A 41,296-nucleotide genomic window follows, 5' to 3' on the forward strand; every position below is an offset into this window, starting at 1 on the left:
CGAGGCCTCGCGGGCACGCTGGGCGGCCTCCGATTCGACCTTGCGGACGGCCTCTTCCAGCGACAGCCGTTCGCGCGTGATCTCGGATTCGGAGAGCGGCGGCTGCACACTGCGGAGCTGTGCGATCAGCGCCGTGCGCGCCCGCTCATAGAGCGCGCGACGGCTTTCGCCGGGAGCGTTGGGGTCCAGGGCGGCAATAGCGCGGGCGATCAGCGGATAGTAATCAGCCATTTCTACTCAACTATACGCGCCTCCCGGTAAGAGATCGTTAAGCCTCAAACGGATTTTGTACCAGGATAGTATCTTCGCGTTCGGGGCTGGTGGAAAGCAGCGCGACGGGGCACCCCACCAATTCCTCGATCCGGCGGACATATTTGATGGCCTGGGCCGGCAGGTCGGCCCAGGACCGCGCACTGGCGGTCGGCTCCTTCCAGCCCTCGATGGTCTCGTAGATCGGCTCGACCCGGGCCTGGGCACCTTCGCCGGCCGGGAAGTGGTCGATCTCCTTGCCGTCGAGCTTGTAGCCGGTGCAGACCTCGATCGTGTCGAAGCCGTCGAGGATGTCGAGCTTGGTCAGCGCGAGACCGTTGATGCCGCAGGTGCGGACCGCCTGGCGGACCAGCACGGCGTCGAACCAGCCGCAGCGGCGGGGCCGCCCGGTATTGGTGCCGAACTCGCGGCCACGCTCGCCGATCTTGCGGCCGATCGCGTTGTCCTGCTCGGTCGGGAACGGGCCCTGGCCGACGCGGGTCGTATAGGCCTTGCACAGGCCGAGCACGTAGCCGACCGCGCCGGGGCCGAGGCCCGAGCCGGTCGCGGCCTGCGCCGCCACCGTGTTGGACGAGGTGACGTAGGGATAGGTGCCGTGGTCGACGTCGAGCAGCGCACCTTGCGCGCCCTCGAACAGCATGCGCTTGCCTTCGCGCCGCTTGATGTCCAGCAGCCGCCACACCGTCTCGGCATAGGGCAGAAGCTGCGGCGCCAGCGCGGTCAATTCCTTCAGGATATCCTTGCCGTCGAACTCCGGCAGATTGAGGCCGCGGCGCAAGGCGTTGTGGTGAGCCAGCAGCCGGTCGATCTTGTGCGGGAGGGTGTCGAGGTCGGCGAGGTCCATCAGGCGGATGGCGCGGCGGCCGACCTTGTCCTCGTAGGCAGGTCCAATGCCGCGGCGCGTGGTGCCGATCGCGGTCGCCGCGTTGGAGGACTCGCGCAAGGCATCGAGCTCACGGTGCAGCGGCAGGATCAGGGTGACGTTCTCGGCGACGCGCAGATTTTCCGGGGAGACGGCAACGCCCTGCGCGCGCAGCTTGGTGACCTCGTCGAGGAAGGCGGCGGGATCGAACACCACGCCGTTGCCGATCACCGACAGCTTGTGCTCTCGCAGCACGCCCGAGGGCAGCAGCGCGAGCTTGTAGGTCTTGCCGTTGATCACCAGCGTGTGGCCGGCGTTATGGCCGCCCTGGAAACGGACGACGATGTCCGCCTGCTCCGACAACCAGTCGACGATCTTGCCCTTCCCTTCGTCGCCCCACTGGGCGCCGACGACGACAACATTGGCCATTCGCGGGTAATCCCTATTCAATCTGTCTCTAGGAGGCATGATCCTCGCGGAAAACCGGTGCCCACTTTTCCGGGATCATGCCTGCGCCAAGCCCTCTCTGCGGCCCAAGGCCGCTCGCACGCAAGGCAGCCAACCGGATAAAGGAAGCAGCCTCTCTAGGCAAGCAAGAACGGGGCTTTTTCGAGGTCGGGAAGGCACTCCAAGCCTTTGATATCCCCTTAAAATCCTGAAAGGTTGGCGGCCCGGCGGCAGCGGAATTGACACGCATCAACCGTTCCGGCCCGCGATTGCGCCAAGGGATGGCTGTCACCTCCCCAGCTTACCCTTCCCGGGGCTGGAAGCCTTCATGTCGGATACGCCGTGACCAAGCCACCGAACAGCCAGGCGAACCAGTTCTGGCGCCTGCCGACGGATGCGCTCTGCACCGAGCTCGGCTGCTCCTTGCAGGGCCTGACCGCGACCGAGGCCGCCGCACGGCTCGGCCGTTTCGGGCCGAACAGCGACGCGCCGCCGCGCATCGAGGGGGCCGCGCGTGCGATCCTGCGCCGGCTGCTGGAGCCGCTGTCGCTGATCCTGCTGGTCGCCGGCATCGTCTCGATGCTGACCGGCGACGACATCGGCGGGCTCATCATTGTCTTGATTCTCGCGCTCTCGATCGGGCTCGACACCATCCAGGAGGGCCACGCGGTCCGCGCCGCCGAGATCCTCCGCCGTTCGGTGGCGCTCAAGGCCGAGGTCAGGCGTGACGGCGCCTTCCGCGAGATCGACGTCGACCACGTCGTTCCGGGCGACCTCCTGCGCGTCCGCGCCGGCGACATCATCCCGGCGGATGCGTTGATCCTGGAGAGCACCGCCTTCACGGCCGGAGAAGCCGCGCTCACCGGCGAGCCCTATCCGGTGCAGAAGCGCACCGGCGCCGCGACCGACCCCGACGACACATCGAATGCCCTGTTCCGCGGCGCCGTGGCGCAGACGGGCGAGGCGATCGCGCTCGTCGTCAGGACCGGCCGCGACACCGTGTTCGGCGCGGCGGCCTCCGCGCTCGCCGAGACGCAGGCGCCCTCCCCCTTCGAGCGTGATTTGCGCGAGTTCGGCCTCGTGATCGCGCGGGCCACGCTCGCGCTGGTGCTGGTCGTGCTCACCGTCCGCGTCGTATTCGGCCGCGAGGTGCTCGATTCGCTGCTGTTCGCGGTCGCGCTCGCGGTCGGGCTGACGCCGGAGCTGCTGCCGATGATCACCACTGTGACGCTGTCGCGCGGCGCGCTGCGGATGGCCGGCCGCAAGGTGATCGTGAAGCGGCTGGCCGCGATCCACGATCTCGGCGCCATGACGGTCCTCTGCACGGACAAGACGGGCACGCTGACCTCGGCCGAGATCACGCTCGCCAGAAGCCTCGACGCCGAGGGCAAGGACAATGCCCGCGCCGCGCAGCTCGGCGCCATCGCGGCATCGCTCGGCGGCGACCGCGGCACGCTCGATGCCGCCCTCGTCGCCGGCCGACCGGACGCCGCGCAGGGCTGGACTCTGGCCGGGCGGCAGGCCTTCGACTTCTCGCGCCGGCTGGGATCGGTGCTTGCGACCGGCCCCGAAGGCACGCTGCTGATCGTCAAGGGCGCGCCGGAAGCCGTGCTCGCATTGTGCACGATGGACGAGAGCGCGCGCAGTGCTGCGACGGTGCGCGTGCGCGCGCTCGCGAGCGAGGGCCTGCGCACCGTGGCGATCGCCTCGCGGGCGTGGAGCGGCGTGGTGCGCGAGGTCGAGACGGAGGACGAGACCGATCTCGCCTTCGAGGGCTTCTGCGCTTTCGCCGATCCGCCGAAGCCGACGGCCACAGCCGCAATCGCGCGGCTCGCGGCGAGCGGCGTGGGCCTGAAGATCCTCTCGGGCGACGACCCCGTGGTGGTGAAGCGGCTCGCGAGCCTGGTCGGCCTGAATCCCGCGCGCGTGCTGTCGGGGGCCGACATTGCACAGCTCAGCGACGAAGCGCTCGCCGTGCAGGTGCGTTCCACCGACGCGTTCGGCCGCCTCGCGCCGGACCAGAAGTCGCGCATCGTGAAGGCGCTTCAGGCGGGCGGCGAAGTGGTCGGCTTCCTCGGCGACGGCATCAACGACGCACCGGCCCTGAAGGTTGCCGACGTCGGATTGTCGGTCGACGGCGCGACCGGCGTGGCGCAGGCCGCCGCCGACATGATCCTGCTCGCTTCGGATCTCGAGGTCGTCGCCGACGGCGTCGAGGAAGGACGGCGCACCTTCGCCAACATCATGAAATATGTCCGCATGGGCGCGAGCTCGAATTTCGGCAACATGCTGTCCATGGCGATCGCCTCGATGGTGCTGCCGTTCCTGCCGATGCTGCCGACGCAGATCCTGCTCAACAACCTGCTCTACGATCTCTCCGAGCTCGGCATTCCCTTCGACCGGGTCTCGCGTGCGGCCACCGCGCAGCCGCAGGTCTGGAGCATGACGAGGCTCGCGCGCTTCGCCGCGATCATGGGACCGCTGTCCTCGGTGTTCGACTTCCTGACCTTCGGCGCCCTCATCATGCTGTTTCACGCATCGCCCGGCGAATTCCGCACCGCCTGGTTCATCGAATCCATGGCGACGCAGATCCTGGTGATCTTCGTCATCCGCACCAACGGCCGACCGTGGCGCAACTGGCCCGATCCAGTGCTGTCGGCCTCGTCGCTGATCGCCTTGCTGGTCGCGATGGTCGTGCCGTTCACGCCGGTCGGCACCTGGTTCGGCTTTGTCGCGCCGCCGCCGCTGATGATGGCCGGCATCGCGCTTCTGGTGGTGGTCTATCTTGCCTGTGCCGAACTGGTGAAGCCGTTTGCGATCCGCGCCGGGCTGAGGGGTTGAGCGAGGTTCCGGCTGCCGCTCCCGTGCATGGACAGGATGCGTCGTGCCCCATTGATATCAGGCGGATTTCCGTGTCTTTGAACGGGCCGGGTTCCGAACCGGCCCGGGTGCCGCCGGGCCGGGGCCTCGGCGCATGACGCGGGGCCATAACAATCACAATGTCCGCCACCGACCAGACCACGAGCGCCGCGACGCCCGGCCACAACTGGATCGCCAACCAGCCTTACCTGCTGCTCAGCATCACCGCGCTGTGCTGGGCCGGCAACGCCATTGTCGGGCGGCTTGCCGCCGGCCACATCCCGCCGGTCACGCTGTCGTTCCTGCGCTGGCTCTTCGCCTTCCTCCTCGTGCTGCCATTCGCCTGGAAACATCTCGCGCAGGACTGGCCCGCGATCCGCAGCAAGCTCGGCCTGATGGTCACGCTCTCGATCACCGGCATCGGCGCCTTCAACACGCTGCAATACTGGGCGCTGGAGCATACCCAGGCGCTCAACACGCTGCTGCTCCAGTCGTCCGCGCCGCTGCTCGTGGCACTGTGGTCGCTGGCGATCCTCGGCATCCGGCTCACCGCGGCACAGGCCTTCGGCGTGCTGCTGTCGATGTGCGGCGTGCTGACGATCCTGCTGCATGGCGATTTCACCACGCTGTCGAACATCGAGTTCAACAAGGGCGACCTCATCTTCCTCCTCGCGCTGCTGATCTTCGCGCTCTATTCGGTGCTGAGCCTGAAGCGGCCGGCGATGCACGGCCTGTCGTTCCTCGCCTTCACCTTCGGTGCCGGCGCCGCCTGCCTCATTCCGCTGGAGATCTGGGAATTGTCCGCGCGGCCGGTGATGAAGCTCGACGGGCCGAACCTGCTGACGCTGTTCTATGTCGCGGTATTCCCCTCGACGCTCGCCTATCTCTGCTTCAATCGCGGCGTGCGCCTGATCGGCGCCAACCGCGCCGCACCGTTCTTTCACGTCGTGCCGGTGTTCGGCTCGATCATGGCGATGGTCTTCCTCGGCGAACGCCCGCAGGCGTTCCACTTCATCGGTTTCGCGCTGGTGCTGTCGGGCGTATTCGCGGCGTCAAGGAAGCAGGCGAGCTAGCCCCCTTGTCAGCTCGCCGCGCAGCCTTCTGCGGTCAGGTGCTCGCCGATGGGTTCATCCATACGATTTCCCAGACATAGCCGTCCGGATCTTCAACGTGGCGGTTGTACATGAAGCCGAGATCCTGTGCCGGGTTGGGATCGGCGCGACCACCCGCCGCCACCGCGCGAGTCAGCGTTGCATCGACGGCGTCGCGGTCATCGACCGTGAGGGCGATCAAGACCTGACTGTCGCGGCGCGGGTCGCCAATCGGGCGTTTGGTGAATTGGCGATAGTGCTCGTGGGTCAGCAGCATCACGCCGATCGCGTCCGTGACCATGAGCGAGGTCGAATTCTCGCCCGAAAACTGAGGGTTCACCGTACCGCCGAGCGCGACATAGAACGCCGTCGATGCAGCGAGATCGCGCACGGGCAGGTTCAACAGAATCATCCTGGGCATTGCTTTTCCTTCTTCAGCGGCGGGATGCCGCGCTAGATGTAGCGCGCCGCGCCCATGCACAGGGCGGTGATGGCGAGCAGAGCGGCGGCCACGCGCTGGGCGGTCGCGATGCGTGAGCGCACATCCGCCGCCTCGCTCGTGCCACGGCGCAAGCTCAGCAGCGCACGGGGGCCGGTCGCGGCCTGAACGCCGGCTGCGATCAGCGCGCAAACCGCACCAAGCGCGAGCACCTGCTCGGCCGCGCCAAAACTGCCGGAATGAGCGAGATGCCCGAGATAGCCGCCGGTGAGGATCGCAATCGTCGCCGCGCCGAGCTGCGGACCGACGAGCTGCTCGCCCCCGGCTGCTCCGGTTCGCGCCAGCGCAAAGCTTGATCCGGCCCAGAACACGGACGACAACACATGAAGCGACAGTGCGATCACGAGGGCAGTCTGCATGGCAAGCTCCAAACCGGCTTCTAAATTGGATATACATCATGTATAATCAATGCGTCAAGACGATGGCAGGGCGATGCCGAAACGCAGCTATGTGAGCTCGGTCCGCGCCTCCGCGGCCGCGGAGACGCGCGAACGCATCATCGCGGCCGGCGCGCGCCTGCTGCGCAAGGATGCGAGCATCGCGAACTTCTCGCTTGACGTGGTGGCGAAGGCGGCCGGCGTCACGCGGCTGACCGTCTACAACCAGTTCGGATCGCGACGCGGACTGCTGGAGGCCGTGTTCGACGACATCGCGCGGCAGGGCGGCCTGTTCGAGCTGGCCGACGCGATGGCGCTGCCGGACCCCCGCGCCGCGCTCGATCGCGTCGTCGCGATCTTCTGTACCTTCTGGGCGCACGACCCCGCGATCGGCGGCCTCAACCAGGCGATCGCAACCGATCCCGAATTCGGCAATGCGCTGGTCGCGCGCAACGAGCGGCGGCGTGAGCTTGTGACGGGACTGGTGACACGCATCACGGAGAGCCGTGCCGCAAAGCGGGCCGTGCAGGATGCCGTCGACCTGATCTTCGTCCTGACGAGCTATCCGACCTTCGCAGCGCTGAGCCCGCAGCGGTCGACCGAGGAGGTCTGCCGCCTGTTGCAGACAGCCTGCCACGCCGCTGTCGATGCGTCGATGCCGGATGCGCGCGCCGGTCGGAAGACGTAGGCCGCGGCGGCTCCTAGTCCTTCTGCCTCGCCGCGACGATCACGCGCCGGGCGCAGCGATGTTCAACATATTGACCGCCAGAGGCACCTCCTCAGGTCATGCCTGCATTGTAGCATTGCGGTCGCGTGACTTGTGTCACGACGGCAATCCGGCGCAAGTTGCATCCGACCCCAATGACGATCGCTTCGCCAGCGCCACCAGCCTCGAATCCGGCCAGTTGGCTCAACAACCAGCCCTATCTGCTGCTCAGCCTGAGCTCGCTGTTCTGGGCGGCCAACATCGTGCTCGCGCGCCATGTCGGCGCGCACGTGCCGCCGCTGACGATGACCACAATCCGCTGGTTCGGCGTGTTCCTCATCCTGCTGCCGTTCGCCTGGCCACATCTGAAGCGCGACTGGCCGGCTCTGCGCAAGAGCCTGCCCCTGATGCTGTTCCTGTCGCTGGTCGGCTTCGCCTTCAACAACGCGATCTCGTACTGGGCGATGCAATACACGGAGGCGCTGAACGCGCTGCTGATCCAGTCGGCCGGGCCGCTGTTCGTGGCGCTGTGGTCGCTGGCGCTGTTCGGCGTGCGGCTGACCGGTGCCCAGCTCGCCGGCATCGCGATCTCGCTTCTCGGCGTGCTGACCATCATCCTGCGCGGCGATCTCGCGGCGCTGGCAAGCATCAGCTTCAACAGGGGCGACATCATGTTCGCGTCCTCGCTGGTGGCATTCGGACTCTACTCCGCCTTCATCCCGCGCCGGCCGAAGGTTCATCAGCTCTCCTTCCTGTCCTTCACCACCTGCTGTGGCGCGGTCATGCTGCTGCCCACCGCCGTCTGGGAGGCCTGGCGCGGCAACGTCATGCAATTCGACGGGCTGACGCTGGCAACGCTTGGCTACATCCTGATCTTCCCCTCGACGCTCGCCTATCTCTTCTTCAACCGCGGCGTGGCGCTGATCGGGCCGAACCGGGCCGCGCCGTTCTTCCATCTGGTGCCGGTGTTCGGCTCGGCGATGGCGATCCTGCTGCTCGGCGAAAAGCTCCAGCCGTTTCACCTGATCGGCTACGCGCTGGTGCTCGCCGGCGTCGTCATCGCCTCGCGCAAGGGCTCGGCGGTGAAGTAATTCCGCGCCGCGGACGCTCCCCTCTCGTGTCCCGGACACGATGCAGCGCGAAGCGGTGCATTGCAGAGCCGCTGCGCTGCGTCCGGGGCACGAGACCTGGCGGCAAACTCCCGCCTTCCGATTCCAGCAAAGAGAAGCTAGGTTCCCCGCCAACGAAAAAGAGGGAACGACCAGACATGCTTTCAGCGCTGATGCGAAACCTGCGCACCATCGGCACGGCCGTGCTCTGCCTTGCCGCTTCGACCGCCGCACAGGCCGACAACTACCCCAGCCGCAACATCACGCTGGTACTGCCGTTTGCGGCCGGCAGCGGCACCGACACCACGACGCGGCTGATCTCGCAGCATTTGTCGCAGGCGCTCGGCGTCGGCATCGTGATCGAGAACAAGGCGGGCGCCAACGGCATGATCGCCGCGACCTTTGTCGCGCGCGCCGCACCCGACGGCTACACCCTGCTGGTGACGACCAACACCACGCATTCGGCCAATCCCTACCTGCTCAAGAGCCTGACTTACGATCCGGTCAAGGATTTCACCCCGATCGCGCGCACCGGCGATTTGCCCTTCATGCTGGTCGTTCACCCCGAGGTGCCGGCCAAGACCGTCGGCGAGCTGGTCGCCTATGGCAAGGCCAATCCCGGCAAGCTGAGCTACGCCTCGGGCTCGTCCTCGGCGATCGTGTCGGGTGCGACGTTCGCGCACAATGCCGGGCTCGACCTGCTGCACGTGCCCTACAAGAGCTCGCCGCCGGCGCTCAACGACGTCATGGGCGGCCGCGTCTCGATGATGTTCGTGGACATCCTGACCGGCCTGCCGCACGTCAACGGCAACGCGCTGCGCGCGCTCGCCGTCACCACCAAGGATCGCTCTCCGCTGGTGCCGAACCTGCCCTCGATGCAGGAGGCCGGCGTGCCGGACTTCGACATCTCCTCGTGGCAGGGCTATTTCGGTCCGGCCGGCATGCCGAAGGAGATCGTGACGCGGCTCAACGCCGAGATCAGGAAGATCGTCGAGAAGCCGGAGATCAAGGCGCAACTCGCCACCCTCGGCATGGATGCCTTCTCAGGCACGCCGGAACAGCTCGGCACCTTCGTGAACGAGCAGCTGGTGCTGTGGGAGAAGCTGATCACGAACGCGAAGATCGAGAAGCAGTAGAGGCACCCCGGGGATGCTGTCATCGTCCGCCTTGTGCGCAATTGCGCGCTGGGGCGGACGATCCAGTATTCCAGAGGCGGCCGTGCTCAAGCCGAGAAGGCCGCGGCGTACTGGATGCCCCGCCTTCGCGGGGCATGACGGGCGTAGGGTGGGCAAAGCGACGCGTGCCCACCGTCGAACATCACGCACTCAAAAGGAAAAAGGTGGGCACGACGCTTGCGCGTCTTTGCCCACCCTACGAATTCAGCGCAAGACTTACGCCGCACGCACCTTGGCGAGGAAGCCGTCCACCGCACTGCGCAGCGCGCCGGACTGGCTGTCCAGCTCGCGGGCGTTGGTGAGCACGTCGGTGGCAGCAGAGCCGGTCGCTTCCGCGGCCGAGGTGACGCTGCCGATATTGGCGTTGATCTCGCTCGAGCCGGCCGCAACCGACTGGATGTTGCGGGCGATCTCGCGGGTCGCCTCGCCCTGCTGCTCGATCGAGGCGGAAATGCCGGCCGTGATCTCGCTCATCTCGGCGATGGTCTGGGTGATGCCGCCGATCGCCGCGACCGCGTCGCTGGTCGAGGTCTGCATCGCCGCGACCTGGGCGGAGATTTCCTCGGTGGCCTTCGCGGTCTGGTTGGCGAGCGCCTTGACCTCGGAGGCGACGACAGCGAAGCCACGGCCGGACTCGCCGGCGCGCGCCGCCTCGATGGTGGCGTTGAGCGCGAGCAAATTGGTCTGCGCCGCGATCGAATGAATGAGCTTGACCACCTCGCCGATCTTCTCCGCGCCGGTGGAGAGCTCCTGCACCGTGGCGTTGGTGCGCTCGGCGTCGTTGACCGCGCGGCTCGCCACTTCGGTCGAACGCGTCACCTGGCGGGAGATTTCCGCAACCGAGCTCGACAGCTCTTCGGCGGCGGCGGCAACCGTGCCGACATTGCCGGAGGCCTTCTGCGAGGCCGCGCCGACGGTCGCTGCGCGCGAGGAGGCGTCGCTCGCGGTCGCCGTCATCGACTGCGCCGTGCTCTGCATGCCGGCCGCGGCCGAGGACACCGAGCGGACGATGCCGTTGACGCTGCGCTCGAAGTCCTTGGCGATCTCTTCCATCGCACTGCGACGATCCGCCGCGGCGCGTTCCTTGGCGTCCGCCTCGGTCTTTTCGAGGTCGCGAATACGGACCGCATTGTCCTTGAAGATCTGAACGGTCGCGGCCATCGCGCCGACCTCGTCGCCGCGGCCGAAGCCGGGAATGTCGCCCTCGAGCTTGCCGTCGGCGAGATCCTTCATACGGGCGCCGAGCAGCGCCAGCGGACGGCTGATGCTGCGGCCGATCAGCCAGGCGACGCTGCCGGCGACGATGACGATGCCGAGCATGGCGAGGCCGAGCAGCCAGTAAATCGGCCCCATCTTGGCGTCGATATCCTCGAGATAGGCGCCGGTGCCGAGATACATGTCGAAGCCGGGGACGGCGACCGCGTAGCCGAGCTTGCGGATCGGCTTCTCCTGGCCGGGCTTCATGTATTCATAGAACAGCAGGATTTCGCCGCTGGCCTTGACCCCGTCCATGATCTCGCGGGACAGCTTGCGCCCGTTCGTCTCCACGTCCATGCGGTTCTGGCCGATCACCTTCGGATCCGGCGCAAGCTGCGTGATGCCGTCATAGGTGGTGCCGAACAGATAGCCGGAGTTCTTGTCATACGTCATGGAGTTGCCGTAGCGGCGGAGATCCGCGAGCGCGGCATCCTTGGTCATCTCGCCGGCGCTGACGCGCTTCATCAAGGCAGCCGCATAGTTGCGGGCCATCTCCACGATCGCCTTGGTCTGGTCGATGCGTGCATTCACCATCTCGCGCTTCATCAGATATCCGGCGAGAACTCCGGAGATGCACAGGCCGAACAGGGTCACACCGACAAGGATGCCAAGCTTGGGGGCGATCTTCAGATTGCTCAACTTCACGATGGGCTCCTCGGGTGGCGCGGACTCGCGCGCAGACCTTTTATTTGAATCAACTTTTAGTGTGTGACCCCTTAGCAAGTTACTTACGTGCCTCCGTAGAAGCCCTGACGACGCCGCGAAAAGCTGCGAATAATGGTCAAGCGAGCAACCGGCGATTGTACGCATGCACCCCGATTTCGCGTAAAAGACGCAAAGGCCCGCCGCGAAGGCCGGGCCACAACAAGAACCGACAGAACAAATCGGGAGCAGGAAATGCCGAAATACAGGGTGGTGACGCCGAAGGGCGCGAGCTTCACGGTCGCGGGCAGCGATTATTCCTACGAGCGCGAGGCGCTCGATCCGATCGACGCCGAGATCGTCGAAGCCCCGGCCAACGAGGCCGAGTTCATCGCCGCCGCGAAAAACGCCGACGCCATCTACGCCAAGGGCATCCCGATCACCAAGTCGATCATCGACGCGCTGGAGAGCTGCAAGGTCATCACGCTCGGCTCGGTCGGCGTGGACAGCGTCGACGTGAAGGCCGCCACCGCACGCGGCATTCCCGTCACCAACATCCCCGACACCTTCATCGAGGAGGTCGCCGACCACGCCATGATGCTGCTGCTCGCGGGCTTCCGCCGCCTGGTCGAGCAGGACCGGATGGTGCGCGACGGACGCTGGGCCGAGGGCCGGCCGGCGCTGCTGAAGATCCCGCGGCTGATGGGCCAGACGCTCGGCTTCATCTCGTTCGGTCGCGTCGCGCGTGCAGTTGCGAAGCGCGCCGCGCCGTTCGGCCTGCGCATGATGGCCTACGATCCCTTCATCCAGGAAACGCTGATGTACGACCACGGCGTCATCCCCGCGACGCTGAACGAGGTGCTGTCGCAATCCGACTTCGTCTCGATGCACGCGCCCGCGCGGCCCGAGGTGCATCACATGCTGACCGAGAAGCACTTCCGGCAGATGAAGAAGGGCTCGATCTTCATCAACACCGGCCGCGGCGCCACGGTGGACGAGGAGAGCCTGATCAAGGCGCTGCAAGAGGGCTGGATCGCGCACGCCGCCCTCGACGTGCTGGAGAAGGAGCCGCCCTCGCACAACAATCCCATCCTCAGCATGGAGAACGTGACCCTGACCGCGCATGTCGCGTCGGCCTCGGCACGGTTCGACGAGGCGCGCAAGCGCCGCGTGGGCTACGAATTGTCACTGGTGCTTCAGGGCATGTGGCCGGTAAGCTGCGTCAATCCGTCGGTGCTGCAGAACACCGCGCTCCGCCGCTGGCAGCCCGTCAGCATGGATCGCGGACCGAACAGCTAGGCGGCCGGCCGCAAAACGCGCCGGAAACCGGAACGGCCCTTCACCGGCGATCAACGCCGGGAAGGGAGACAACAGGGAGGAACTGATGAGGAACGACCTCACACGTCGTGACGCCTTGGCGCTGGGCCTGTCCGCTGCGACGCTCGCAGCAACCGGTGTTGCAGCGCACGCCCAATCCACGATCAAGGCCGCGGACGTCCCCGCACCGAAACTGCCGATCGAGAAGGGCGCAACCCTGCGCATGCTGCGGCCGGTGCGGTTCGTGCAAGCCGACGAAGACGTATTCCGCGCCAATGCAGCCAAATTCACCAAGGAGACCGGGGTCGAGGTCAAGGTCGACTTCGTCGGCTGGGAGGACATCAACCAGCAGACCGCGGTAACAGCCAATTCCGGCGCCGGTCCCGACATCATCATCGGCTTCTCCGATGCACCGCATATCTACATCGACAAGCTGATCGAGCTGACCGACGTCGCCGACTATGTCGGCAAGCGTTACGGCGGCTGGCTGCCGCTGGCGCAGCGCTACGGCAAGAGGAACAAGAGCGACGCCTGGATCGGACTGCCGTTCGGCGCCACCGCAGGTCCCCTGATCTACCGCAAGTCGATCCTGCAATCGGTCGGCTTCGACAAAGTGCCGGAGGACCACGCCGGAATCGTCGACCTCTGCCAGAAGCTGCAGAAGGCCGGCAAGCCGGCCGGTTTCGCGCTCGGCAACGCCAAGGGCGACGGCAACGGTTTTGCGAACTGGGCACTGTGGTCACACAACGCCGCCCTGCTCGACGAAGAGGGCAACGTCATCATCAACAGCAAGGAGACGATCGCCGCACTGAACTGGGTCAAGCAGCTCTACCCGACCTTCATCGCCGGCACGACGTCGTGGAACGACGTCAGCAACAACCGCGCCTACTCCTCGCAGGAGATCGCGCTGACCGCAAACGGCGTCTCGCTGTACTTCTCGCTGAAGAACGATCCGGCGACCAAGGCGATCGCCGACGACAGCGAGCATCAGTTGCTGCCGAAGGGCGTGGCCAAGATCTCGCCGATGGCGGGCCTGACCCTGAACGCCATGGTGTTCAAGCACAGCCAGTATCCCAACGCCGCAAAGGCCTTCCTGCAATACATGCTGGAAAAGGACCAGTACGAGCCGTGGCTCAATGCCAATTCCGGCTACTGGTCCCAGCCGTTGGCCGCCTATGCCGATGCCGCCGTGTGGTCGCAGGATCCCAAGGTGAAGTTGTTCAAGGATACCATGAACAGCACCTATTATGACGGCTACAGGGGCCCGATCTCGACGGCGACCGGTGCCGTCAGCGCCGACTACGTGCTGATTCAGATGTGCGCGTCGGTCGCCACCGGCGCCGCCACGCCGGAGGCCGCGGCCGCAGAAGCCGAACAGCGCTGCAAACGGTACTTCCGGCGGCAGAAGTAAGGCCGTCGACGAAGACGTCATTGCGAGGAGCCCGCGACAAAATTGCGAAGCAATTTTGCGCTGGCGACGAAGCAATCCAGACTTTCACCGAGGAGACAGACTGGATTGCTTCGCTTCGCTCGCAATGACGGTGTGATGACTTTCGAGAACAGGACAACACACTGATGTCCGTGACAACGCTTCCTTCTCCCACCCTGATGCACCGGCAGCCGTCCTGGCTGGTCCGCCTGTTCGACTACAAGCCGTTCCTGATCGTGATGTGCCTTGCGCCCGCGATCGGGCTGCTCGCGGTGTTCCTGACCTATCCACTCGGCCTCGGCATCTGGCTCGCCTTCACCGACACCACGATCGGCCGCAAAGGCGTCTTCGTCGGCCTCGAGAACTTCCAGTATCTGCTCACCGACCCGCTGTGGTGGAACGCGGTGTTCTACAGCGTGGTCTACACAGGCATAGCGACGTTCGGGAAGTTCGCGCTCGGCTTCTGGCTGGCGCTGCTGCTCAACAACCATTTTCCGTTCAAGAGCCTGCTGCGGGCGATCATCCTCCTGCCCTGGATCGTGCCGACGGTGCTCTCGGCGCTCGCGTTCTGGTGGATCTACGATCCGCAATTCTCGATCATCTCCTATCTCCTGGTCGACGTGCTGCATTGGCGGTCGAGCAATGTCGACTTCCTCGGCTCGCCCTGGCCGGCGCGGTTCTCGCTGATCGCCGCCAATATCTGGCGCGGCATTCCCTTCGTCGCGATCTCGCTGCTGGCAGGCCTGCAGACCATCTCGCCCTCGCTGTACGAGGCCGCGATGCTCGACGGCGCCAGCGCCTGGCAGCGCTTCCGCTACATCACCTTCCCGATGATGATGCCGATCCTCGCCATCGTGATGACATTCTCGATCATCTTCACCTTCACCGACTTCCAGCTGGTCTACGCCATCACCCGGGGCGGCCCCGGCAACTCGACCCATTTGCTGGCAACGCTGGCCTTCCAGCGCGGCATTGCCGGCGGCGAGCTCGGCGAAGGCGCCGCGATCGCGGTGTCGATGATCCCGTTCCTGGTGTTCGCGACGCTGTTCTCATACTTCGGCCTGGCGCGCCGCAAATGGCAGCAGGGAGAGAGCAATGACTGATACCGTCGCGCAAGCCACTGCCGACGCGAAGGCGGCGCCCGACACCATGGCCTGGGATTCCGGGCTGCGGCGGCTGATGATGATTTACCTGCCGCTCGGCTGCTTCGTGCTGATCCTGCTGTTTCCGTTCTACTGGATGGCGATCACCTCGTTCAAGCCGAACGCCGAGCTGATGAACTACAAGGCGCACAATCCGTTCTGGATCTCCTCGCCGACGCTGGCGCACATCAAGCATCTGCTGTTCGACACCGCCTATCCGCGCTGGCTGTGGACGACGATGCTGGTTGCGATCGGCTCGACCACGCTGTCGCTGGTCGCGAGCACGCTTGCCGCCTATGCGATCGAGCGGCTGCGCTTCCGCGGCAGTCCCTATGTGGGCCTCGGCATCTATCTCGCCTACCTCGTGCCGCCGTCGATCCTGTTCATCCCGCTCGCCACCGTGGTGGTGCAGTTCGGCCTGTTCGACAGCCCGATAGCGCTGATCCTGGTCTACCCGACCTTCCTGGTGCCGTTCTGCACCTGGCTCCTGATCGGCTATTTCAAGTCGATCCCCTACGAGCTCGAGGAATGCGCGCTGGTCGACGGCGCGACGCGGCTCCAGATCCTGCGCCGGATCACGCTGCCGCTCGCGGTGCCCGGCCTGATCTCGGCCGGCATCTTCTCGTTCACGCTGTCGTGGAACGAGTTCATCTATGCGCTCGCCTTCATCCAGAGCGGCGCCAACAAGACCGTGCCGGTCGCGATCCTGACCGAGCTCGTCACCGGCGACGTCTACCAGTGGGGCGCGCTGATGGCGGGCTCGCTGCTCGGCTCGCTGCCGGTTGCGGTCTTCTACTCGCTGTTCGTGGATTATTACGTGTCCTCGCTGACCGGTGCGGTAAAGGAGTAGCCGCCCGCTGCGGCGTTTGGCCCGGTTTCACAAAACTGCAACAAGCGATCCGCATAACGCGTGCGTCCGCCAACAGGAGACGCACATGCGCGCGACTTTTCTTGCCTCCGTCGCAACGATCATTCTCACCGCCAGCACAGCGCTCGCGCAGAGCGAAGGCGAATTCCCGGCGAAGCTCGCCGGTCACGTGGTGATGCCGGCCGAGTCGTTCATCGACGCGCCGGCGGATGCGCCCGCCGATCTCAAGACGTCCGGAAAGTACACCACCGGCAAACGCGTCGACGCGCTCGGCACTGTGATGGGCAAGTCCGCTGAGCGGGCAACCGGCGTGTCGCTGCCGTTCAAGGGCCAGCCGCTCCAGGGCCATTCCGGCATCAAGACCATGCCCGACGGCACCTTCTGGGTCATCACCGACAACGGCATGGGCGCGCGCGCCAATTCGCCGGATTCGATGCTGTATCTCAATCGCTACAAGATGGATTGGGCGAACGGCAAGATCGAGCGGCAGGAGACGATCTTCCTGCACGATCCCGACAAGAAGGTCCCCTTCCGCATCGTGCACGAGGATACCCAGAAGCGCTACCTCACCGGCTCCGACTTCGACACCGAAGGTTTCCAGATCATCGGCGACACGTTCTGGATCGGCGACGAGTTCGGCCCCTACATCCTGAAGGCCGACAAATCAGGCAAGATCCTGGGCGTGTTCGAGACGGTTGCCGACGGCAGGCCGGTGCGCTCGCCCGATCATTGGGCGGTGGCGACACCGGGCGCGCCGGGCGCGACCTATACCAACGTCAACCTCCGCCGCTCCAAGGGCTTTGAGGGTTTTGCCTCGTCCAAGGACGGCAAGTTCCTCTACGGCCTGCTCGAGGGCCCGCTGTGGGACTCCGAGAAGAAGGACTGGGAAAAGGTCGACGGCAAGGAAGCCTCCCGCATCCTCGAGTTCGACGTCGCCGCGGAAAAGTTCACCGGCCGCTACTGGCAATACGTGTTCGAGCAGAACGGCAATGCCATCGGCGATTTCAACATGATCGATCCCACGGCCGGCCTCGTCATCGAGCGCTACAACGGCGAAGGCACGGCCGACAAGGCCTGCCCGCAAGGCCAGCGCGGCGACAACTGCTTCCCCGATCTCGCCAAGTTCAAGCGCGTCTACAAGATCGAGCTCTCGGACGCCAATGTCGGCAAGCCCGTGCGCAAGATCGGCTATATCGACCTGATGAAGATCCGGGATCCCGACAAGAAGGCCAAGAAGCCGCTCAATGACGGCGTCTACACTTTCCCGTTCTTCACCATCGAGAACGTCGATCGCGTCGACGACACCCACATCATCGTCGGCAACGACAACAACCTGCCATTCTCGTCCAGCCGCGATCCCAATAAGGCCGACGACGACGAGTTCATGCTGCTCGAAGTCGCGGATTTCCTGAAGGCGAAGTAAGCTGAGGCTCTCTCTTCGGCCGCCACAAACTCCGCCGTCGTCCTGGACAAGCGCAAGCGCAGATCCGGGACCCATAACCCCAGGCCGGAGTTGCGGCGGAAGGTGGTGGTGACGAATCTTCGCCAAACGCGACCCTGTGGTTATGGGTCCCGGATCTGCGCGCGCTTGGGGCGCGCTTGTCCGGGACGACGGCGGAGTTGGTTGAGACCGCGCCCTACCTCACCGTAAACTCCACCGGGATCGAAAAGCTCATCGCGCCGTTCTTGATCTCATCGGGAATCGGCGGAAACGGCGAGGCCTGGCGGATCATCGACATGGCCTGGGCGTCGAAGGCGGCGACGCCGGAGGAGCCGCCGAGACGGCTGGACGTGACCTGCCCGCTGCGGCTGAGGGTGAAGTTCAGCCTCGCCACGCCGCGCTGACCGCCGCCTGCGGACGGATATTGGTGGAAGCGCATCAGATGGGCGCGGACGCGTTGATTGTAGGACGCGATCGCCGAGGCCACCGCGCCCGCGCTCATCGCAGACACCATCGGCGCATCGCGCTCGGCGCGCGGCGGCGCGCTGGTGCGCGGCGCGGGCGTCGCATCCGACGGCTTCTTTGCCTCGCGGCGAACGATCTTCGGCTTGTCAGGCGCAGGCTTTTCGACCGGCGCGATCTTCGCGGGTTCGGGCCTGGCCGGTGTCGGCTCCAGCTTCTGCTCAGGCGGTGCCACCACGTCAGGCTTGTCCTGCGGCGGTGTCGGCGCGATGGTTTCCTCGATCATTTGCCGCTGCGCGGGCTCCGGCGGCGAAGCGTCGGCCTCCTGCATCACCGGCCCGGGCGCAACGTCGTCCGGCACTGACTGCGGTGCCGAGGTCACCGGCGCCATGTCGATCATGATCGCCGGAAGGCTGACGCCCTGCTCCGGTTGCGACTTGAGCCAGCTCGTCGCAAGCAGCGCGGCGGCAAGATGCAACGCCACGATCACCGCGGCCGAGACACCCCAGCGTGCGCCCTCGCGTTCGCCGAGTGGCTCGTGCAGGGCAAAGGCGTTCGCGGTCATCAGCTGCGTCCGTCGAGGCCGACGAGGGCGACCTTGAGATACCCGGCGTTGCGCAGGGTGTTCATCACGTCCATCAGATCGCCGTAGGAAACCGCCTTGTCGGCGCGCAGGTAAATACGCTCGTCCTTGCGGCCCCTGGTGGCGGTGTCGAGCGACGAGGTGAGCGCCTCCCGAGCCACGACGTCTTCGCCGACGGCAATCGACAGGTCCGGCTTCACGGTGACAAAGACCGGCCTGTCCGGCCGCGGCGCCGGCTCGGCCGCGGTCGCCGGCAGCTCGACGCCGATGTCGACGGTGGCGAGCGGCGCGGCCACCATGAAGATGATCAGCAGCACCAGCATCACGTCGATGAACGGCGTGACGTTGATCTCATGGGTGAGGTCGAGATCACTGGGGTCACCGCGCTTGAACGACGATCCCGAACCTGCGCCGAGCTTCGCGGCCATGACCTACTCCGCCGCCCGCGACAGGCGGAACTCTCTGTGGTCGCGCTGCCGGCTGACCAAAAGCATGAGCTGTGCCGAGGCGTCCCCAAGCAGCGCGCGATAATTGGCGATGCCGCGGACGAGATGATTGTAGATCACGACCGCCGGGATCGCGGCAACGAGGCCGAGCGCGGTGGCGAGCAGCGCTTCGGCAATGCCGGGCGCGACCACCGCAAGGCTGGTGGTGTGGCTCTCGGAGATGCCGATGAAGGCGTTCATGATGCCCCAGACCGTGCCGAACAGGCCGACGAACGGCGCGGTGGCGCCGATGGTCGCGAGCACGCCGGTGCCGCGCGCGATCTGCCTGGACATCGCCGCCTCGACCCGCTCCAGCCGCAGCGCCACGCGCTCCTGCAGACCGTCATCGACAATGCCGCCGGAGAGCTCCGCCTCCTTGGCGCAGGACTGGATAAGCTGGGCGACCGCATCATGCGCGTCGGAGGTCCGCTCCGCCGCCTCCGCCAGCTTCATCTTGCCCTCGAGCGCGCGCGACCGCTGCACGGCGAGCGCGCTCTTGCGGCGCAGCTCGACGGTCTTGGCGAGCCACGCCGTCCACGTCACCAGCGAGGCGACGGCCAGCCCGATCATCACCGCCTTCACCACGATATCCGCGCTGACGAACATGCCCCAGGGCGACAAATTGCGCGGCAACAGCGCTTCGTCGATCGCGAAGGCCGGAGCCGGCGCGAGCGCCAGCGCGATTGTTACGATCACGTGCCGAAGCCTGAAATTGCCTTGCATCCTGATCTCCCGATAGACAGTGGGAAGCTATGCCGCGGGCGGCGCCGCGATCCGGTCCGCAAGCTGGCGGAACCGCGCCAGCTGATCTCCACGCAGCGCACGGGTCTCGTCGCGGCCGACGAAGACCTTGAACATGATGCCGCCGTCGGCATTGACGAAGGCAACGAAGGCCGAATTCTTGCCCATGAAGGGGCGCTCGACGAAGGCGACGCCTGCGCAGCGCTCGTGGCGGAGATGGCCATGCAGGCCCTTCGGCTGCATCAGGTTGAAATAGCCGCGGCCGATCTCGCCCGCGGGAATTGACCCGGTGAATTCGAAGATCGCGTCATCCGTGTGCACAATCAGCGTGACCTCGCCCCATTGTGCGACGTCCTGCATGGCGGCGGCAAAATGCTCGCCGCCTCCCATGCGCACCATCGACGAGGGCAGCGCCTCGATCACCGCACGCGGGGTGACCTTGCGCTCCCGCGCGACGTCCTCGATCACCGCGCCGGGATTGTCGGCCATGTACGCCTTGAGATCAGCGAGATCGGTGCTCAGCATGTCCAGCTCCTTTCCTGCGTCGCCATCTCAGGCGGCCGCGGCCTTGCGCTCGCTCTGGATCACCTCGAAGCCCTCGAACTTGGGATGGCCGAGATAGAGGCTCTCGCCGGTCCGGTTGTCGGCGCGGGCATGGGCGCGGCGGAATTCCTCGGAGCGCGTCCAGGCCTCGAACGCCGCCTTGTCCACCCAGGTGGTGTGCGACGAATAGAGCGTGTGGTCCTCGGCCTCGGGGCCCTTCAAGAGATGAAACTCGACGAAGCCCGGCATGCTGCCGAGATAGGATTCGCGGGTAGCCCAGACGGTTTCGAACGCGGTCTCCGCGCCCTTCTTCACCTGGAAACGATTCATGGCGATGAACATAAGAGTCTCTCCTTCTGATCAAGATGAAAACGCGCCGAAGCCGCGCTGGAGCATCAGCGCGGCCCGGCGGAGATGGCTGGTGTTGCAGCCTGTCGGCTTACGCACCTCCAAAGTGGATCTTCATGCCGGCCTTGTAGACCCGGCCCGGTCCCGGGCTCGACCACAGCACGTCGTTCTGCGTGGTGCCGTCGGTCGAGCTGCCGGGAATGGCGTAAGGCCGGTAGTACTGGTTCAAGAGGTTGTCGATCGAGGCCGAGAACACGATGTCCCTGGTCGCGTTGTAAGTCAGGTACAGGTTGACCAGCTCGTACCCGGTCGCAGGCAGATAGCCGGCGGGCACGTCGTTGTTGGGACCGTACGAGGCCCACTGCGCCGTCAGGATCAGCGTGCGGTGGAGCAGGCGGACACCGCCGGTCGTGACCACCTTGCGCGGGGTGATGGTCGCGAGCCCGATATTGGTCGCGACGTTCTTGCCCTGAATGTAGTGGCCGGCGACACCGATGAACCAGTCGCCGGCATCGTACATCGTCTCCGCCTCGAAGCCCTGGATGCGGGCCTGCGCGATGTTTTGATACTGATAGAACTGGCTGAACGAGCCGAACCCCGTCGGGACCGGCGTCGAGGCGACGAGGTCGATGTAGTCGGAGACGTCGTTGCGGAACAGGTTGATCTTGCCGCGGAAAGAGTCCGACGCGGTGAAGATGTTGTCGTACTTCAGATTGAAGCCGACTTCCTTGTTCTTGCCGACCTCGGGGCGAAGGTTCGGGTTGGGCAGGAAGCAGAATAGGCCGGCCGTGCCGTCCGGACAGACGAAGAAAGCCGGACCGCCGCCGGTTGCATGCGCGCCGGAAATGACGGTCTCCGTGATCGAGGGCGCACGGTAGCCTTCGGCATAGCTGACATAGGGCTGGAAGCCCGCGACCGGCGTGACGCCAAGGGTGATCTTCGGCGAGAAGCGATCGCCGCCGGCATGCGTGCCGCCCGAGTCCAGATCGTAACGGTCATAACGGATCGCGCTCACCGCCTCGAACCAGGTGCTGTAGTTCTGCTTCAACTGGAGGAAGCCGCCCGACACGGTGCGGATGCCGCTCGGCGTGGTGATATTGGAATTGCCGCGGCTGTCGGTCGTGATCACATCATCCTGGAACGCGTCGACGCCCCAGGTGAGCGCATTGCGCCAGTCGCCGACGTTGAAGCGCGTGGTGTTGTTGGCGTCGATGCCATAGGTGTTGAGGACGTAGCCGCGCTTGTCGCCGACGCAGCCCGAGACGTTGTTGCCGAGGCCGCCGTTGCAAAAGGCCGACGGTGTCGTGCCGTAGTGGTAGGTTTTGGTCTGGTCGTTGTCGGTGCGATTGCCGTAGACCGACATGTGCCAGTCGAACAGATTGTCGCTCGGCAACGCGTAGTTCCAGGTGATGGTCCCGGTATAGTTCTTGGCATCGGACGCGTAGACCGAGGATCCGCGATTGAGCGCAATCAATGCCGGGTTGGTCGTCGGACCGCGATTGAACTGGCCGATGTCGTATTGATGGTCCTGGAACACGGCGCCGAACTTGACCTCGTGACCAAGGGCCGGCCGCACCGTGAGCTTCATCAGCCCGGCCTCGACCTGGTTGCCGGTGTTGCCGATCTCGGTGCCGTTGCCGTCCTTGTAATTGCCCTGCGTGCGGTAGACCGCGCCGCCGAAGATATCGACGTCGGGCGTGGCGCGCACACCGCCGAATACCGAGCCGAGGCCGCGATTGTTGTTGGAGCCGTAGGATCCGCTGAGATCGACACCCCAGCGCTCGCCGGGACGCAGCACGTCGTTGATGTCCTTGGTGCGGAACGAGACCAGGCCGCCGATCGCGCCGGAGCCATAGATGTTGGCGGTCGGTCCCCGCACGACGTCGATCCCGCCGATCAATTCGGGATCGAGGAAGAAGGAGCCGTTGGCATTGTGGCCGGTGCGCTGATAGTTCTGCCGCGCGCCGTCGACGACGACCGCGACACGGCCGAAGTCCTGCAAGCCGCGGATGTTGATGACGGTCGCGGGATCGTCGCCGCGCTCCTGGAACGACACGCCGGGCACGGCATAGAAGACATCCGACAGCCGGTTCGGCTGAAGACCCTGGATCTGGTCGAGCGAAATCGAGCTGACGGGGGCAAGCGCATCGATCGCGCGCTCCTTGGTCTTCGTCGCTGCAACCGTGATGGTGTCGAGCACCTGCACCGGCGCGGCGCCGCTCGCCTGCGCACGGGCGTTCAAGACGTCGGGCGCTGCCTGCTGCGCGGCCAGCGGCTTGGCCGGCTTGCGCTTGGCCTGCTTCGGCCGATCCGGCGACGCATGTTCGGCCTGCGGCGACGCAGTCTGCGCGAGACTGCTCTCCGTCATCACTGCCGCGATTGAAACCACCGACGCGCCCAAAATCACGGCGCGCGAATACCTAGCCCCGTCAGCCATATCAGCCCCAGCCTGCACTTCACTTTAGTTTTGGAGTCGTTTGGCTGGCGTGCGCCGCACGACGCGGCGACTGGCTGGCTGATTTTTCAAGACGCAGGCATGTTGCCTGCTGTCATGATTGGTAACGTGGCAACACTCTGACGGTCAATGACATCAGGTTGCAGTTTATATCGATTGTAAAAATGCCGCCGTTGGAATGCGCCAGTTGCCGCCTATACAAACAGGCAGCATCTGAAATTTCGAAGGCGCATCACACCAAAAATGTCAGCAATGTCCGGAGACAGCGGCAGCGGGGCGGCAGGGCCGGCGGAAAGCCCTTCCGCAACAACGAGAACCCTCACCATGCGAGGGAGCCGGATCGACAGCCGCGAGCTCTTTGCGCACGAGCGCGAGATCATCATCGCGCATGGCGAGGACGCCTATCGCCTGCGTTTGACCTCGCAGAACAAGCTGATCCTGACGAAGTAACATGCAATGACATTTTGCCGCACCCTCACAACGCTCCTGTTCACCGGCACGATCGCGCTCGCATCCACCGCGCACGCCGCCGGCATCACCGTGCATGATGCGCGCAATCGCGATGTCACCGTTGCCGACATCGCACGCACGGTCTCGATCGGCGGCGCCATCACCGAGATCCTTTATGCGCTCGGGCTCGAGAGCCGGCTGGTCGGCGTGGACACCACGAGCCTCTATCCGGCGGCGGCGCTGCACGACAAACCCAATGTCGGCTACATGCGCCAGATCTCGGCCGAGGGCGTGCTCGGCCTCAATCCCACGCTGATCCTCGCGATCCAGGGGTCGGGCCCGCGCGAGACCATGGACATCCTCGAGACCGCGAAGGTGCCGCTGGTGCTGGTGCCCGAGACCTTTTCCGAGGGCGGGCTGATCGAGAAGATCAGGCTGGTCGGCCACGCCATGGGCGTCGATGCACGCGCCGAATGCCTCAGCGCCGCGGTCGGCGCCGATCTCGCCCAGCTCCGCGCGCTGCGCGCCAAGGTGAAAAAGCCGGTGCGCGTGATGTTCGTGATGTCGCTCCAGAACGGGCGTGCCATGGTCGCCGGCCACAAGACCGCAGCCGACGAGATCATCCAGCTCGCCGGCGCCGCCAATGCGGTCGACGATTACGACGGCTACAAGATCATCGGCGACGAGGCGATCGTGGCAGCAAAACCCGACGTCGTGCTGTCGATCGAGCGCGGCAAGGAGTCGCTACAGGCCGACGCGGTCTATGCCCATCCCGGCTTTGCGCTGACACCGGTCGCGGCCAACAAGAGCTTCATCACCATGGACGGCCTCTATCTGCTCGGCTTCGGGCCGCGCACGGCGGCGGCGGCGCGCGATCTCTCCGTAAAGCTCTATCCGGCATTGGCCGACCAGGGTGGCGCATTCCCGTCGGCTCTGTCGGCGGCGAATTGCCGGCAATGAGCGTGGCGATCGAGACCGAGGCGCGACGCCCACAGCGACAAGCCGGCGCGCGACGGCGATCCGCATCGTTCGCGATTCCTCTTCTGCTCGCGGTGCTCGCGGCCACCGCGGTCGTCGCACTGACCGTGGGCGCAGCCGGCATTCCGCTCTCCCGGCTGCCCGCTGCCCTCGGCTTTGCCGGCACCACGACAGCCGATGCGATGACGGCGCGCGACCAGCTCGTGCTGTGGTCGATCCGCATTCCCCGGATCGCGGCGACCGCGATGGTCGGCGGCTTGCTCGCCGCGGCCGGCGCGATCATGCAGGGACTTTTCCGCAATCCACTCGCCGATCCCGCCCTGGTCGGCGTCTCCAGCGGCGGCGCGCTGGCCGCTGCGAGCGCGATCGTCTTCACGGACTCGCGTTTCGGCGAGACGCTGCGCTTCCTCCAGACGGAGCTGTTGCCGCTCGCCGCCTTCGCAGGCTCGCTGGCAACGACCGCGATCCTCTACGGCATCTCCAGCCGCTCGGGGCGGACCTCGATCGCGATCTTCCTGCTCGCCGGCGTCGCCATCACCGCCATCACCAATGCCGGTATCGGGCTTCTGGTGTTCATCGCCGACGATCGCCAGCTTCGCGACATTACATTTTGGCTGCTCGGCTCGATGAGCGGCGCGACCTGGACCAAGGCCGCGCTGCTCGCGCCGATCCTCGTCATCGGGCTTGCCGCCTGCGCCTTCATCGCACGCGGCCTCGATCTGCTGGTACTTGGCGAGGCCGATGCCTTTCACGGCGGTGTCGACGTCGAGCGCCTCAAGCGGATCTCGATCGTCATGGTTTCCGCCATGACCGGGGTTGCGGTGTCGATCAGCGGCGTCATCGGCTTCGTCGGCATCGTCGTGCCGCATCTCCTCCGCCTCGTCATTGGACCGGCGCATCGCCTGCTGCTGCCGGCCTCGGTGCTGCTCGGCGCCATCCTGATGGTCGGCGCCGACACCCTGGCGCGCACCATCGTGGCGCCGGCGGAGATGCCGATCGGCATTCTGACCGCGGCGGTCGGCGCCCCGGTCTTCCTGGGGATCCTGCTGCGGCAACGCGGGCTCGCCTCGCTATGAGCGCGGTGATCGAGGCGCGACACTTAAGCAAACGCGCCGGCCGCGCGAGGCTGCTCGATGGCGTGAGCCTCACGGTTGCGGCCGGCGAGATGGTCGCCATCATCGGCCCGAACGGCGCCGGCAAGTCGACGCTGCTGCGGCTATTGTCCGGCGACCTCCGCCCGAGCGAGGGCGAGGTGCGCCTCAAGCAGCGCGACATCAACAGCTTCACGCCGCGCGAGCTCGCCGCGCGACGCGCGATGCTGTCCCAGCACATCAACGTCACCTTCCCCTTCACCGTCGATGAGATCGTGCTGATGGGCGCGGGCGACCGCAGTCCGCGCGAGGCAGGCGCGCTCGTCGATGCTGCGCTCGACGAGGTCGGCCTTGCGCATTTTCGCGAGCGGCAACTGCCTACATTATCCGGCGGCGAGCAGCAGCGCGCGCATTTCGCCCGCGTGCTGGTGCAGCTCGCCTGCGGCGAGGCCGAGCATGGACCTGGACTTCTGCTGCTGGACGAGCCGACCTCGAGCCTGGACCTGCGTCACCAGATCGACCTCGTCGAAGCTGCCCGCCGCCGCGCGGCCGGCGGCACGGCCGTGATCGCGATCCTGCACGACCTCAACCTGGCGATCCGCTTCGCCGACCGGCTGGTCGTGCTGAACGGCGGCAGGCTCGCCGCCGACGGCCCGCGCGCCGATGTCGTCACGCACGAGACCATCCGCGACATCTTCGAGATCGACGCCGTTGTCCACCAGGCCGACGGCGTTCCGTACGTGCTGCCGCAATCGATGCGGGCGGCGGCGGCGCTGCCACGGTGAAGGTATACTCCCTCGCCCCGCAAGCGGGGCGAGGTTAGATAGACGCGGCGTGCCTAACCCGCCGGCGTCATGACGATGGCCTTGTCCTTGGGCCAGCGGATGCGCCAGGCGAACTTGATCTCCTTGATCTCGCCGGGTTTTGCGTCGAACGCCCATTCCAGCACGCCGCGCTTGTCGCGCAGATTGGTGGTCGTGGGCGGCGTGGTCGAGGACTGCATCTCGACGCCAATATCCTCGTTCTCGCTGACCGGAAGCTGATCCTCGATCGCGATGCGGATCGGGAAGTCGTGACCGTTGCGAACGACGGTGCGGAACGAACGCACGTCGGTCTTGGAGGACGTGATCACGCCGGCCGTGCCTTCGTTCTGCCTGATGACCGTGCGCTCGATCTTGATCCTGTCGTCGGCGCCGAAGCCGAGCCGGATCGCGTCGTTCCGCGCGGCGGTCGAGAATTTGCTGCGGCCGACGAACGTGCCGTCGCGGAAGATCGCGACCTTGCCGGGCAGCAGATTGGTATCCTCGGCGAGCCTGAATGTCGCCTCGAGGTAAGCGGTGGGATCGACGACCGGGGCGGCGCGGATGGCGAGGTCAGGCGTCACCGTCATGGAAGAGATGAGAAGGCTCTTGGCGCCCTCATTTGCGCCGAGACTGACGCGGCCGCTAATCTGATACACGGCCTGGAAATCGCCGATCTCGGCGTTGGCCTGCTGCTCGTCCGCGCGCTCACGCGGTTCGGGCTCGGCCGCTTTCGCCATTGCCGGAGATTGCGCCTGCCGCGTCATCGGCGGCGCGGGCATCGCCATGTCCGACGCCGTGCCCAATGCCAGCGGCTTCGGCAGTTGCGGATACCTCACAACCAGCGAGCCGAGCTCCGGCGCGCTGCCGCCGCGGCCGATGCGGACCGTGGAGACGCCGAGCGTGACGTTCGACCAGTCCTCGCCGGTCGATTGCGTGACCTCGGCGCGGCGGACGAGTTCGAGCTGCGGCTTGCGGTCCTTCGCGCCGGTGTCGAGCCGGGCGTCATAGAGCGGCATCCATCGCGCATTGCGCACCGCATAGGTCACCCGCAGCGTCGCCTTCGTCGCCGCCGCGGAGGCGACGTCGATCCGCACCTCGAACTTGCTCGGGGGCTTGGCGGAGCGTTCGGCTTCGAGCTGCGCGATCTGGCGATCGATCTCGCGCTGCTTTCGCGTGGCATCGCGGATCGCACTGTCGGCGGTCGCGATCTCCTCGGCAACCGCAGCAAAGGCCGCGCGCCATTCGGTGATCGGCCGCGCCTCGCCCTTCTCGCCAAGCCCGGCGGGTGAGGCCTCCGCCAAGTGCTGCGCGAATTTGCGCCGCGCAGCGGCTGAATCGATCGCACCTTGCAGATCGGCGCGCTGATCCTTCAGTGCCTCGATGCGCTTGTCGAGTTCCGGCAGGTTGACCGGCGGCGCCGCGCGCGGCGGCCGCGCGTCAATCGTGCCGATGGTGAGCTTGGCGCCCGCCTCGCCCTCGACGCGGAGGGAGGACGGATCGAGCGAGAGCGGAAAGTCCCTGGCGACCAGCGTGCTGTCGCCGGAGGCGAGATCCAGCGCAATGATGCGGGTGACGGTGGCGCCGTCGGGATAGACGGTGACGGTATCGATGGCCGATGTGGCGTCCACATCGGCGGCCCATGACGGCAGCGCGAATGCCGTGGTCACCAGAACCAGGCTCGTCGTCGCCAAACATTTTGCGGTGATGCGCATGAAGTCCCTCCTGCCGATATCGCCGCGCCGCCAGCCGGACGCGCGATCAAATGCCTCGCCAACATGGTTGGACGCGGCAGGGAAGGAACTGGTTCGATTGGGGCTTCCGTTGGGCGCCGCCGCGGCGGCACCATGGCCGCGGAACACACGCCGCGGCGGAGCCGTTAACCCAAAGTCCTTAGACAAGTCCTCAGACTTGGGTGGGCGAGCCCTGACCAAAGATGCGGCGGAGCAGATCGGTCACGTTCTTGGCGCCGGCCTTCTTCAGAATGCCGGCACGGTAGCCCTCGACCGTCCGAGCGCTCAGATGCATGCGCCGGGCGATCTCCTTGTTGGTCAGGCCGGCGGCGAGATGCTCGAGCACGTCGCCTTCGCGCGCCGTCAGGGGCTCGCAGCCGGGCAACCAGCGCTGGCGGTTCGCGTTGGGTTGCCCGAACTCGTCGATGGCGGCATCGATCCGGTCCACGATGTCATGGGTCCGGAACGGCTTTTCGATGAAGTCGGCCGCGCCGCTCTTGATCGCGTCAACCGCCATGGCAATGCTGCCGTTCGCGGAGGTCACCAGGACCGGCGCCATGCAATTCTCCTCGCGCAGCCGCTTGAGCACGTCGAGGGCGGAGCGATCCGGCGGCATCTCCAGCAGCACGCAGGCCGGCATCCGCGCCCTCGCTTCCGAGAGCAGGGACGCACCGTCGGCGAAGCAGATCACGTCATAGGCGCTCTGTTGGAGCGCGGTGGACAATTGTTCGCGGGAGGCGGCATCGGTGTCGATGACGAATACCTCACGCTTGGAAAGCATGTTCCCCGGCATAATCCCGATCCAGCAATGTCTTGGTCAAATGATCCGAAACGGCGGGGCCTCGTCGCGCCCGGCGTCATGAGCACGGCATTCACGCCCGTGCTTCGGTTTTCCTTATGTATGTTCCATCCCGTTCCCGGATTTGACGGATCGGGACAGAAACTTTACATTTCGGGACATCTGCGGGAATGGCTGGCACGAACGGTTTGCATGACCGACCTCATTCGCAGCGCAGGCTTGAGCTATTATTCGGAGGTCGCCCGGTCGGTCGGGCTCGACCCCAAACAGATGATGCGCAAGGTCAGGCTGCCGCTGGCCTGCCTCGACAAGCCGGATACCCCCATCGCCGTGACAGGCCTGCGCCGCCTGCTCGAACTATCGGCGAAGATGTCCGGCGCCGAAGATTTCGGCTTGCGCCTCGCCGAACGCGGCGGCCTGACCAATTTCGGCGCGGTCGGCCTGATCGTGCGCGAACAGGCGACCGTCGGCGAAGCGATCGAAGCGTTTTCGCGTTTCATCCATGTCCATCATGACGGCATGCGGCTCGACGTTGTGCGCAACAAGCAGACCGTAACCGTCGCGCTGCATCTGCGCGGCCGGCAGCCGAGCGCGCCGCGGCAGTCGATCGACATGGCGCTCGGCAGCGTCCATCGCATCATCCAGTCGCTGTTCGGCAGCGATTGGCGGCCGCAGGAAGTGCATCTGCATTATCCGCCGCCGCGCGACCGCAAGCGCTACCGCGACTTCTTCGGCTGCCACGTCACTTTCAACGCCGAGGACGACGCAATCCTGCTGTCGGTGCACGACATGGAGCGCCGGATCCCGAGCGCGCATCCGCTGATCGCGAGCTATCTGCGCAAGCGGATCGAGGCGATCGAGACCCGGCCGGCAAGCTGGGAGGAGAAGGTCGACGAGGTCGTGCGTCTCCTGCTCGCCAGCGGCGACTGCACGGTCGAGCGCGTGGCCGAGCATCTCGCCTGCACCCGCCGCACCGTCCACCGTCACCTCGCCGCGTCAGGCACCAGCTTCTCGGCCATCCTCGACGCGCAGCGCGCCGATCTCGTCGTCGAATTGATCGACGACCCCGGCCGGCCGCTGGCCGATATCGCGGCACAGCTCGGCTTCTCCGCGCAAAGCGCCATGGCCCGCTGGTTCCGCGGCCGCTTCGGCTGCACCATCACCGCATGGCGCAAGGGCGTGCGGCCGTTGGCCAAGCCCACCGACGTGCCTTCGGCATCTGCGGCCTGACTCTATCGTGCCGGAGCGGGCACGCCCATGATGGCAAGTGCGCGCCGATTACTGCCGGCGAGCAGCGGGCCAAACGCAATCGCAAAGCCGAGGAAGGCGACGACCCAGCCGCAGGCGGCAATGTGCAGCAGCGCATCGCCATGCGCAGGCCACGCCACGGCAGCAACCCGCGCCAGCGCCGCGGCGACGATCGCGACATAGATACCTTGCGTCGCCGGCGAAGCCGTCAGCGCCTGCCCGGTGTGGCCGAGGCTCGCGCGGGTCATCACCGCGAGCGTCATGGTTCCGGCCGCGCCCGCCATCCAGGCATGAATCCCCGCACTCGGCGGCAACGCGCCGAACACGGCCAGGGCATGCAGGAGGAAGCCGAGCGGCACGAAGACATAACCGACATGCAGGATCAGGAGCAGCCGTTCGCGCGAGGTGCGGTCGCCGGCCCAGCGCGCAAGCCGCACCAGATGCAGCAGGCCAACGAGCGCCATCACGGCACCGGTGATCACGTTCAACGGCGCCACGATCCACGAGATCAGCGCCAACGCGCTCAATCCGATCACCGCTCCGTCGAAGCGGCCGAACGGCACCGGCAGGCGGCCGGGATTGAACTTGACCAGCCAGTTGCGGGTGAAGCTCGGAATGATGCGGCCGCCGATCAGCGCGATCAGCAACACGACCACGCCGATGCCGACGCGGATGCTGACATCGGCCGCGCCCGCGTGATGCGCTTCGAAATGAAAGCCGACATTGCCGGCGAGCAGCACGAGCACCAGGATCACGACGGGCAGGTTGCGCCAATTGCCGCCCGCGATGATCTCGCGCGTCGCGGCGGCGACGACCAACGCCAGGAACGCGGCATCGACGACAAGCGCGAACGCCCAGCCGACCTCGGCGGACAGCGTCACCGCCACGCGGCCGGCCAGCCACACCACCAACAACGCGCCCAGCGACGTGCCCTGGATCGGCAGCCGTCCGGTCCAGTTCGGGATCGCCGTGAACAGGAAACCGGTGATCACAGCCGGCAGGAAGCCATAGAGCATCTCGTGGACGTGCCAGTCGCGCGGCACGAAGGCTGATGTCACCGACAATTCGCCGTAGAACATCGGCAGCCAGGCCAGAATCGACAGCCCTGCCTGGATGGCGGCGAGCAGGAAAAAGGGCCGAAAGCTGTTCGCGAACAGCGGCCAGCCCGCAAAATTGCGGGATCGGGCGCCAGCCATGGGGCAACTCCTGTAAATTCAGACCGTTGTCTGAAAAATACTGCCGTCCCGACCGGCCGGTTTTGCGCTATCGCAAACACCAGGACGATTACAGGTGCCATCACACTCCCGAGCGCCAAGGAGGCAGAATGGCCAAGGTCGACACATCGCTGGTTGCGCATTTGCCGCTGTTTGCCGGGGTCACGCCGGAAGCCCTGGATGAGATCCTGCGCGAGGCCCGCTCGGCGCGCTATCCCAAGAACAGCGCCATCTTCGAACAGGGCGCGGACGCGCAGTCCTTCTTTCTGTTGCTGCACGGACATGTCCGCGCGGCCAAGACCACGCCGACCGGCGAGCAGATCGTGGTGCGCTACGTCGCGCCCGGCGAGACGTTCGGGCTCGCGATGGCGATCGGAGCCGCGCGCTACCCGGCGACTGCGATGGCCGTCGACGACAGCGTGGTGCTGATCTGGCCGAATTCGGCCTGGCCGCGGCTGGTCGAGCGGTTTCCGGCGCTGGCCGCCAACACGCTCCAGACCGTCGGCACGCGGCTCCAGGAGAGCCACACCCGCATCCTGGAAATGTCGACCCAGCAGGTCGAGCAGCGCATCGCGCATGCGCTGCTGCGCCTCGCCAAGCAATCCGGCAAGAAGCTCGACCACGGCATCGAGATCGACTTCCCGATCAGCCGCCAGGACATCGCGCAGATGACCGGCACCACGCTACATACCGTCAGCCGCATCCTGAGCGCCTGGGAGAGCCAAGGCCTCGTCGAGAGCGGCCGTCAGCGCATCATCCTGCGCGATCCGCATGGGATCGTCGTGCTGGCGGAGCGGAGCCCCGACAGCGGCGCGGCGTAGCTCTTCTCCCTCTCCCCGTTCTTACGGGGAGAGGGTTGGGGTGAGGGGCCTCTCTCCGCAGATGAGATGGCCGTGAGACCTGTACCCCCTCACCCGGATAACAAGCGATCCGACCTCTCCCCGCAAGCGGGGAGAGGTGACAACCACCTCGACCTCGGAAGATTGGGGTGAGAGCCGCTCCCGCTTACGGCGAAAGCGCTCCCTCACCCGGGAATCCGCACGCGGCCCGCGCGAATTCCAGACCGTCTCACGCCGGCACGCAGTCGCACAGCGCGGCGAGGAATTTTTCGCGATCGATGCCATGCTCGCGGCAGGCGTCGTCCACCGTGTGGAAGGTTGCGATCGGACAGCCCACACAGGCCATCCTGAAGGCGAGAAACACGCGGATCGTGTGCGGCGCCGTACGCATGATGTCATCGACCAGATCGTCGGATCGAAAGGGCATGGACAACTCCGTTCCGAAACGACGATAGCGGAGCGGGCGGCGGTTTCTTTGTTGGAGCGCAAGCAAGGTCGAGGTCTCTCTTCCCGTCATTCCGGGACGCGCCACTTGGCGCGAGCCCGGAATCCATATCTCTACGTCACGTGCTGCACAATTGATTCCGGGCTCGCGCTTCGCGCGCCCCGGAATGACGGGGAGAGGTGAACTACACCGCCCGGCTGTGCAGCTGCTTACCCGGGTCCAGATGCGCGTCGAACGCGGCGGCGACGCTGCGGACCAGGAAGCGCGAGTCGGTGGCGACCGCGAGCCGGTCGCCGTCCAGCCTCACGACGCCGTCCGAGATCAGCGGCTTCAGACGCGACGCCGATTTGAGCATCGTCTCGGCCTCTGCGCCATGGCGCGCGCAGATGTCGCCGAGATCGGCGCCGAACTCGCACATGATGCGCTCGATGATGTCGGCGCGCAGCCGGTCATCGCCGGTGAGTCCATAGCCCTTCGCGGTGGCGAGGCGGCCGGCATTGACGCTCTGGGCATAGGCGCCGATCTGCACCTCGTTCTGGACGTAACCCTGCGGCAGATGCCCGATGGCGCTCGCACCGAAACCGAGCAGGACTTGGCCTTGGTCGGTCGTATAGCCCTGGAAGTTGCGCCGCAGCGTCCGCTCCTCGAAGGCCACGGCCATGGAATCGCCGGGTCGGGCGAAATGATCGAGCCCGATCTGCACGTAACCGGCCTCCTTCAGCGCATTCGCGATCGCACAGGCCTGATCGTGACGCGCCAGGCCGTCGGGCAGCGCGCCCTGGCTGATCATGCGCTGGTGCTTCTTGAAATCAGGCACGTGAGCGTAGCCGAACACCGAGAAGCGGTCGGGCGCGAGCGAGAGGCTGCGCCGCACCGTTTCCAGGCACGAGGCGACGGTCTGATGCGGCAGCCCGTAGATCAGGTCGAAATTGATTCCCGCGATGCCGGCACGCCGGAGCATGTCGACGACATCAGCCGTCTGCTCGAAGCTCTGCACGCGATTGATCGCACGCTGTACGATGGGATCGAAACTCTGCACCCCGAGACTGGCACGATTGACGCCGGACAGCCGCATGGCCTCGACCATGTCGGCGGTCAGCGTGCGGGGATCGATCTCGACCGCGATCTCGGCCGAAGGCAGCACGAAGAACGCCTGGCGCATCGCCGCCATCAACTCGGCGAAAGCCTCCGGCGCCATGATCGTCGGCGTGCCGCCGCCGAAATGGATATGCTCGACCTTGATGCGGCGGCCGATGGTCTCGGCGACCTGCGCGATCTCGCTGCGCAGCGTCCGCTGATAGGCCGCGATCAGCTCGTCGCGCCGAACGATCTGGGTATGGCAGCCGCAATACCAGCACATCTCGCGGCAGAACGGTACATGCAGATAGAGCGACGCGCTGGCCGCGGCAGGAAGCTCGGACAGCCACCGGGCATAGGTATCGGCGCCGATGACGGGCGAGAAGTGCGGCGCGGTCGGATAGCTCGTGTAGCGCGGCAATCTCTCTTCGCCGTAGCTCGCTGCGAGATCAGCTCTCATATCTTACCCATTCGTAAATCTCAGCCGCGCATGGCCGCGGCAAGTCCCGGATGGCATTGAATTACCCGCTTTCGGGGCCGGCGACCTTGCGCTCGCTCAAAGTCCGAGCGCCGGATTGGAACGATGATGACGTTTAATCATTACTCCCTGGAGATAGGCCATGGCGTCGTTCGCGCTCGATCTCGTTCTCTGGTTCACCGGCGTTCGCGGCCATATTCCGCGCTTCGACGATTTTCGTCCCGTCCCCTCCGCGCCCCCGATCGGCGCGGGCCATCTCGTGCGCGTGCTGACGATCATGGCCACCGTCTTTGCCGCGCTGTCGCTCGCGGTCTGGGGGACTGTCTGGATCGCGATACACTTGCTCTAGTTCGGCGCATCCATACGTTCACGATCAACCGCAACTGAACATGCGAACGAGTTGCCGCTGGCGCAACCGATGCCGTGCCATGTGCCGTCGCGCCGCTCACATCGTCGATGCTGCCTTCGGCATACCTCCTAGGGAATTTCACGGAGGCGATTCCGGCAAAAGCTTGTCGCAGCGCAAACACTCTTGCCGCAACAGGCGCACACTGCGTCCGTCATCAAAACCCTTTCAGATGAAGGATGCTTTACGATGTTCACCCGCAGAGCCGCATTGATCAGCGCCGCCGCGACCGCCCTGCTGGCGACCCCCGCCCTGGCGGCCGAGGATCTCAAACTGCCGCGTCAAAAGGTCGAGCTGGTCGCTCCGCCGTTCGTGCATGCGCACGAGCAGGCGACCAAGCAGGGCCCGAAGATCGTGGAGTTCAAGCTCACGATCGAGGAGAAGAAGGTCGTCATCGACGAGAAGGGCACCACCTTCCAGGCAATGACCTTCAACGGCTCGATGCCGGGCCCGCTGATGGTCGTGCATGAGGGCGACTACGTCGAAACGACGCTGGTCAATCCCGCGACCAACACCATGCCGCACAACATCGACTTCCACTCCGCGACCGGCGCGCTCGGCGGCGGCGCGCTCACCCTGATCAATCCCGGCGAGCAGGTCGTGCTGCGCTGGAAGGCGACCAAGACCGGCGTGTTCGTCTATCACTGCGCGCCAGGCGGCCCGATGATCCCCTGGCACGTCGTCTCAGGCATGAACGGTGCCGTGATGGTGCTGCCGCGCGACGGACTGAACGACGGCAAGGGCCACGCACTGAAATACGACAAGGTCTACTATATCGGCGAGCAGGACATGTATGTGCCGCGCGACGCGAAGGGCAATTTCAAGTCCTATGACTCGCCGGGCGAAGCCTTCACCGACACCGAAGAGGTGATGAAGAAGCTGATCCCCTCCCATGTCGTGTTCAACGGCAAGGTCGGCGCGCTCACCGGCAAGAATGCGCTCACCGCCAATGTCGGCGAGAACGTGCTGATCGTGCACTCGCAGGCCAACCGCGACAGCCGTCCGCATCTGATCGGCGGGCATGGCGACTATGTCTGGGAGATCGGCAAATTCGGCAATGCACCCGAGGTCGGCCTGGAGACCTGGTTCATCCGCGGCGGCTCGGCGGGAGCGGCGCTGTACAAGTTCATGCAGCCCGGCATCTACGCCTATGTCACGCACAATCTGATCGAGGCCGCCGACCTCGGCGCCACCGCGCACTTCAAGGTCGAAGGCAAGTGGAACGACGACCTGATGACCCAAGTGAAGGCGCCTGCGGAGATACCGGCCAACACCAACTAGACGCGACAAGGGGCCGGTGATCACCGGCCCCTTCTTCCTTTCGGGGGACGATCATGCTGATCGCATTCAAGCTGAAACTGGTCCTGGCTTGTGCGGCCGGGCTCGCAGGGCCGATCGCGGTGGCGCCGCTGGTCTCGGACATGGCGGTCCGCGGCATTGCGGCGGAGCCTGCGATCGTCAAGATCGCGCCGGGCAGCGTGTCCTACCGCGAGGCCGGCGATCTCACGCGTGGCGGGCAGCAGGCCGAAGCGCCGCTGCGCGCGATGCGGTTCACGAGGCCGCTGCACGTCATGCGGCATCAGGTTTCGTCATCCGACTACCAGCTTTGTGTGCAGGACGGCGCCTGCCGTGCGCTCGATCGCGACGTGGCGATCGCCGCCGATCGCCCCGTGGTGCAGGTCAGCTGGCACGATGCGCAGGCCTATGCGGGCTGGCTGTCGCGCAAGACCGGCAAGACGTGGCGCCTGCCGAGCGACGCGGAATGGGCGTTTGCGGCGGGCTCGCGATTCAAGGATGATGGCGCGCCGGTGGACGCGGACGATCCCTCGAAGCGCTGGATCAGCCGCTATGAGCGGGAATCCGAACGCGACCTCTCCGACACGACGGCCTATCCGTTCGGCAAGTTCGGCGCGAACGAGCACGGCATCGAAGATCTCGCCGGCAACGTCTGGGAGTGGACCTCGACCTGTTTCGTGCGCTCGCGGACCGACGAGGCCGGCAGTGCCGGCAAACCGACCGTGAATTGCGGCGTGCGTATCGCCGAGGGCGTCCACCGCGCCTATGTCACCGATTTCATCCGCGACGCCCGCGCCGGCGGCTGCGCGCAAGGCGTGCCGCCCGCCAATCTCGGCTTCCGCCTGGTGCGCGAGGAGCCGTCGTGGGTCGCGAGCGTGTCGGCGCGGTGGAGCAAGACATGGACGAGGTCGTGATCGCGTAGCCCGCACGCACATGCCACACCCGCGGTGTCATCGCCCGACTTGATCGGGCGATCCAGTACTCCGATACGCCAGTGATAGAACCGAGAAACCGCAGCGTACAGGATGCCCCACCGTCGCGGGGCATGACAGCGTCAAATGCGGCAACCAAGTTTGCTCAAATCGCGCGCGCAAACATGCGAAAGCCCGGCGCGCCGATGATCGCCTCGAAGGCGGGATCGCGCTTCTCATCGGCGAAGACAAAACCGGCCTTGGCGTAGGCGCGTTCTGCCGGCTCGTTGCCGATCAGGAACGATATCGTCGCCCGGGTAAATCCCGCCGTTCGCCCCTTATCCAGCGCGTGCGCGATCAGCGACTGCACGAGGCCACGACCGCCATAGGCGGGATCGGTCGCGACGTGCTCGATCATCCAATCGCCCTCGCCGCCCTGAACCCAGCAGGCGCGCGTGTAGGCGCCGCGGCGACGGATGGCTTCCAGCTCTGGCGCGGCAAGCCCGGTCGCGGCACCGGCCTCTTCGATGGCACGCCAGGCCGCAGGTCCCGTGCCGGCCGCCGGCAGTGCGCACAACGCAGCAGCAGGCTTGCCATCGACCTCGGCGATCAGGAACTGCGAGACATGCCACATCGACACCGCGTGCGCGGCTGTGATGCGCGCGATGAAATCGCGGCACTGCGCGTCTGGCCAGCCGAGCGCGATGTCGAACCAGCCGCGCGGCCGGTAGCCACGCTGCGATGACAGGATGGTTTGTACGATGAAACCGGCGTCTTCGGGACGCGCAGACCGTATCGTCATGCGCGCCCCCGTTGCGACGACCTTACGTGTTCTTCAGCGCAACGCGGAATTCGGCTTCGGTCTTGGCCTTGACCTCGTCGAGCGTCACGCCGTCGGCGAGTTCGATCAGCGCCATGCCGCCGTCGCCGTGCTTGTCGATGGTGAAGACGGCGAGATCGGTGACGACCATGTCGACCACGCGCTCGCCGGTCAGCGGCAGATTGCACTTCTTCAGGAGCTTCGAGCCGTCCTTGGCCGAATGCTCCATCACCACGACGACGCGCTTGACGCCGGCGACGAGATCCATCGCGCCGCCCATGCCCTTGACCATCTTGCCGGGAATCATCCAGTTGGCGAGATCGCCGTTCTGGGCCACCTGCATGGCACCGAGGATCGACAGATCCATGTGGCCGCCGCGGATCATGCCGAAGGAATCCGCGCTCGAGAAATACGAGGTCGAGGGCAGCTCGCTCACGGTCTGCTTGCCGGCATTGATGAGGTCGGCATCCACCTCGTCCTCATAGGGGAACGGTCCCATGCCGAGCATGCCGTTCTCGCTCTGGAGGCTCACATCGACGCCATCAGGGATGAAGTTCGAGACCAGCGTCGGGATGCCGATGCCGAGATTGACGTAGTAGCCGTCACGCAGTTCCTTGGCGGCGCGCGCAGCCATCTGTTCACGGGTCCAGGCCATATCGCTCTCCTGATCTCAAGCTGCCGTGCGCGGGCGGGTGTTGCGGAATTCGATGCGCTTCTTGGCCGTACCGACCTCGACGATGCGCTTCACGAAAATGCCGGGCGTGTGGATGTGGTCGGGATTGAGTTCACCGGCCGGAACCAGATGCTCGACCTCGGCCACCGTGATCTTGGCGGCGGTCGCCATCATCGGGTTAAAGTTGCGCGCGGTCTTGCGGTAGATGAGGTTGCCGGCGGTGTCGCCCTTCCAGGCGTGCACGATGGCGAGGTCGGCGAACAGGCCGCGCTCCATCAGGTACTTCTCGCCGTCGAATTCCTTCACTTCCTTGCCTTCGGCGATCAGCGTGCCGACGCCGGTCTTGGTGTAGAAGGCCGGGATCCCGGCGCCGCCGGCGCGGATGCGCTCGGCCAGCGTGCCCTGCGGATTGAATTCGAGTTCCAGCTCGCCGGCGAGGAATTGCTGGGCGAACAGCTTGTTCTCGCCGACATAGGACGAGATCATCTTCTTGATCTGCCGGGTTTCCAGGAGGCGGCTGAGCCCGATGCCGTCGACGCCGGCATTGTTGGAGACGACCGTCAGCCCCTTGACGCCGGACTCCCGGATCGCGTCCGACAGCTCCTCGGCAATGCCGCAGAGGCCGAAGCCGCCCGACATGATCATCATGTTGTCTTTCAGAATGCCGTCGAGCGCCGACTTGGCGTCGGGATAGACCTTGTTCATGCAAAAAACCTCGACTGAACCTTCGGCTTGCGGGCGTCGCGCCTTATTGGCGGCGATTATTAGGCGAAATCGTCCGAAGCCGTCAATGATACGGGGTTCTCCGCGCCGCGGGGCGGTGGTAGAAGCTGCCCACGCCGTGGGCAAGGCCGCCCGCGGCCTTGAAAGCGACAAGAAAACCCATCAAGTTGCGGCACTTAACCTAACAGGACTTGTAACGTAACAGGACTTGGGCGTGGGGCGCGCGGGTTTCCCGGCCCGCCCTTCTGGCTCCAACGACCAACCCGATCAGGACATGCCATTGACCATGGCCCAAGGAATGAAGCGCCTCGGGACGCCGATCGCGGCGCTGCTCGGCGTCGCGCTGATCGCCCTGATCGCGACCTCCTGGCTCATCAACCGCGATGCGCTGCGCAAGGCCGTGGAAGCGCAGATCCGCGACGTCACCGGGCTCGAGCTCAATGTCGCAGGCGCCATCGACATTTCGTTGCTGCCGGCGAGCTACATCTCCTTCCATGACGTCGGCCTGAAGGGCGGCGGCACCAGCGATCCCGCGCTCCGTGTCGACGTGCTCACCGCTAATCTGCGGCTGCTGCCGCTGCTGCTGCAACGGTTCGAGATCGCCGACCTGACGCTGCTGCGGCCGCGCATCCATGTCAGCCTGAAGCCGGACGGCGAGAGCAACTGGACGCCCTTCATCCAAACCATTGCGCGCACCATGAAGCCCGGCGCCGAAAATCAGGTCTCGTTCTCCGAGATCCGGATCCAGGACGGCGTGCTCAATTACGAGGACGTCGCCATGCACGCCACCGAGCAGTTCGACGACATCGACCTGTCGCTTGCCTGGCCCTCAATCTCGCGCTCCTTCGCCGCGACCGGCCAGTTCGACTGGCGCGGCGAACGCGTCGACGGCTCGATCAGCTTCGCCGATTTCGTCGCCGCCCTCTCCGGCGACCGTTCCGGCCTGAAGGCGCGGATCGCCAGCGCCCCGCTCAAGCTCGCTTTCGACGGCAGCGTCGCCAACCGCACCAGCCCGATGATGGAAGGCACGCTCACGATCGACAGCCCGTCCTTGCGCAACGCACTGCGCTGGACCGGCCAGCCGCAGCCCGCCAGCGGTGGCTTCGGCCGTTTCGCGCTGAAGGCGCGCGCCAATGTCGTCGGCGCCTCGATCGCGCTCACCAACGTCAATGTCGAGCTCGACGGCAATGCCGCCGAGGGCGTCATGACCTATGCCAACAACGGCCGGCAGACGCTCCAGGCGACGCTCGCCGCCGACACGCTCGACTTCACACCCTATATCTCGACCTTCCGCCTGCTCGCGAGCGGCGCACGCGACTGGAACAGGCAGCTGTTCGATCTCAACGGGCTCTCGACCACCGACCTCGACATGCGCCTGTCGGCGGCGCGACTGACGGTCGGACCGTCGAAGCTCGGCCGCACCGCCATCGGCGCCAGTTTGCGCAACGGCACGCTGGCGCTCTCCGTGGGCGAGGCCCAGATCTATGGCGGTATCGCCAAGGGCTCGTTCGGCATCGCGCGCGCCGACACCGTCGCCGACATCAAGGCGCAATTCCAGTTCACCGACGTCGACCTCCAGGCCTGCGCCTCCGAACTGTTCGGCCTCAACAAACTGTCCGGCCGCGGCAACATCAACGTCTCCCTCGTTGCCTCCGGCTCGAGCCCGTTCGGCCTCGTACAGTCGCTCGACGGCAGCGCCACCGTCACCGGGCATGACGGCGCGATCTCGGGCTTCAATGCCGAACAGCTCCTGAAGCGGCTGGAGCGCCGGCCGCTGTCCGGCGGCGGCAATTTCCGCAACGGCTCGACGCCTTACGACAAGCTCACCATCGCGGTGAAATTCTCCGACGGGGTCGCCACCGCCGAGGACATCCGCGTCGAAGGGCCGGCGGCGAAGATCACGATGACCGGCACCGCCTCGGTGCCGACGCGCGAATACGACATGAAGGGCGTGGCCAGCCTCAACAGCGCCTCGGGCTTCGAATTGCCCTTCGTGGTGCAGGGGCCCTGGGATGATCCCCTGATCTTCCCCGATCCGGAAAGCCTGATCCGCCGCTCGCCAGCCTCCGCACCCCTGCTCGACATGCTCAAGGACCGCAAGGCGGGCGACGCCGTGCGCTCCGCGATCGAGCGCATCACCGGCGGCGGCAAGCGTCCCGCCCCGGCAGACTCGCCGACGGCGGAGAACGCCAAGGAAAATGCGAAGT

38 protein-coding genes and 1 pseudogene are annotated in these 41,296 nt (G+C 65.8%); 20 read left to right on the plus strand and 19 right to left on the minus strand.

Features of this window, described 5'->3' with window-relative positions; genetic code table 11:
- Positions 1–231, minus strand: a pseudogene (locus XI08_RS13810) (hypothetical protein); the annotation flags it as partial.
- A gap of 37 nt (positions 232–268) precedes the next feature.
- Entirely contained in the window at positions 269–1,561 is a 1,293-nt protein-coding gene (locus XI08_RS13815) for an adenylosuccinate synthase (protein WP_271574795.1), read from the minus strand.
- A gap of 360 nt (positions 1,562–1,921) precedes the next feature.
- Between XI08_RS13815 and mgtA the strand changes: the two genes are divergently transcribed.
- Both mgtA and XI08_RS13825 read left to right on the plus strand, forming a co-directional pair.
- The gene (gene mgtA, locus XI08_RS13820) at positions 1,922–4,420 is read left to right on the plus strand and encodes a magnesium-translocating P-type ATPase (RefSeq protein WP_271574796.1); all 2,499 of its coding nucleotides are present in this window, start codon (positions 1,922–1,924) and stop codon (positions 4,418–4,420) included.
- Between the two features lie 158 nt (positions 4,421–4,578).
- Positions 4,579–5,511 carry a DMT family transporter gene (locus XI08_RS13825; protein WP_271574797.1) on the plus strand — a complete coding sequence of 311 codons (933 nt, stop codon included), beginning with the start codon at positions 4,579–4,581 and terminating at the stop codon, positions 5,509–5,511.
- A 34-nt stretch (positions 5,512–5,545) separates the two neighbouring features.
- On the opposite strand, the gene XI08_RS13830 is transcribed toward XI08_RS13825, so the two are convergent.
- Positions 5,546–5,950 (minus strand): VOC family protein, encoded by a 405-nt coding sequence (locus XI08_RS13830; RefSeq protein ID WP_271574798.1) that lies wholly within the window; start codon positions 5,948–5,950, stop codon positions 5,546–5,548.
- A 32-nt stretch (positions 5,951–5,982) separates the two neighbouring features.
- A complete protein-coding gene (locus XI08_RS13835; RefSeq protein WP_271574799.1) occupies positions 5,983–6,387 on the minus strand; it encodes a hypothetical protein in 405 nt (134 codons plus the stop codon).
- Positions 6,388–6,460: 73 nt separating this feature from the next.
- Between XI08_RS13835 and XI08_RS13840 the strand changes: the two genes are divergently transcribed.
- The 3 genes from XI08_RS13840 to XI08_RS13850 all read left to right on the plus strand — a co-directional run bounded on the left by XI08_RS13840 (position 6,461) and on the right by XI08_RS13850 (position 9,356).
- Complete coding sequence (locus tag XI08_RS13840; protein ID WP_271574800.1) at positions 6,461–7,093, plus strand: TetR/AcrR family transcriptional regulator; 633 nt, start codon at positions 6,461–6,463, stop codon at positions 7,091–7,093.
- Between the two features lie 173 nt (positions 7,094–7,266).
- Positions 7,267–8,202 (plus strand): DMT family transporter, encoded by a 936-nt coding sequence (locus tag XI08_RS13845; RefSeq protein WP_271574801.1) that lies wholly within the window; start codon positions 7,267–7,269, stop codon positions 8,200–8,202.
- Between the two features lie 176 nt (positions 8,203–8,378).
- A complete protein-coding gene (locus tag XI08_RS13850; RefSeq protein WP_271574802.1) occupies positions 8,379–9,356 on the plus strand; it encodes a Bug family tripartite tricarboxylate transporter substrate binding protein in 978 nt (325 codons plus the stop codon).
- A 255-nt stretch (positions 9,357–9,611) separates the two neighbouring features.
- Here the strand turns inward: XI08_RS13850 and XI08_RS13855 are convergent, their stop codons facing one another.
- On the minus strand, positions 9,612–11,297 hold the full coding sequence (locus XI08_RS13855; protein WP_271574803.1) for a methyl-accepting chemotaxis protein: 1,686 nt from the start codon (positions 11,295–11,297) through the stop codon (positions 9,612–9,614).
- 252 nt (positions 11,298–11,549) lie between these two features.
- Here XI08_RS13855 and XI08_RS13860 point away from each other — a divergent pair, with 252 nt between their 5' ends.
- The 5 genes from XI08_RS13860 to XI08_RS13880 all read left to right on the plus strand — a co-directional run bounded on the left by XI08_RS13860 (position 11,550) and on the right by XI08_RS13880 (position 17,473).
- Entirely contained in the window at positions 11,550–12,593 is a 1,044-nt protein-coding gene (locus XI08_RS13860) for a C-terminal binding protein (protein WP_271574804.1), read from the plus strand.
- Between the two features lie 85 nt (positions 12,594–12,678).
- Entirely contained in the window at positions 12,679–14,022 is a 1,344-nt protein-coding gene (locus tag XI08_RS13865) for an ABC transporter substrate-binding protein (protein ID WP_135177083.1), read from the plus strand.
- Between the two features lie 164 nt (positions 14,023–14,186).
- A complete protein-coding gene (locus XI08_RS13870) occupies positions 14,187–15,143 on the plus strand; it encodes a carbohydrate ABC transporter permease (protein WP_271574805.1) in 957 nt (318 codons plus the stop codon).
- Positions 15,136–16,032, plus strand: a complete 897-nt coding sequence (locus XI08_RS13875) for a carbohydrate ABC transporter permease (protein WP_027544909.1) — start codon at positions 15,136–15,138, stop codon at positions 16,030–16,032. Before XI08_RS13870 ends, XI08_RS13875 begins: the two co-directional genes overlap by 8 nt.
- 85 nt (positions 16,033–16,117) lie before the next feature.
- Positions 16,118–17,473, plus strand: a complete 1,356-nt coding sequence (locus tag XI08_RS13880) for an esterase-like activity of phytase family protein (RefSeq protein WP_271574806.1) — start codon at positions 16,118–16,120, stop codon at positions 17,471–17,473.
- Positions 17,474–17,687: 214 nt separating this feature from the next.
- Here XI08_RS13880 and XI08_RS13885 read toward each other — a convergent pair whose 3' ends face one another.
- The 6 genes from XI08_RS13885 to XI08_RS13910 form a co-directional block, all read right to left on the minus strand.
- On the minus strand, positions 17,688–18,518 hold the full coding sequence (locus XI08_RS13885) for an energy transducer TonB (RefSeq protein ID WP_271574807.1): 831 nt from the start codon (positions 18,516–18,518) through the stop codon (positions 17,688–17,690).
- Entirely contained in the window at positions 18,518–18,964 is a 447-nt protein-coding gene (exbD, locus tag XI08_RS13890; RefSeq protein WP_271574808.1) for a TonB system transport protein ExbD, read from the minus strand. The genes XI08_RS13885 and exbD overlap by 1 nt, the downstream gene beginning before the upstream one ends.
- 3 nt (positions 18,965–18,967) lie before the next feature.
- Positions 18,968–19,744, minus strand: a complete 777-nt coding sequence (exbB, locus tag XI08_RS13895) for a tonB-system energizer ExbB (RefSeq protein ID WP_271574809.1) — start codon at positions 19,742–19,744, stop codon at positions 18,968–18,970.
- A 27-nt stretch (positions 19,745–19,771) separates the two neighbouring features.
- Complete coding sequence (gene hutX, locus XI08_RS13900) at positions 19,772–20,287, minus strand: heme utilization cystosolic carrier protein HutX (RefSeq protein WP_271574810.1); 516 nt, start codon at positions 20,285–20,287, stop codon at positions 19,772–19,774.
- Between the two features lie 27 nt (positions 20,288–20,314).
- Positions 20,315–20,647: an antibiotic biosynthesis monooxygenase family protein gene (locus XI08_RS13905; RefSeq protein ID WP_271574811.1), complete on the minus strand. Its 333-nt coding sequence runs from the start codon at positions 20,645–20,647 to the stop codon at positions 20,315–20,317.
- Between the two features lie 97 nt (positions 20,648–20,744).
- On the minus strand, positions 20,745–23,090 hold the full coding sequence (locus tag XI08_RS13910) for a TonB-dependent hemoglobin/transferrin/lactoferrin family receptor (RefSeq protein WP_271574812.1): 2,346 nt from the start codon (positions 23,088–23,090) through the stop codon (positions 20,745–20,747).
- A 261-nt stretch (positions 23,091–23,351) separates the two neighbouring features.
- On the opposite strand from XI08_RS13910, the gene XI08_RS13915 reads away from it, so the two are divergent.
- The 4 genes from XI08_RS13915 to XI08_RS13930 are packed head-to-tail and all read left to right on the plus strand — an operon-like array spanning position 23,352 to position 26,412.
- Complete coding sequence (locus tag XI08_RS13915) at positions 23,352–23,558, plus strand: hemin uptake protein HemP (RefSeq protein ID WP_442869818.1); 207 nt, start codon at positions 23,352–23,354, stop codon at positions 23,556–23,558.
- 6 nt (positions 23,559–23,564) lie between these two features.
- The gene (locus tag XI08_RS13920) at positions 23,565–24,518 is read left to right on the plus strand and encodes a heme/hemin ABC transporter substrate-binding protein (RefSeq protein WP_271574814.1); all 954 of its coding nucleotides are present in this window, start codon (positions 23,565–23,567) and stop codon (positions 24,516–24,518) included.
- A complete protein-coding gene (locus tag XI08_RS13925) occupies positions 24,515–25,612 on the plus strand; it encodes a FecCD family ABC transporter permease (RefSeq protein WP_271574815.1) in 1,098 nt (365 codons plus the stop codon). The genes XI08_RS13920 and XI08_RS13925 overlap by 4 nt, the downstream gene beginning before the upstream one ends.
- Positions 25,609–26,412, plus strand: coding sequence for a heme ABC transporter ATP-binding protein (locus XI08_RS13930; RefSeq protein ID WP_271574816.1), 804 nt, complete (start codon positions 25,609–25,611; stop codon positions 26,410–26,412). Before XI08_RS13925 ends, XI08_RS13930 begins: the two co-directional genes overlap by 4 nt.
- 53 nt (positions 26,413–26,465) lie before the next feature.
- Here XI08_RS13930 and XI08_RS13935 read toward each other — a convergent pair whose 3' ends face one another.
- Positions 26,466–28,142, minus strand: coding sequence for a mucoidy inhibitor MuiA family protein (locus XI08_RS13935; RefSeq protein WP_271574817.1), 1,677 nt, complete (start codon positions 28,140–28,142; stop codon positions 26,466–26,468).
- Positions 28,143–28,332: 190 nt separating this feature from the next.
- Positions 28,333–28,953, minus strand: coding sequence for a response regulator transcription factor (locus XI08_RS13940; protein ID WP_271574818.1), 621 nt, complete (start codon positions 28,951–28,953; stop codon positions 28,333–28,335).
- 198 nt (positions 28,954–29,151) lie between these two features.
- Here XI08_RS13940 and XI08_RS13945 point away from each other — a divergent pair, with 198 nt between their 5' ends.
- Positions 29,152–30,189: an AraC family transcriptional regulator gene (locus XI08_RS13945; protein ID WP_271574819.1), complete on the plus strand. Its 1,038-nt coding sequence runs from the start codon at positions 29,152–29,154 to the stop codon at positions 30,187–30,189.
- 2 nt (positions 30,190–30,191) lie between these two features.
- Here XI08_RS13945 and XI08_RS13950 read toward each other — a convergent pair whose 3' ends face one another.
- On the minus strand, positions 30,192–31,403 hold the full coding sequence (locus XI08_RS13950; RefSeq protein WP_271574820.1) for an NnrS family protein: 1,212 nt from the start codon (positions 31,401–31,403) through the stop codon (positions 30,192–30,194).
- Between the two features lie 128 nt (positions 31,404–31,531).
- Here XI08_RS13950 and XI08_RS13955 point away from each other — a divergent pair, with 128 nt between their 5' ends.
- Positions 31,532–32,242, plus strand: coding sequence for a Crp/Fnr family transcriptional regulator (locus XI08_RS13955; protein ID WP_271574821.1), 711 nt, complete (start codon positions 31,532–31,534; stop codon positions 32,240–32,242).
- A gap of 247 nt (positions 32,243–32,489) precedes the next feature.
- On the opposite strand, the gene XI08_RS13960 is transcribed toward XI08_RS13955, so the two are convergent.
- Positions 32,490–32,687 carry a DUF1858 domain-containing protein gene (locus tag XI08_RS13960; RefSeq protein ID WP_092187054.1) on the minus strand — a complete coding sequence of 66 codons (198 nt, stop codon included), beginning with the start codon at positions 32,685–32,687 and terminating at the stop codon, positions 32,490–32,492.
- Between the two features lie 202 nt (positions 32,688–32,889).
- Complete coding sequence (gene hemN / locus XI08_RS13965; protein WP_271574822.1) at positions 32,890–34,242, minus strand: oxygen-independent coproporphyrinogen III oxidase; 1,353 nt, start codon at positions 34,240–34,242, stop codon at positions 32,890–32,892.
- A gap of 160 nt (positions 34,243–34,402) precedes the next feature.
- On the opposite strand from hemN, the gene XI08_RS13970 reads away from it, so the two are divergent.
- The 3 genes from XI08_RS13970 to XI08_RS13980 all read left to right on the plus strand — a co-directional run bounded on the left by XI08_RS13970 (position 34,403) and on the right by XI08_RS13980 (position 36,876).
- The gene (locus tag XI08_RS13970; RefSeq protein ID WP_271574823.1) at positions 34,403–34,609 is read left to right on the plus strand and encodes a hypothetical protein; all 207 of its coding nucleotides are present in this window, start codon (positions 34,403–34,405) and stop codon (positions 34,607–34,609) included.
- Between the two features lie 246 nt (positions 34,610–34,855).
- On the plus strand, positions 34,856–35,947 hold the full coding sequence (gene nirK / locus XI08_RS13975) for a copper-containing nitrite reductase (RefSeq protein ID WP_271574824.1): 1,092 nt from the start codon (positions 34,856–34,858) through the stop codon (positions 35,945–35,947).
- Between the two features lie 53 nt (positions 35,948–36,000).
- Positions 36,001–36,876 carry an SUMF1/EgtB/PvdO family nonheme iron enzyme gene (locus tag XI08_RS13980; RefSeq protein ID WP_271574825.1) on the plus strand — a complete coding sequence of 292 codons (876 nt, stop codon included), beginning with the start codon at positions 36,001–36,003 and terminating at the stop codon, positions 36,874–36,876.
- Between the two features lie 163 nt (positions 36,877–37,039).
- Here XI08_RS13980 and XI08_RS13985 read toward each other — a convergent pair whose 3' ends face one another.
- Genes XI08_RS13985 through XI08_RS13995 form a run of 3 tightly spaced genes read right to left on the minus strand, consistent with a single transcriptional unit; the run spans position 37,040 to position 39,071 of the window.
- Entirely contained in the window at positions 37,040–37,675 is a 636-nt protein-coding gene (locus XI08_RS13985) for a GNAT family N-acetyltransferase (RefSeq protein WP_135177105.1), read from the minus strand.
- 22 nt (positions 37,676–37,697) lie between these two features.
- Positions 37,698–38,348: a 3-oxoacid CoA-transferase subunit B gene (locus XI08_RS13990; protein WP_027545524.1), complete on the minus strand. Its 651-nt coding sequence runs from the start codon at positions 38,346–38,348 to the stop codon at positions 37,698–37,700.
- Positions 38,349–38,363: 15 nt separating this feature from the next.
- Positions 38,364–39,071: a CoA transferase subunit A gene (locus XI08_RS13995; protein WP_011089830.1), complete on the minus strand. Its 708-nt coding sequence runs from the start codon at positions 39,069–39,071 to the stop codon at positions 38,364–38,366.
- A gap of 304 nt (positions 39,072–39,375) precedes the next feature.
- Between XI08_RS13995 and XI08_RS14000 the strand changes: the two genes are divergently transcribed.
- A partial coding sequence (locus XI08_RS14000; RefSeq protein WP_271574826.1) for an AsmA family protein occupies positions 39,376–41,296 on the plus strand: 1,921 nt, incomplete at its 3' end.

Origin of the sequence: Bradyrhizobium sp. CCBAU 11361 (genome assembly GCF_028128935.1) — a bacterium.
Lineage (GTDB): Bacteria > Pseudomonadota > Alphaproteobacteria > Rhizobiales > Xanthobacteraceae > Bradyrhizobium > Bradyrhizobium niftali.

What these genes read in the sequence shown, in the direction of transcription:
- XI08_RS13815 (WP_271574795.1), bottom strand. Translation starts at nt 1,561, where the DNA reads ATGGCCAATGTTGTCGTCGTCGGCGCCCAGTGGGGCGACGAAGGGAAG.
- XI08_RS13825 (WP_271574797.1), top strand. Translation starts at nt 4,579, where the DNA reads ATGTCCGCCACCGACCAGACCACGAGCGCCGCGACGCCCGGCCACAAC.
- XI08_RS13830 (WP_271574798.1), bottom strand. Translation starts at nt 5,950, where the DNA reads ATGCCCAGGATGATTCTGTTGAACCTGCCCGTGCGCGATCTCGCTGCA.
- XI08_RS13835 (WP_271574799.1), bottom strand. Translation starts at nt 6,387, where the DNA reads ATGCAGACTGCCCTCGTGATCGCACTGTCGCTTCATGTGTTGTCGTCC.
- XI08_RS13840 (WP_271574800.1), top strand. Translation starts at nt 6,461, where the DNA reads ATGCCGAAACGCAGCTATGTGAGCTCGGTCCGCGCCTCCGCGGCCGCG.
- XI08_RS13845 (WP_271574801.1), top strand. Translation starts at nt 7,267, where the DNA reads ATGACGATCGCTTCGCCAGCGCCACCAGCCTCGAATCCGGCCAGTTGG.
- XI08_RS13850 (WP_271574802.1), top strand. Translation starts at nt 8,379, where the DNA reads ATGCTTTCAGCGCTGATGCGAAACCTGCGCACCATCGGCACGGCCGTG.
- XI08_RS13860 (WP_271574804.1), top strand. Translation starts at nt 11,550, where the DNA reads ATGCCGAAATACAGGGTGGTGACGCCGAAGGGCGCGAGCTTCACGGTC.
- XI08_RS13865 (WP_135177083.1), top strand. Translation starts at nt 12,679, where the DNA reads ATGAGGAACGACCTCACACGTCGTGACGCCTTGGCGCTGGGCCTGTCC.
- XI08_RS13870 (WP_271574805.1), top strand. Translation starts at nt 14,187, where the DNA reads ATGTCCGTGACAACGCTTCCTTCTCCCACCCTGATGCACCGGCAGCCG.
- XI08_RS13875 (WP_027544909.1), top strand. Translation starts at nt 15,136, where the DNA reads ATGACTGATACCGTCGCGCAAGCCACTGCCGACGCGAAGGCGGCGCCC.
- XI08_RS13880 (WP_271574806.1), top strand. Translation starts at nt 16,118, where the DNA reads ATGCGCGCGACTTTTCTTGCCTCCGTCGCAACGATCATTCTCACCGCC.
- XI08_RS13885 (WP_271574807.1), bottom strand. Translation starts at nt 18,518, where the DNA reads ATGACCGCGAACGCCTTTGCCCTGCACGAGCCACTCGGCGAACGCGAG.
- exbD (WP_271574808.1), bottom strand. Translation starts at nt 18,964, where the DNA reads ATGGCCGCGAAGCTCGGCGCAGGTTCGGGATCGTCGTTCAAGCGCGGT.
- exbB (WP_271574809.1), bottom strand. Translation starts at nt 19,744, where the DNA reads ATGCAAGGCAATTTCAGGCTTCGGCACGTGATCGTAACAATCGCGCTG.
- hutX (WP_271574810.1), bottom strand. Translation starts at nt 20,287, where the DNA reads ATGCTGAGCACCGATCTCGCTGATCTCAAGGCGTACATGGCCGACAAT.
- XI08_RS13905 (WP_271574811.1), bottom strand. Translation starts at nt 20,647, where the DNA reads ATGTTCATCGCCATGAATCGTTTCCAGGTGAAGAAGGGCGCGGAGACC.
- XI08_RS13910 (WP_271574812.1), bottom strand. Translation starts at nt 23,090, where the DNA reads ATGGCTGACGGGGCTAGGTATTCGCGCGCCGTGATTTTGGGCGCGTCG.
- XI08_RS13915 (WP_442869818.1), top strand. Translation starts at nt 23,352, where the DNA reads ATGTCAGCAATGTCCGGAGACAGCGGCAGCGGGGCGGCAGGGCCGGCG.
- XI08_RS13920 (WP_271574814.1), top strand. Translation starts at nt 23,565, where the DNA reads ATGACATTTTGCCGCACCCTCACAACGCTCCTGTTCACCGGCACGATC.
- XI08_RS13925 (WP_271574815.1), top strand. Translation starts at nt 24,515, where the DNA reads ATGAGCGTGGCGATCGAGACCGAGGCGCGACGCCCACAGCGACAAGCC.
- XI08_RS13930 (WP_271574816.1), top strand. Translation starts at nt 25,609, where the DNA reads ATGAGCGCGGTGATCGAGGCGCGACACTTAAGCAAACGCGCCGGCCGC.
- XI08_RS13935 (WP_271574817.1), bottom strand. Translation starts at nt 28,142, where the DNA reads ATGCGCATCACCGCAAAATGTTTGGCGACGACGAGCCTGGTTCTGGTG.
- XI08_RS13940 (WP_271574818.1), bottom strand. Translation starts at nt 28,953, where the DNA reads ATGCCGGGGAACATGCTTTCCAAGCGTGAGGTATTCGTCATCGACACC.
- XI08_RS13945 (WP_271574819.1), top strand. Translation starts at nt 29,152, where the DNA reads ATGACCGACCTCATTCGCAGCGCAGGCTTGAGCTATTATTCGGAGGTC.
- XI08_RS13950 (WP_271574820.1), bottom strand. Translation starts at nt 31,403, where the DNA reads ATGGCTGGCGCCCGATCCCGCAATTTTGCGGGCTGGCCGCTGTTCGCG.
- XI08_RS13955 (WP_271574821.1), top strand. Translation starts at nt 31,532, where the DNA reads ATGGCCAAGGTCGACACATCGCTGGTTGCGCATTTGCCGCTGTTTGCC.
- XI08_RS13960 (WP_092187054.1), bottom strand. Translation starts at nt 32,687, where the DNA reads ATGCCCTTTCGATCCGACGATCTGGTCGATGACATCATGCGTACGGCG.
- hemN (WP_271574822.1), bottom strand. Translation starts at nt 34,242, where the DNA reads ATGAGAGCTGATCTCGCAGCGAGCTACGGCGAAGAGAGATTGCCGCGC.
- XI08_RS13970 (WP_271574823.1), top strand. Translation starts at nt 34,403, where the DNA reads ATGGCGTCGTTCGCGCTCGATCTCGTTCTCTGGTTCACCGGCGTTCGC.
- nirK (WP_271574824.1), top strand. Translation starts at nt 34,856, where the DNA reads ATGTTCACCCGCAGAGCCGCATTGATCAGCGCCGCCGCGACCGCCCTG.
- XI08_RS13980 (WP_271574825.1), top strand. Translation starts at nt 36,001, where the DNA reads ATGCTGATCGCATTCAAGCTGAAACTGGTCCTGGCTTGTGCGGCCGGG.
- XI08_RS13985 (WP_135177105.1), bottom strand. Translation starts at nt 37,675, where the DNA reads ATGACGATACGGTCTGCGCGTCCCGAAGACGCCGGTTTCATCGTACAA.
- XI08_RS13990 (WP_027545524.1), bottom strand. Translation starts at nt 38,348, where the DNA reads ATGGCCTGGACCCGTGAACAGATGGCTGCGCGCGCCGCCAAGGAACTG.
- XI08_RS13995 (WP_011089830.1), bottom strand. Translation starts at nt 39,071, where the DNA reads ATGAACAAGGTCTATCCCGACGCCAAGTCGGCGCTCGACGGCATTCTG.